The following is a 57209-nucleotide window of genomic DNA, read 5'->3' as shown; positions in this document are numbered from 1 at the left end:
TATTCTTCTGGCTACTTCTGATGGCTCATCTAATTCCAATTGCAAATCAGTTAAAGTTTGTTGGCGATGCAATTCTAATTCTTGTGCGGGAAAGGTACTATTTTTAACAACGTCTGCCAATATCTCCAGAATTACTGGCAAATCCCCCGCTAAACTATCACCCTCGATATGTACTCCTTCACGATGTACTTCAAAGTTTAGACTCGCGCCTCGTTCTGCCAATATTTTGGCAATAGTTAAGACATTTTTACTCTTAGTACCATTTAGCAAGTTATCTGCTACAAAAGCAGCCAATCCTGCTCGTTCTTCTGGATCAAATTCTGTCCCAGCTTGAATGTAGCCGCTTAGAGTCAGGGTGGGAGTACTACGATCGGGTAACAGTAATATCCGCAGTCCATTGTTAAGTTTATATTCTTGTGGTAGTACTTGAGCAATTGCATCTGTAGCCAAATCCACAGGCGGTAAGTATTTCGCCACCTCAGAAGGAAGCACAGGCACGCCAGGAGAGAAATTTTCGGTAGTTTGGGCTGAGTCTGGTTTATCACTAACCCCTGTTATCTGCTTTTGAGTTGGTTCAAAAAAGCCTACTATCCGGGATTCTTTTGTAAGGTATTTGTTAATGACAGCTACAATATCCGTCGGCTTCACCAGACTAACAGCAGCCAAATAACGTTCTGTGTAGCGATAATCACCAACAGTTGTCTCATCATTGCCCAATCGCATTGCTTGAGAGGTGATATCACGGTTACTCAAAATCACATCTGCTGTTAATTGGATTTTGGCTCGTTCTACTTCTTCAGTTGTCACGCCTTTTTCTGCTACATTAGCGATCGCGCGACTCAACACTGAATCAATTTTTTTCAAATCTTGTTTATAACCAGCCGTTACCAAAATCTCATACCAGCCAGATTCTCGCAAACTAGTAACGGATGCTGTAACTTCACTAGCTAAACCTGATTCCACCAATGCCTGATAAAGTCTAGAATTCCGTCCCTCTGTAAAGATATAGTCCATCACATCCAGCGCCGGCACATCTGGTTGATTCGCATCTGGTAGCGGATACACAACTTGTAAAAGTCGCCCTGCTCCCGGTTCTCGCAAGACTATGGGAGTGGGGAGTGGGGAATGGGGAATCGGGAATTGGGAATTGGGAATTGGGAATTGAGTATAGCTATTCTCCTTGTCCCCTTGTCCCCTTGTCCCCCTTGTCCCCCTGCCCCCTGCCCCCTGCCTCCTTGCTAGTTTGCCAAATACTTCTTTAATTGTTTCGAGAGTATTTGCAGTTTGAAAATCTCCAACAACCACTAAGACGGCATTATCAGGACTGTAAAAATTGCGGTAATATTTCTCTACTTGTGCAACCTCAAATTTCTCGACATCTGCTTTAGTTCCACCTACGGGCAACCCATAAGCATGATTAGGAAACACCGCCTGCATGACGGCGCGGTTGAGGCGATATTCTGGACTATTTTCGTAACCTTGCAATTCAGAAATTACTACTCGCTTTTCACTCGCCAGTTGTTCTGGTTCAATCTGGGAATTTTGCATTCTATCTGCTTCCAGCACTAAAAGCGCTTTTAGCTTGTTACGTTCCACAGTACCGTAATATGCAGTTTGGTCATAACTAGTGAAAGCATTGGAATCACTACCTAAAGCACTAAACAAACGGCCAAATTGAATCGGACGATTTTTCGTGCCTTTAAACATGAGGTGTTCCAACTGATGGGCAATGCCATTCACGCCTGGTTCTTCGTTGCGTGAGCCAACCTTATACCACACCTGCACCGTCACCACTGGCGCAGTATGCACTTCCTTTGTTAGGACAGTTAAACCATTTTCCAGCACTGTCTTACGGACATTTTCTGTCAGTGTTGAGGGCATTATTGTTTTTATTAGCAAAGTTGATTGGTATTTTTTTTATTTAGATATAACAGGATGTTGGCTATAAGCAGTTTGATCGCTCAATAAAATAACCGTTACTAGCCATAAGCTTAAAATTAATAATGGCAAGGAATATTTATAAAATCTAGACAAACCATACATTTACTTAGCAGATATATCTGTAAATTAAGTTACATACTTATTTTTTTGAGTGACAGAGTTAAATCAGGTAAAAAAATCTGTTATCTCGGCAACAATACAGAAAAATAATATATTAGCAATAAAGGTAATAAAAAAGCTAACTTATGGCAATTTTGCTAAAACCCGAATGAATTCCAGAGGTAAGCCATCGGTATCGGCGATGAAAGCGACTTCGTAAATGCGATCGCCTATTTGCTGTTGTGTCGGCTCTAAAAGTACCTTCAACGGTTGTAATTCTTCGCTTTGACTCTCAGCAGCCAGGAATACACGTTCTTGCAAATTTGTCAACCAGCTAGGTAAATCTGGTGTAATTTCAGTTAAATCGAACGAAAGATGATAGTAGCCCACATAATGCTCGTCAGCAAATGCATCTGCGGCTGGCTTTGGTTCAGGAATTTGGATCAGTTCGATTCTGCCGCCCAATCCTTCCATCCAGCAAGCTAATGTGTAGCCCGTAGTAAAGCGTTCCGAAATTGTAAACCCTAAATGTTCGTAGAAAGCGATCGCTCGATGAATATTCGCAGTCCGAATAGAAGCGTGATGCATAATTTGTCCTTTGTCCTTTGTCAGTTGTCCTCTTTTAATAAAGTTATGATCCGAGAAAACCCCCGATCATAACTATGTCCTTTGTTATTCACTAATGACAAATGACCAATGACAAATGACCAATGACTATTATTCAAATAACCTGAAATAAGGGTAGCGTACAGGGACACCAGGCTCTTTTTCCAAGTCAAAATTGATCACTTCCCAGCAGGGATCTTCTGAGGTATCGGGGCTAAACTCAACGGGTAAGCCATATAAACGAGCAGATGTAGCTTCCGGTTGTCCAGAACGCCAAGGTGTACTGCGTTCTAAATAGCCACTCATCAATTCCTGATAGCGTTGAGCAATAATCACTTTTGTGGCTCGATAACCTTGGGTATAGAGCTTATCTAATGCTTCGTGAATTTCAAACCGAATACCATCGGGATGAGTATGCTGCCTATACCATTCATTATTCCACCTCCGCCAATGACGACCCGATTGCAAATGGATTAACTCTCCATTTTCAGGATTAGCTTCAAAAGCGCCATGACGCGAACACAAATAGGTATCTGTTAATGTCAGCGCCGGAATAGTCTGGCGACAATGGGGACACTGTATTTCCGGCCCAAACATCGGGTACTGAAAGCCTGGATTCATCATGAAGTGCATACAAACATAATTTTGTCTTCACCAGCACTAGTGCATTGGATTATACACTTCGGCTCCACCACTTTGGGTTACTTGCTCACTGCTGCATATACACGAAGTTGCGGCAAGAACATTGCTTACTAGTGTTTTCCTCAGCGTAGAGACTTGACTGTGTGATATTCTGGTTGTGCAACCAGCCTCAAAGGTTGGAGTTTCTCCAGTGTTCCTGTGTACCATATTCATATTCTATCGTGTCTACCGCTTCTTTCTGGACATCTCCTGATTTTTCTCAAGCTGCCTTTATTGCAGCCAATGCTGTTGTTATGGGTTCGGTAAATATAGCAGCAGGGGTAAGCATTTGGTATGGAGCAGTAGTTAGGGCAGATGTAGAACGGATTGAAATTGGCGAATGCACAAACATTCAAGATGGTGCAATTCTACATGGCGATCCTGGTTTTCCGACAATTTTAGAAGATCATGTTACCGTAGGGCATCGCGCTGTGGTACATTCGGCTTACATTGAGCGTGGAAGTTTGATTGGCATTGGCGCGGTTATTTTAGACGGGGTACGAGTGGGTGCTGGTAGTATTATCGGTGCTGGCGCAGTCGTAACTAAAAATATACCGCCTTTGTCACTAGTTGTAGGTATTCCAGGCAAAGTGTTACGACAATTAACAGAGGCTGAAGCCGCAGAATTGATTGAACACGCTAAACGTTACCAAAAGTTAGCTTTAGTTCATGCTGGTAAAGGTACTGATATTGGTTTTAGCAAGTCTTAGGGACTGGGGACTGGGGACTGGGGATTAGGCAATATTCTTCCCAATGCCCAATGCCCAATCCCCCATAGTTTAAACATTCTTTACATATATATTGGGAAAAGTTACCCACTTCAGCTAAAAATAAAAATGATAGCAGTTGACAAAACTTTAATTTCTACTTAAAAGAGGGGTTCTAGATATGGATATCGATTACCGTATAGCGATCGTTTTAGCACCAGTTGCCATTGCCGCTAGCTGGGCAGTGTTTAATATTGGCGCTGCGGCTTTAAGACAAATTCAAGGCTTTTTGGATCGGGAAGCCTAAATTCATTAATCGGGCATGGGGCATGGGGTATGGGGCATTGGGTATTCCCGATCTCCCTCATCTCCCTCATCCTCACTCCCTCATCCCCACTCTCCACTCCCCACTCCCTTCCTTGGATATTGATTCTGTAATACAACCTCTTCAACGCTTTGGTGTCCATCTGGGACTCGATCGCATTGTCAACTTGTTGGCAAATCTCGGCAATCCCCATCACCAAGTCCCGATAATTCATGTTGCTGGCACTAATGGTAAAGGTTCTGTCTGTGCCTATCTTTCCTCCGTACTCACTGAGGCTGGTTATCGTACAGGACGCTATACTTCACCGCATTTAGTCGATTGGACAGAACGTATTTGTCTGAATGAACAACCGATTTCTTCTGAGGAATTGAGCCAATTATTAGAAAAAGTCCAAGGGTTGATTCGCGCTGAAGACGAGGAGATCCCCCCAACCCCCCTTGAGAAGGGGGGCTATGTTTCTCGTTTAAAAAAGGAGGATAGGGGAAATAAAGCCTTTTCACAGAAGTATGGAAACCCAACTCAGTTTGAAGTAATTACGGCGGCCGCTTGGTTATACTTTGCCCAGCAGCAAGTTGATGTAGCTGTGATAGAAGTTGGACTAGGAGGGCGCTTAGATGCGACAAATGTCTGCTTGGAACCCTTGGTTACTATTATCACTTCCATTAGCCGAGAACATTGGCAACAACTTGGCCCCACCATCGCGGACATTGCTAGAGAAAAAGCAGGGATTCTCAAACCTGGATGTCCTGTTGTAGTTGGGCAATTGCCACCAGATGCAGAAGAAGTTGTGCGATCGCGTGCTTTAGAATTAGAATGCCCGATTTTTACGCCTCAACCCGCCCATCAAATCGCTACAGGATGGGCAAAATATGAAAGAATTCAAAATTCTCAATTAATTAAATATCCTTTGCCATTAGCGGGACAAATTCAATTAGCAAATTCAGCTTTGGCTTTAACTGCTTTAGAAATTCTCCAACAACAAGGTTGGCAGATTTCTGAAAAAGCCATAATTAACGGCATGGCAAAAACTCAATGGCCAGGGCGGATGCAATGGGTTACCTGGAAGAACCATAAAATATTACTTGATGGCGCTCATAATACAGCTGCTGCCCAAGTTCTTCGCCACTATGTTGATAGCTTAGATGCAGCTAACTCCAAGCCCCTCACTTGGGTTATGGGAATGTTTGCTGATAAGGATCATGCTGATATTTTTTCCGCCCTGTTGCGCCCAGGCGATCGCCTTTTTTTAGTACCAATACCAGTAGAATCTTGGCCAGGTAGAACTTGTGCCGATCTAGACTACTTAACAAGCCTAGCTTATAGCCTCTGTCCCCAATTAAGCGATCGCCAAATCCATCCAGATTTATCCACAGCACTACAAGCCGCAACCTCAAACACCACCACAAACGATTTAATAGTTTTATGTGGTTCCCTTTATCTAGTAGGTGATTTTTTACAAATGGGGAATAAGTAGTGAGGGAGATGAGGGAGAAGAAAAACTTTTGATTATTACCTCATTCCCAATGCCCAATGCCGAATGCCCAATGCCGAATGCCCAAACTTATCTCTGATTCCACTCCTGTGCCGCATCTTCTACAGCTTTATCTACAGTCTTTTGATCTAACATTGCTGCTTGCAAATTCTCGTAAATTGCTTTTTGCAGTTTGTTGAAATCCTTCAAATTAGGAGTTAATATTTCTGCCTGTTTTAGTTCTTTAGCACTCATAACTCGCGCTTTTTCTATTGTTGAAGCATTAGCTGGAACATTTGTAAAGTAACTATCAGACAATGCCTTGACTGTAGAAGGTAAGACATTTGCAGCTTTGGCAAAAGCTAACTGATTTTCGTCATTGGTGAGAAATAACGCAAACTTCACAGAGGCATCTGGTTGTTTGGTGTCACGGGGAATAACTATATTCATCACCGCAACATTTTTCTTGCCTGTGTCACCTGTGAGTTGAGGCGCTATTGCTGAAGCTTGGGCGATTTTTGGAGCATTATTAGCGATCGTTTTCAGAAACTCTGGCCCCGAAGCTAGAAACGCAGTCTCTCCAGATTGGTATAAATCGATCGCGTGGCGATGTCCTTGCGTCAAAGCTTCTTTAGGAAGCAATCCTTTTTTATACAAGTCTACCCAATACTTAAACGCTGCCTTCCCTGGTGCTGAATTAAACGCCGCTTTACCATCAGTGTCTATTAGGGTAACTCCCATTTGCACGAAAGATTCCAGCACTTCACCGGAATCTTGCGGTACAAACGTCACGAAAAAAGCATATTTCCCTGTCTTATCTTTAATTTGTTGCGCTACTTGTGCTAATTCTGCGTAGGTTGCAGGGACTTTATTGATACCTGCCTGTTTTAATAAATCAGTGTTATAAATGGTTAACCTTGTGGTGAGATACCAGGGAATCCCAAAACTCTTGCCATTAAGCGTAGAAGATTCCCAAATATTCGGGAGATAGGAGGAACGTACATCTTTTGAGACTTTTGCATCTAAATCTAACCAGGCATTTCGCCCCGCAAGTTGGGAAGCAAAACCCGGATTAAGGTTAACTACATCAGGTGGCGTTTTTGCTGAGACGGCTGTTAAAATTTTGTTCTCCATAGCCGCCCAAGGTACATCGATCCAGTTAATCTTTATACCTGTATTTTGCGATTCAAAATTCGCAATTAGGTTTTTGAAGTAGTCAGTAAATTGAGGCTGTAGTTGCATTGTCCAAAACTCAATAGCTGCTACTCCTGAATTAGCTTGTTTTGTATTTGTACTAACATTAGCTGTGCTGCAACTTACAATCCAACTGGTTAATAAGCCAAGCAGTCCTAAAGCAACAAGTTGTTTAAATTTTCGCAATTGAATCATTTTCCCAGTAATTTTACGCTTGTTCAGTGTGAAAAGCTTAGACAGAATTGTCGAGATTATAGGCTAAATAAATTATGCGTAGCGACGTAATATATTACGTTTCTACCCACAACAAATTTAAATTTTCAATTTAGCAGTCCATCGGACACAACTGTGGTACAAAAATTCACTCGTCTGTTTAGCAAATCGAATAAAGGGGTTGGCATTGAACTTGCTCCTGAACGGGTAAATGTAGTTCAGCTACGCAAACAGCGTCAAGGCTTGAAACTAGAAACCTTTACATCGGTAGCAGTTCCAGAAGGCGTAGTTACCGATGGTCAAATCACTGACCCCGCAGCAATGGCGCAATTAATCCAACAGGCGCTAGCTGAAAGCAAAATCAAAACTTCTCGTGTTGCTACTGGTGTACCAGGACGAGATTCCATCGTTCGGATCATACCAGTACCAGCAGAGTTAGATGACAAAGAACTGCGAGAAATGGTGCTAAACCATGAAGCAGGTTTATATTTACCCTATCCTCGTGAAGAGGCTGATGTAGATTATCAGAAACTTGGGTATTTTGTAGATGAAGATGGCATTGAAAAAGTCCATGTACTCCTAGTTGCCACCCGCAAGGAGATCACGGATACCTATATCAGTACATTCGAGCAGGCAGGATTACAAATTGATGTTTTAGAAATTAACAGTTTTGCTCTACTTCGGACTATCCGTGAGCAACTGCGACAATTTGGGCCACAAGAAGCAGCAGTACTAGTCGATATCGAGTTCGACAGTACAGAAATTGCCATCATCGTTAACGGAGTGCCGCAATTTTCGCGCACAGTCCCAATCGGGACTTATCAAATGCAAACTGCCTTAGCAAGGGCAATGAGTTTACCCACATCACGAGATATGGAACTGTTATACGCAATGATGATTCCCCCAACTTCTATAGACGGCGGAAAAACCGGCGTTACCGAACTCGATCCTGGTATGGCAGCTATCTTGAGAGTATTGGGAGAACTAACAGATGAACTGCGCCGTTCCATCGATTTTTATCTCAATCAAAGTGAAAATTTGGAGGTAGCGCAGATTATATTAGCTGGCCCAGGAGGTGGACTCCAACAACTAGATGAATTCTTTACCCAACGATTAAGCTTGCCAACTACCCAAATAGATCCAATCGGATCTTTATCCTTAGAAGTTGACACTGATAAATATCCACAGGTGCAACGTTCTGGGTTGGCGATCGTACTTGGTCTAGGAATGCGGGAGGTGTAACAAAATGTATAGCCTAGATGTTAACTTTCTTAAAGACCGCCCAGCATATCAGAAAAAACCTGAGAAAAAAGCAGGAATATCCCTAAGCCTGCCTACAGGGAATTTAACACCAGTGTATGTAGGAGTTGCACTAGGTGTAGGTCTTCCAGTTTTATTGGGAGTTGCTTGGTGGTTGTTGCAAGGGAAGATTATTGAATTAGATGGTCAGATAGCACAACTAGACCAAGAAAGTAAGAGGTTAGATACAGAGATAGGAAATCTGAACAAAATCAAAGCGGAGACTAGTGCAGTTAAAGGAGAAACTCAAGCTTTAGTCACTGTATTTGACCAGATTCGACCTTGGTCAGCAATGTTACAAGACTTGCGCGATCGCATCCCCGCAGCAGTACAAATCGAGACTATCAAGCAAATCCCACCCATTGCGGCAGTGGCAGGGCAGCCCCCAAACAATCCCGCCGGAGGATTAGAAATTACCGGATTGGCTCGTTCTTTTAACGATGTCAATGATTTTTTATTGAGTTTACAACAGTCTCAATTTTTGAAGTCCACAGAAAGCAGAATTATCACGGCAGGATTAGTAGATGCCCCCTTACCACCAGGTACAGGTCAACCTACTAATGGTGTAACAATTAAGCCGCCCCAAGTAGTTAAATACACTATTCAATCGAGCATGAACGATGTTCCAGCTTCCGAATTAATCCGGGAGTTAGAAAAAAAAGGCACAGTGGGGTTAGTGACTCGAATTCGTAGTATCCAACAAACAGGAGTCATTTCAAAATGACGCTGAGTGATGATTTAAATTTTGCCGAACATGGTGGAGAATTCGATTCGGAAACGCCAGCCCACCCTGTAGTTTTTGGTATTGCCCTTACCCCAAAAATCATTGGAATCTTGGTAGGGGTAATTGGTTTAGCGGGAGCAGGTTATATTTTGTTAAACCTGCTGATGCCAGCTTGGGAAAGCTATCAGCAGCAGCAAGCAAAAAGTTCGGAACTACAAGGGCAAATTGAACAAAAAAAAGCCAATATCAAACAGATTGATAAACTTAAAGACGAACTAGCGCAGGCAAAGCAGCAAAAAGTTCAGGTTTTAGGTTTATTTGCTAACGAAAAAAGCTTAGATACATTGTTGTTGGATTTGAACCGCTTAATTGAGTCCGGCAATACTCCAACTTCTATTAGTACGGTGAGAGCCAAACTGGATAAATTTATGCCAGTTTCCCAAAAACCAGAACCGATTACTGATGGAAGTCTAGGACTACAGGTTGACGGAAAGCTAAAACGCAGCATTATCAATGCCCAAATTACAGGAACTTATGAACAAACACAATCGATAATTCGTAACATTGAGCGGTTACAGCCATTGTTAATAGTTAAAGATTATCAATCAAGTTTGGCTCCAGCCGAAGCAATATCTCCATTAGATAAAACATCGGTACAAGTTGGGCCAGCAGCGATTAATACATTATTCCAGTTACAGGTATTGATGCCACTTAGTGCAGAAGAAATAGCCGCCGCCGCAGCTAAAGCTACCCCGAAAAAGTAGTTAGGAATGAGAAGTTAGGAGTAGAGACGCGATTAATCGCGTCTCTACAGGAGTTAGGAGTTGTGAATTGTGAGTTAGGAAGTCTTATTCCTAATCATTCACTCATAATTTTTTACTTTTGGCTCACTACTCAAAATTCTTTGTAAACAAGGTTTTATAAGGTGAGGAATGAACTGTGAAACAGCTTCACGGTAATAGTTTTATATTGGGTACTGCCGCTTTTGTATTTTTAGCAGCTCAACCAGTGTGGGCACAAATTAGTCAAGTTACTAATGTACAGCTAAATCCGGTTAATGGTGGAATTAGCGTTGCTCTGAAAACTTCTTCAGGGTCGCGCCCGCAAGTTTTCACTACAAAAAGAGGCAAGACTTTAGTCGCAGATATTATCAATACTCAATTACGATTACCACAAGGTAATAGCTTTCGTCAAGATACTCCAGCACCAGGAATTGCATCTGTCGAGGTTAATCAGCTGGATGCTAATAGTATTCGGGTGACGGTAACGGGCAGCAACAATACACCTGAGAGTCAACCAGTGGTGCGATCGCAAAATGGCATTACACTCAGTTTTAGCCCATCTACAGGCACTACAGCATCAGCACCAACACCAACAGCCACATCCCCAGTTGCTTCTACTCCAGCCCAACCTAGTCAAAAGCCAGATGTTCTCGTTCCTAACCCAGAAGTGACTATTGACGGAAAACCAGCACAAGCTGCTGGGCCGGGTCAACCTCTGAGTCAGGCTCCACCTTTCTTACCCAGAGCCGTTGCCCCACCAGTGGGAGATATTGCTATTTCTGCTACTGATGCCTCTCCTAGTACTATTGACTTAGGAACTCAGGAACGTGTACCGCGCTTAGTACTGCGAGATGCTCCAGTCCGTGAGGTTTTATCATTACTTGCCCGTGCTGCTAATTTGAACCTGGCTTATATCGGAGGTGAGCAAGGTGGCGGAGGTCAACCAGGTGCTGCTCCTGCACAACCAAGTTCTCAAACCATATCTTTAGATATAGAAAACGAGCCAGTACAAGATGTGTTTAACTACGTCTTGCGTTTGAGTGGTTTAGAAGCTAACCGCAGTAATCGTACAGTTTTCGTTGGGCCGAAACTACCTAATAGTACCCGTGACATGGTTATGCGTAGCCTGCGGCTCAATCAGGTGACAGTGGGAGTCGCCCTGAACTTTTTGGTCGGCTTGGGCGCAGAAAGTGCCGTCAGCCGCGAACGACAAGTTACTATTGTTGATGCTGTACCCGTGGGTACTGGAGTTGCTCCCATCACCCAAACTCAGACGACGACGGAAAGCAAAGTTGAACCTCTACGTGTTGATTACAAAGACTCTACCCCATTACTTAGAGGTTTACAGGCATTAGGAGATGAGCGCACCAACTCCCTTACCTTAATTGGCCCTCCTAGACTCATTGAAATTGCAATGGCTCAACTAACTCAGCTTGATATTCGTCGTCGTCAAGTCGCAGTTAACGTCAAGATTATTGATGTTAACCTTAATAAAACCGATGACTTTAATACCAGCTTTTCCTTTGGTGTTGACAACACCTATTTTTCCAATAGTAACGGTTCTGCAAGTTTAAACTTTAATAATGTAAGCTCTTTCCCCAGAAAATTTCTTGCTAATTTGACAGCTCAGGTGCAAAATCGCAATGCCAAGATTTTGACTGACCCAACCTTAATTGTCCAAGAAGGTCAAACAGCTAATGTCAAGCTGACCCAAGAGGTAATAGGAAACGTTAAGAATGAAGTAACTCGTGGTGCTGATACTTCTACACAAACAATAACTACCGAGAAAGCGGAGGTGGGATTAACTTTGGGTGTCAAAATTGACCGGATTGATGATAATGGTTTTGTTTCTCTGTCTGTAGCTCCAGTTGTCAAAGCACCGCAGTCTTCACAACAGATTACTGTAGGAGCCGGCAGCCAAACAATATTTCTAGTATCTGAACGCTCTCTAAATTCTGGTTTGGTTCGCCTGCGAGATGGGCAAACACTTATTCTTAGCGGCATCATTCAAGATGAAGACCGAACAACTGTTACCAAGATACCTATTTTGGGTGATATTCCACTAATTGGAGCATTGTTTAGAAGAACAAATAAAGATAATCTGCGCAAAGAAGTGATTGTGTTGCTTACACCTCAAATTATAGATGACACAGAGAACTCCTCTTACGGCTATAACTACGCCCCCAGCCCAGAAGTGCGGCAAATTCTTGAGCGTCGAGGCTTAAAAATTCCTACTGGGCAATAATGATAGTCACATTCTGTCCCCATAGTTTAGTCAAATAAAAAGACCTCTCCTTGGTTTGATTACCTAAAACCTGTCCCTCTCGGATTCAGCTACGGTGTACACCCAAGTCTGTGGTGAGGCGATTTGCGGTTAGGGACTTCCAACAAATAAATTACCCAATTTTGTGGGGTGGGCAACATGAGCGCCCATCCCACAACAAGTAGTTGAGTATTTTTTTATTTGGAAGTCCCTTAAGTCTTATAGCCCCTAAGAAACCTCACCCTAGTTTTACTACGTAAAACCTGTCCCTCTCCTTACTAAGGCTACGGTGTTTACACAAGTCTTCTAGAGTTGCTCCAGAGCCTTTTGATCCCCCCTAAAAAAGGGGGGCAAAAGTCTCTTAAAGTCCCCCTTTTTAAGGGGGATTTAGGGGGATCTCCAACGATTTTGGGTGTTTGTTGCCCAGAGATGTGTGTACACCGTAGCCTTACTAAGGAGAGGGATGTCCTTTCTTGACAGGGTGAGGTTTTTCTTTTGTTTTGGGTATGAACCTTAATAACTCTTTAACATCGATAATTAATCCCAACATACTAACTATGTCCCACTTCCCCAATGCCCTGTTATCTTCGCTATTGTGGTTTCCACTAAGTATTTCTTCCTGCTTTTGGGGTGGTTTTTAGTGGAACAAGTACCCTAAAATGACAAAAAATTCTGAAATCTATATAAATTAATGGTTTCATCTATCCACATCAGGCTACAACGCCTTAGAATGATTCATTGAAAAGTCGAGCCGATGGGATGTACAGCCGTTTTGAGTAAAGATACTCCCAAAGGATGATTTTTGTATCCACGCGAACAAAGATTTGAGTACAGATGCACCAGGGTGCATCCGAAAAGAATCTCAAGTAAACCTTCAGGAGTTTGACATGAACAAAGGTGAATTAGTTGATGCCGTAGCTGAAAAGGCTGGTGTTACCAAGAAACAAGCGGATCAAGTCTTAACTGCCGCTTTGGAAACGATTATTGAAGCGGTTTCCTCTGGTGATAAGGTAACATTAGTGGGATTTGGCTCATTTGAATCACGGGAACGTAAAGCCCGCGAAGGTCGCAACCCGAAAACAAATGAAAAAATGGAAATTCCAGCGACGCGGGTTCCTGCCTTCTCCGCAGGAAAACTGTTTAGAGAAAAGGTAGCACCCCCAAAAGTATAGATTCTGTCTTTGGGAAATTTTTTTTAATGCGGCAACCTGCACATGGGGGAAATTTAGCCTGGGCAGCAGCACTGGCTGGCTGTCCCCCTGATGCTATTCTGGATTTTTCTGCTAGCATCAGCCCGTTGGGGCCTCCAAACAGCGCGATCGCTGCTATACTGTCCCAACTTGGTAATCTTAAGCACTATCCAGACCCAAACTATAGTGAACTGAGACTAGCTCTCAGTCACTTCCATCAACTGCCGCCTGAGTGGATTCTGCCGGGTAACGGCTCCGCAGAATTACTCACTTTAGTAGGTAGGGAATTAGCTCAATTAGCCGCGACAATTTTAATCACTCCAGCCTTTGGTGACTACTACCGAACCTTGGCAGCCTATAACGCTAATGTGCTGGAGTGTCCTTTGTCATTTGTCACTGGTCATTGGTCATTGACCAAGGACAAAGGACAAAGGACAAAGGACAAAGGGCTATTGTTGAATAATCCCCACAACCCAACCGGAAAGATATTTTCACGGGACTCTATTTTGCCCTACCTGGAGCAATATGCTTTGGTTGTGGTGGATGAAGCATTTATGGATTTTGTGCCGCCTAATGAGGAACAAAGCCTGATTCCGGTGGTGCAGGAATATGCGAATTTAGTAATATTGCGATCGCTGACCAAATTTTACAGTCTTCCAGGATTGCGATTAGGATATGCGATCGCCCACCCCGACTGCCTAGCTAAATGGCAGCTATGGCGTGACCCCTGGCCCGTAAACACCCTAGCGGCGGCGGCGGCAATTGCCGCCCTCCAAGATACGGAGTTTCAGCAGCGAACCTGGGCATGGCTACCACCTGCACGAAACCAACTCTTTCAGGGTTTGGCTGAAATACCAGGATTGCAACCCCAAGCAAGTGCTGCTAACTTTTTATTAGTTGAGTCCCAAGAGTCAATTTTGCAGTTACAGCAAAAATTACTCAAGAAGCACCAAATTTTAATCCGCGATTGCCTTAGCTTTAAAGAACTAGGCGATCGCTTTTTCCGGGTTGCTGTACGTCAAGAGTCTGATAACCAACGCTTACTAACAGCCCTGACTGGGCATGGGGCATAGGGCATGGGGAATTGGGAATTGGGAATGGGGAATGGAGAATTGGTTATTCACAAATGACCAATGACCAATGACAAATGACAAATGACTAATGACAATTGACTACGATGTTGTAATTATTGGCGGCAGTCTTGCCGGATACTATGCTGCCCTTGCTGCAACCAAACTGCGTGCTACAGTTGCTCTGGTGGAATCTAAAGTAGACTACGGGTTTACTGCTCACCATGTTCTTACCGAAATTGGGAAACTGGCACAGAAGTTGAATGATGCTGCTAGTTTTGGTATTCATGCCACATCCACTGATACCTCAAAAGAATGCCACATATCTATGGCATGGCAAGAAGCGATGCTATATGCTCAATGCGTCGCCTCAAATCTCAAAGAACAGCATTCTCCCGCCATCCTAGCGGCGCTGGGGGTAGATATCATCGTTGGCAGTGGTCAGTTTCAATCTTCACCCCAATTAGCTTTTGCCGTTAACAATCGCCTACTACGCGCCCGTACCTATTTGCTGGCCAGTGGTTCGCGTCCACAAATTCCAGAGATTGAAGGATTGGAAACCACTGGCTATCTAACCCTATCTAATATTTGGCAATCTTTACAAGGAGCGACATTACCCAAAAATTGGGTAATTATCGGCGGAATTCCCCAAAGCATTGAAATCGCCCAAACTTTAGCGCGGTTTGGTTGCAGTGTGACACTGATAGTCAAACATCCATATCTTCTACCCAGTATTGACTTTGAGATAGCTATATTGCTTCAGGCACAGTTAGAAGTCGAAGGTGTGCGCGTTCTTACTAATACACCAGTGACTCAAGTGAGGCTAATTGAGGGTAAAAAGTGGATTCAAGCGGGCGATAAAGCCATTGAAACTGATGAAATTTTAGTTGCTACTGGACAACAACCAAATTTTGAATCCCTAAATTTGGCAACAGTAGGTGTGAAATGGCATCGCCGTAGCTTGGTAGTGAATGATAAGCTGCAAACTACTAACCACCGGATTTACGCCTGTGGTGATGTAATTGGTGGTTACGACTTTCCCAATATTGCTAATTATGAAGTAAAAATTGCCCTGAACAATGCACTTTTTTTCCCCAGGTTACAAGTAAATTATCGCTCCATTCCTTGGGCAATGTTTTCTGTGCCGATGGTGGCACAAGTGGGTTTGACAGAGAATCAGGCAAAACGCCTATTTAGTCGAGATGAAGTTTTAGTTTTTCGTCAATATTTTAAAACAGTGGCAGCAGCCCAAATTCGGGACGAAACCACTGGTATATGTAAATTAATTGTGCTACGCAACGGCGAAATTTTGGGGGCTGCGATATTAGGCACAGAAGCTGGAGAGTTAATTAATTTGATTGCCTTAGCAATATCCCAAAAAATTAAAGTCAAAGATTTAGCAAATCTATTTCCTGTATATCCCAGTTTCTCAGAAATTCTGGAGCAAACTGCAAGAGAGTGGAGTAAGCAGAGTTTAAATAGCAATATTGCTTTGCAAGAGTTTTTAGAAGGCTTCTTCCATTTCCGGCGCAATTGGAATTTGTGAATTGGACTAAATTTTTAGTTATCGAAGCAGAATTCAGGACTGGAGTTTAGACTAAATGGTCGAATTTCAAGAAAAAAATAGGAGGTCTGATTGAATACAGACCCCCTTTTAGCAGAAGCTGAGAAAAGTACCACCTAATCTCATCTGCCAATATGAAATTTGACAAACTTCAAGAATTTCGTCTGATAGTTGAGCGATAGAACTGAAAAATATTAGCATCAGATATAGGACTTTCTTGCTCATCTTCACAATCTTTATCTTCTGAGACAATACTTATAGGAATTTTCCTATTGGCAGCTTTAGGTATAGTATTATAACCGCTATACTGATACTTTCTAATTAATTCATAGTTAAAAATTTTAACAACGATATCAGAGAAGAAATCTTCTACTTGGGGAATCAAAAAAATACCTACTGGCTGATGAGAATCTAAACACGCTTGAAATCGTTCATATTCTTGCTCTGAGCCAAAATGAAACAAGTAGTAGAAAAAATCATGTTTGACTGAAATTGCCTCCTGTAGTTTGACTGAAATTGATTCAGATTCAGCTACTTTATTGATTGGTTCTACACCTTTAATAGAAATAGCAATTTTTGCATCTAACGGAATATACAAATCCAAGCACGGATTTGCACAAAGTCCCAATTCATCAAGAGCAGTATTAAAATTACCTATGAATGATTGACTTCTACGCTGGTAGCCAAACTGTTCTATGATAGTTTTGACCCATAGGCTTTTTTGAGTTTTATCAGTTCTCTAGAGTTCACTTTTAATCGAACGTAAGTAGGCTGTATATGACATTTTCTGTCCTTTTGCTTAAATCGGGTTAATTAGCATCCTCAAAGAAGCTAAATATATAGTTCACTAAATTACATAAGCAGCTAATTCATACAACCGATATCTCGTAAATCGCCGTTTTGCGTCTACGCTTTCCAAAAATAGAAACTTATTTAAGAGGATGTCTGAGAAGTATCAAATATTTATTAATCCCCCCTAACCCCCCTTAAAAAAGGGGGAATAAGAGTGTCAAAGTCCCCCTTTTTAAGGGGAGCCACTGCTCCACTTGGGGTCTCCCCAAGTGGAGCATGTGGCGTGGATTTAGGGGGATCTCTAAGCATTCGGTGTATACAAAAAACTTTTCAGACATGCTCTAATAAGCTTAAATATTTTTTTACACGAGTACGATAAATAATCATGTACTACCCATCACTACAGCCGGGTTAGTGCAGGATTAAACGGAGGTTCAGTAATGTTTGAAATCAACAGGGGGCGGAATAACCCTAAGTGGAATATCACAGAAAACTTGGCTGGGTATATGTTCATGATGCCCACCATTCTAGTTTTAGGGACTTTCGTAGTTTTACCCATTCTCTACGCCGTTTTTCTTTCCTTGCAAAAAGTCCAACTTCTCGGCGCTATTGAGTACGAGTTCATCGGTTTTCGGAACTTCACGCGATTAGCTAAAGATGAACGAGTTTGGATTGCTTTGAGAAATACAGCACAATATGTAGCGATCGTTGTGCCAACTCAAACAGTTTTAGCTTTAATTCTGGCGGTAACTCTGAATTCTGGGATTCGTGGTAAAAACTGGTGGCGTATCCTCTACTTTTTACCCACAGTCACCTCTTCAGCAGTGCTGACGCTCATCTTTATGTGGATTTATAACACCGATGGGCTACTAAACGATTTTCTTGCTTTTGTGGGGCTACCTACTTATAACTGGTTGGGCGATCCAGCCGTTGCGCTCAAAGGCATTATGATCATGAACATTTGGTCAACTGCGCCGTTTTTCATGGTGATTTATCTGGCGGCCTTGCAAGATATACCCCAAACACTTTATGAAGCGGCGGAACTTGATGGCGCAGATGGGTGGCGACAATTTATCCACATTACCCTTCCCTTGCTTAAGCCTGTAACCTTCTTTGTGGTATCGGTGGGGGTGATTGGGACTTTTCAACTTTTTGACCAGTCTTACATCTTTTCTGGCGGTACTGGCGGGCCAAACAACGCTACCTTAACAGTGGTGCTGCTAATTTACCAAGCTGTGTTTCGGAATTTACAAATGGGATATGCAGCTGCGATCGCATTTTTATTAGCAGCAGTGATCATTGCCATCACTTTGATTCAAGGGCGACTTTTCGGAGGCGAACGGATTTGACTAAAATCTCTGGCTTCAAAGTTTTGTTATACCTTTTGCTGACACTCTATGCGATCGTTACCCTAATTCCCTTTCTCTGGGCGCTTTCAGCATCATTTAAGCCGCTAACAGAGATTATCGGTGGTGAACCCAACTTTCTCCCCAAGAATTTTACTCTTGATAACTACAGGCAAATCTTTCTCCAAGAACCGCTATTTTGGCGCTGGTTGTTCAACAGTGTAGCGATCGCCCTCAGCGTCACCCTTTTAAACTTATTGTTAAATTCAATGGCTGGTTATACCTTGGCAAGACTGAGTTTTGTAGGTAAGCGCTTTTGGTTCTTCCTAATCTTGGCAGTACTAGCAGTACCAACGCAAATCACCCTAATTCCCACATTTTTGATTTTGAAAGCGATGTCTACGACGGGCTACGCTTACGGCTGGCTGAATTCTTACCAAGGCATGATTGTTCCTAGCATGGTTAATGCCACTTTCATCTTCATGATGCGGCAATTTTTTGTTAATTTTCCTAAAGAACTAGAAGAAGCCGCTCAACTCGATGGCTTAAATACCTTCGGAATTTTCCGATATATTGTCTTACCTCTAGCAAAACCAGCACTAGCAGCACAGGCGGTTTTTGTATTCATGGGGAGTTGGAATAATTTTTTACTGCCTATAGTTATCCTATTTGACCCAGAAATGTTTACCCTTCCTTTAGGGCTGAATACCTTCAAAGGTCAATACATCAGCTATTGGAACTACATCATGGCAGCCTCTATGGTCTTTACCCTACCAGCATTAGGTATTTACGCCTTTTTTAATCGTTACTTCATTCAAAGTGTCACCTTCACCGGGGGAAAAGGTTAATAGCCATGCCCCATGCCCAATGCCCCATTCCCCAAACAGTATTTTTGACAACAAATTGCACTCCTAACGTGATATTGGTATTACAGAGACTCAATCTCTATTTATCAGTTAACAAGCATTATGGGTTTTGCAGACCTATCGATCGCAGAGATAGCAGCCGACTACAGCATTCCTGTAGAAAAAGTGTTTTCTTTGTGCAACCAACTGGGAATCGCCTATAAACACCAAAAGACCCGTTTGGCGTTAGAAGATGCAAAGGCAATCATTTCCCAAATATCGTTTGAAACACACCCAAAAGGTACTAAAAACTTAGTGGGTGATAACGAGGTCATCTGAAGGGTGATCTTGGGCTTTAGCTAATCATTGATAGCTAATGACAAAAAACAATCAGTCATTAGCAATTAGCAGCTTGGAGATTGAGAATCGCTTTCTTAGCTGTGTTGAGCGTCAAAATTTTTAAGGGGAAACATGTTTAGAAGACTAATTGGCGTTGTTGTGGCCACTGTTTTACTCTCGTTTCAGTTGCTTGTCGGTAGCGCGACAGCAGTGGAACTAGACAAAGCTACCCGATCAGTGCCATTAAATACTCAAGGTGAAACCACTGTACTTAGCCTTAAACAAGTCAAAGAAGGCAAACGCTTATTTAATTACGCTTGCGCCCAATGTCATGCTGGGGGAGTTACCAAGACAAACCAGAACGTGGGACTTACTCCAGACGATCTGGCACTGGCAACACCCAACCGTAACAACGTTGAAGGCTTGGTGGATTACCTGAAAAATCCCACTACTTACGACGGAGAAGAAGAGATTTCCGAAATCCACCCCAGTATCAAGAGTGCAGATATTTTCACAGCAATGCGAAATCTGACAGATGAGGACTTGGAAGCGATCGCCGGTCATATTCTCATCCAACCCAAAATCGTTGGCACTAAGTGGGGAGGCGGAAAAATCTATTACTAAATCCTGGAACTAAGTCACTGGGAATAGGGAATAGGGCATTGGGCATTGGGCATTGGGCATTGGGCATTAGCAAAGAATCCATTCCCCATTCCCCATTCCCCATTCCCCATTCCCCATTCCCCACTCCCCACTGATTAGCTTTTTGGAATAAATTGCTCCCTATTTATTAAAAAAAAATTGTATCTATGACAGATTGTCATATTTGGTGTTGATTTTATTTAAAATGAGAAAGGAAAAAAAATTGTTTGTTAGGGAAGATCCATGAAATTGATTTCGGCAAGCTTGCGACGCTTTAGTTTAGCTGTGTTGACAATCCTTTTAGTTGTTAGCAGCTTTGCGGTTTTTACTCCCAGCGCTTCTGCTGAAACCTACCAGGTGAAATTGGGTAGCGATAAAGGACTGCTAGCATTTGAACCGAAAAAGTTGACAATTAAACCAGGTGACACAATTGAATGGGTAAACAATAAAGTTCCTCCCCACAACGTTGTGTTTGATGCTGCCAAAAACCCCGATAAGGATGCCGCTTTAGCAAAATCTCTGTCCCATAAGCAGTTGCTGATGAGTGCTGGTAAAAAGGAAACAACCACTTTCCCCGCAGACGCACCTGCTGGTGACTACACTTTCTACTGCGAACCTCACCGTGGTGCTGGTATGGTTGGTACAATAACTGTCCAGGGCTAGAAACGTCCTTTTGGACACAAGCTGATTTCTCTGTGAAATTACCTCATAGCAACACGCCACCCTCCTAGAGTGACGCACACAATGGATAAATGGCGGTAACGAGTACTATCCTGCCTTAAAACGCTAAAAAATCTGTAGCGATTGAGGGATAACTCGTTACCGCCAATTTTGATCAAATTTGACTTAATCAGTGATTAATCGCGTTTATACTCTTGCTGGGGGCTTGTTGCGAGGAAATTCTCTTGAGAATACTTTTATTAATTTTAATGTTAGCGATCGCTCTATTCAAATTGACATTCATTAGTCCAGCACTAGCTGCCGAAACATCCAACTGGGCTAAAATTTTTGAGGCTAACTGCGCTTCTTGCCATATAGGTGGCGGCAATATCCTGATTAGCCAGAAAACTTTAAAAAAGGAAGCACTGTCAAAGTACCTAGAAAATTATAATAGCGACTCAATTGAGGCGATTATCCACCAAGTGCAAAATGGCAAAAATGCCATGCCTGCCTTTAAAGCTAAGTTAACTGCTGAAGAGATTCTGGAGGTAGCCGCTTACGTTTTTCAGAATGCAGAAGAAGGCTGGTAAAGTAGCATCGAATATACACCACTCTTAGAGGATGTTTGAAAAGTAATTTGTTGTGATTTTGGACACTTGTTGATCCCCCCTAACCCCCCTTAAAAAGGGGGGAACTGGAATCAAAGTCCCCCTTAAAAAGGGGGATTTAGGGGGATCTAGAACGTTTTGATACTCACAAGAGGACTTTTCAAACATCCTCTAAGAGGATGTTTGAAAGCTCCTAGACAAATTTTCCTTAGTCCGTGGAGGCAGACTAAGGAAAGTTTGAAACCCACGGAGGTGAGTTTTATTTGTACAAACGTGGTTTCTAACCGCCCTTTTAGCTGGTTTTAATCCAAAATCACCACCGAGTAATTATTTTTCTGGATTAGACTTTTTTCTATTTTCCTTCACTTCGCGTAACCGTTCTACTAATTTTTGATCCGATTCAGTAGAGGGTGTAGCCTGGATTTGATTGACTATCGGTAGCACTAAAGGTTCCGAAGTATTAGCTGCTGATGAAGGCGCAGGCTGATTATTTATGACTCGCAATTCAGATAACGGTTTAGGAGTAGCTATCGGTGACAACTCAGATTGATTGCCATTGACTCCGGGTGTAGCTAATGGTTTAAGAATACCTGTCGATGAAGGCGTAGACTTGTTATTTCTGATTCGCAGTTCAGGAAATGGTTTAGAAGTAGCTGCTGGTGAAGGGGTAAGCTGATTGTTATTGATTATCGGTGTAGATAATTGAGTCGCCCCAGTGGTGCTGCTAGTGCTGTTTTGGAAAAGCAGGTTAAATGGATAGGAACTAATCTGTTTACTTCCCTTAGGGGATTGCTTATTGAAGTATTCCCTTGCTTTTGATCGCAATTCCGGGGAAACTAGCTTGTCTTGAAACTTGATATCTAAGACCTTACCATCCGGATCTACCACCAACATACCTAAAACAGCGCCTTCAAGATTCGGTTTATTCGTGGGTAATGTTTGGCGAATGACTGGTTTTTGTTCAGCGTTGGGGTATTCTTGCTGAACTTCTTTTCTCAGGTTTGCGTAGGAATCTAGCTGTGCAATTGCCAACTCAGTTCCTTTTCGAGATAAATTGGGTGCTTGTGACGTGGTTCCTCTAATTAAGGTTAAGCTATCCCCAACCCTGGGAGCTTGTTTTAAAGAAGTTATGAGCTGGTTTCGAGTCATGTTTGACGCATTATTAGTCGGTTGCGTCATTTGTGGAGTGGTATTTATCTGTGCTGGTGTAATAGGGTTAGTGTTAGAGAATTTCTGAGATTGGGCATTTTGCAGAAGATCACTAGGTATTTGCTGCGACTGCAATATTGGCAATCTATTCACATTTAACGGCTTAGATGCCTCGTATTTGGTGGTATCAATGACATTTACACGAGGAACTGATTGAGAGAATTTGGGGCTGCTATTGAATTTAGAATTATCAAATTTAGAGGCATCAAATCCCAAGTTATTACTAGGAATCATCCGCAAAGACTGTCTTGTAGGCAATGAGGAGACTCGATAGTTATTCGAGGATGGGGGTAGCGGAGGCAATACTATCTGACTGCCGGATGGCGGTGCTGCCAATGGAGGCAATCCAGCTTGGGCGCTAAAATTAGGGGTAGAAAGTGGCGCTATTGGAGGAAGTTGTTGTAAACCAATTTGGGGAGTACTTTGTGGCAAACGGCTTTGATCGGCTTGGCTCAATTCCAAAAGCCCGACGCTTTTTGATGATGCTGTATCTTTGGGTTTGCTAGAATCCATAGGCATCAATGGCACAATCATCGCGATCGCACCGTGGATGCCAAGAGAAGCTATAGCCGCTATCCCAATTGGCTGGCTTAAGAGGTCTGGTATATTTTTAAACAGGGAGACGTAAGACATAGTTTTTATCGTTCACTCGGCTCAGTTGCAGTTGACTAGCGATTTTCTCTTTTCGACTATATTGCAAAATATCGCAATATATGCGTCCCTCTAAGGAAATAATAATTTCCTCTCATGGCAATGAAAAGGCATAAATTGCCATTTTTTCAGGTTTGTAATTGTTTAATGATGCTGGTTCATATCTTCAAATTTGAGCTTACTAAAGAGATTTTTGAAAAATTACTACTTTTGATTTCTTATTCTTATGACGCACACAATTAAAATTAATATCTGGGATATTTATTAAAGTTTAAATGAAGGTACAAGGCTGAGTACATCTAAACATCTGCTGAAATTGCCTTTTTTTTTCTACTTTTTTCCAGTCAACTAAGCTTCTGTAACAGATGGCACGCAAGCTTTGTCTAAGAGTAGTCCCTATGTGAAAATACTACCACATCAGCAGCCCCGAAAACTGTTGCAAATTGTACAATTTTATTGACATTTTCTTTCTCAACCCCACCAAAGCTATTTCGATTTTTCTAAAAGTAATAAAAGAGCGCTATAGGGTAAAGGCTTCAAAATTAAGTGGAATGCTCACCCCATGCGAGTCAACTTTGACATTCACAAAGTGGCAGGGTTTGTCGCCGCAGTGTTTCTGGTCTTCACGTTTTTCACAGGTTTCTGCTGGAATCTTGGCGAGTTCACGTATCCGCTCATCTATGCTGCGACGTTTAGCCAAGATCAGGCGGCTGATCCCGTTTCTAAACCGATTTCCGGTTTGGCTCCGTTAAAACTGGTAGAGCAAATGAAAACGGCTCAGGCAATGTTACCCGAAGCATCTCTCCAAAGCATCGATTTCCCAGCAAAGCCGGAAAATGCCTTGAGGTTTCGCTTTAAACTACCCCAGGAAAAGTTTGAGTCCGGCAATAGCAACGTGTATCTTGACCAATACAGTGGTCAGGTTTTGCGGGTTAATAATGCGCTAAAGTCCTCCTTGGGCGATCGCATTCTCAATTCCTTCACTCCCCTGCACTACGGTACATTTGGTGGTTTATCCACCCGTATTCTCTACGTGTTTGTTGGCTTTTCACCCTTGATTTTATTTATCACTGGCTTTGTCATGTATCGACATCGCTACCAGGAAAAACTCTCCGCCACAATTAGGTAATAGAGCTATCAAAGAACCGTCAAACTTAATTGACTGGAAAAAGCACTACTTCCCAGGCTTCAGGCTGGGAAGTAGGCGACACAAGACTTTAGGCTGATCCTAGTGCTATTCATATCCGATTTAAAAACTTTATTTTTAATTTAAAAATTGCAACATTTATTAATATTTCTTAGCTAAAATTGTAATAAGAATAAATATTTACTTAAGAACAGGAGGGGTGAGCTATGCAAAGCACCCAGTTCGATAGGATTGCGCGACGAATTTCAACGATATTATCAGTCGTGATTTTGACTTTGTGCTTGATTTATTTTTCTACAGGAGTTTTGCTTGCTTTTTACTATGAGCCGACAGCAGGCGGTGCTTATAACTCCTTAAAAATGATTAATACACAAGTGCCTTATGGCTGGTTGTTTTGGAGAGCGCATAATATTGCTGGTAACGGCGTAATTGCGATCGCTCTGATGCAAATTGTGGTGATGTTTTTGGGCCGCCAATTCCGCAATAGTTGGCTGACTGCTTGGGTTAGCGGGATTTTGTTGACCTTAAGTGCGATCGGGCTGGATTGGACAGCGATGATCTTAGATTGGACTCAAGTAGGATACTGGCGTTTTAACATTGAATTAGGAACAATCGAAGCCATTCCTTTTATAGGTGGACAGCTGCGCGAAATCCTAACTGGGGGTGGAGCGATTAACACAGTCACTGTCGAACACCTTTACACAATACATAGTTATCTGATTGCGGTGGCGACGCTAATTCTGGCCATCGTGCATTTATCTGCTTTACTGTGGCAGGAATGGGAAATGTATCAAGAAGGGCCAAAACCAGAAGTTGATAATTTGCCACAACTATCAGAAGCTAAATTTATTCCTTCCCAAAGCTAATCAAAGAGTGTTGAGTTAGGAGTTACAGCGTATTGCAGGTAAATGAAGTACACGGGTAGGGGCACAACATGTTGTGTCCCGACGATGATCTGTACCTCACGCCTGTTGCAATCTGCTGTATATTCTTCCTCATGCCCCTCATCCCCCAGGAACTTCGCTAGCGGAAAGTTGAGATAATTGCGCTAGGGATAGGTCTTCAACCTCTGGTAACTTTTCTAGAGACAGGGGAGTGGATTGGGTAACACCAGATAAACGTTTTGAAAGGCTAGGTCTGGGGTCATGCAATAGGTAAATAATGCGATCGCCAATTTCCCAATCTTGGTTAACTGGTATTACCTGTAAGCGTTCTTCTCGTTCTACCAATAGCGGTATCAATACCCCAGTCCGAATCTTTTCTTGGATGCGATCGCACTGAGTCGAAAATTCCAACTCATTGAGCGTCGTTGTCCCTAGCTTGACACGCCCATCATTTAAATATTCATTCCAAGTTTTAATCGCTAAGTCTGGGATAAAAGCTTGATTAACTTTATTACTAACCGAAATACTTGCTTGTGGGTCGCGGGGGAAAACAGCTAAAACACGCGGTGGCTTAAACTCCTCGGCTGCTCGTTGAGCCAAAACAAAATTCACCTCACCATTACTTGTCATCGCCAAAAAAGTCCCCATTGAGGCAAGTCCTGCCTCTTCCAAAACAGCAGCATCCAGCCCACTGCTAGCAATCACTCGCAGATTTTGCGCCTCAGCTTGCACAAGACATTCGGGGTCAGTATCAATCATCACCACATTTTCTCCCCGTTCTTGAAAGAACCGGGCAATCAAAAGACTCAATGGATTACAACCCACAATCACTACCCCAGTTACATCCTTAGAAGTGATTTGCAGCCATTTAGCAACCCAGCCAGCTGTTAGCCCTTGGCAGACAACAGTCATAATAATTGTCAGGAAGACTAAAGCTTTAATGGAATCACCGCCGTTAATGCCACGCTGGGTAAGGGAAATTGCAAAAAATGAAGCTACAGAGGCAGCAACAATTCCTCTCGGAGCAACCCAGCTTAAAAATAGCTTCTGTCGCCAATTTAGATCGCTGTTCCAGGTACACAACAGGATATTAATCGGGCGAACGACAAACATTAATACCAAAACAGTGAATAAACCACCCCAACCCAAAGCAAACACACTGGCAATGGATAAATCGGCAGCTAATAAGATAAATAGCACCGAGACGCTGAGAATCGTCAGTTGACCCTTAAAACTCCTTAACAGCCGTTCTTCTGGGACTGAGGAGTTAGCAAAGACTGCTCCGGCAACAACTGTTGTCATGACTCCCGATTCACTGCGGATTATTTGCGATAAGGCAAACAAACCCCAAAGTATCGCCAACACCACTAAGTTTTTTAGCTCGAATGAGAGAAAACTGGCGCGTTTGAAAATCAAGCTCATCAGATAACCGCCAGCACCACCAATTGCCGCACCAACACCCAGACGCATCAGTAAACCGGCGATCGCATTAATTGGATCGGCATCGCCGTTTAAAATGGTATCGAGGACAACGAAGGCGAGGATCGCTCCTACAGGGTCAATTAAAACCCCTTCACCTTCCAAAAGTGTTGCTACTTGCCGATCTACATTGATTTGTTTCAGCAAAGGGCCAACGACGGTTGGCCCTGTCACCACAATAATGGAAGCATATAGAAAAGCTATATTCCAAGGAAATTCACCCAACCAATGGGCAGCCATACTCCCACCAAGGAGTGTGATTAGCGTTCCTTGAGTGACGAGCAATTGTAAGCTGACTGAAACTCTGCCTAACTCTCGCAGATCCAAATTCAGTCCGCCTTCAAACAAAATTATTGCCGTTGCTAGGGCGACAATAACTTCTAATCCAGTGCCTAGTACATGGGGATGCAACAGCCCTATGCCATCAGAGCCAAACAATATGCCTAACAGCAATAGCAAGACGATGCTGGGTATGCGAAAGTATGCAGCCAGCACTTGAGCGCTAATACCTGCAAAAACCGCGATCGCCATCTGTAAAGTAATTTCAAAAGATGCTTCCATGTTGGAGATTTTGAGCGATTTATTTCAAAATCTTTGCTAAAAAATCGTCGATATTAACTCTACAGGGTACAACATCATACCCTTTTGTCCCTTGCAGAATGTACCGCTTTTTCTATCTGAGATGATCTCGAAGTTCTCAGCGCTGGACGCTGATGCACCCTGTGGCTTCCCACAGGAGCTTCGACAAAATTCTTTTTGTGTCTCCATCTCTTTGTATCCATTTCAAGCTTTTGCTTCCACCCAGTTTAGCTGTCACAAACTTTTTTTCGCAAAACCTGTTGACAACAACCAGAAAATTGGTTAACTTATAAAAGGTCTGAGTCCGATGCCCCCATCGTCTAGAGGCCTAGGACACCTCCCTTTCACGGAGGTAACGGGGATTCGAATTCCCCTGGGGGTACTAAAAAAATAGAAGCGTGTCTTTCTATAAGTTCATAAAAACGCTCATCTGGGAATAATCCTGGATGAGCGTTTAGTTATACATACGATTCTTTGTTGGCTAACTCTTCTACACGTTGGTGAATAGCCACAAGATTTAACCGTAGGTCTTTACTCAGCCGATTTTCGATGATTCCCACTGGCATCGTGAGTTTGGGCCAAACTTGAATTGTGTAGCAAAGATTTGTTCCTACATACTCACCAAGGGAATAAGGCTCTAAGCACCAGCTACCAGAAAAGCCTTTGAAATCTCCCTCTACCATCCGAAAATTAATTTCTTTGGGGAAGCATTCTTCCAAATCCAGAACCACCCGCGCCGAAAAGTTGAAATTCAGTAAGCGCTGTGAGCCTACTTGCTCCAGTCTAATTCCACCATTCGGATGCTCAATTAGACGACTCTTAGCGAGGTTGGGGAGAAAATCAGGTAAGGCTTCATAATCTGTCAGAACCTTCCAAATTTGTTCCACTGGTTGGGGAATGTGGACTTTGGCGCTGATTTGTCGCTGTCGCTCTGCTATTTTCTGAATTTGAACTTCTACTTTAGCTGTCAAAGCGACTATATCAGCAGTTAAATCCTCTTCGAGGTTGGTGTCATCACTAGGAGACTGGAAATCAGGGTTCTCTATCGCGTTCTGTTCTTTAGTCACGTTCAGAATTATAGTTTGCTTTCGTCAGAAAATTGGGGCAGAGTCAGGGTAAAGCAAATTTCGCTCTGTTCAGAATCCGAGATGGGAAGACTCTCAACTGCGATCGCTCCATTCAAATGCTGCACTAAAGACTTGACTAGAGCAAGTCCCAAGCCAGTCCCTGGAGTCCAGCGCCCTTTGCCGCGACGGAACTTGTCAAAGATGTAGGTTGCTTCTTCTTCGGAGATGGCATGTCCTGTATTCGTCACCTTTATGATAGCTTGATCGATTTGTTGTTCGACTCGGTGAACGGCTTCTAAATGGACAGTGGTATCATGCTGCGAATATTTACAGGCATTAGTCAACAACTCTTGCAGGATGCGGTCAAAACTCTCCAGTTCAGTTTGCAGTTTTAGCGATTCCTCTGGTAAATCTACAGAAATTTTTAATCCCTTCTCTGCGAGTTTATTCTCAAAAGTCACTATCGTATCCTGAATTCTATTATTTAAATCTATAGATTCTAATTGTGGAGCTTCGTGAGGTGACTCTAGTTTCTGGAGTGTCAACAAGTCATTAATCAAGTTGATTTCCTTTGTGCATTCCTGCTCTAGGATATCCATGTATCTAATTTGACGCTCTGGTGTGATTCCTGGCAAACGTAAGTTCCGAATGGACAGCAGCATATTTGTCAAGGGGTAGCGCAAGCGATCGCTCATGTTGCTCAAAAATTCATCTTTAAGTTCATTGAGTTTCCGCAGCTGCTCAACATACTGCCGTGTTTTTTCTTGCATTTTTCTCTGGAGTTCCAGACTGCTCTGAAGTTTCGCCGTCCGCTCATCTACCAAAGTTTGTACTTGGCGCAATGTCTGTGACTGAATTATGGCGTTACTGACTTGAGCGCACACCATTTCTACAAGTTCTAATTCTGCTGTTTGCCAAGTGCGAGTAGTAGCTTGCTGTAGCACTAAAAATCCTAAGATTTTACCTTGACTTTCTAAAGGCACTAATAAGACCGCAGACAATTGCTCTATTGCAAATAATGGAGCAGCTGCCGAGGTATCATTTTGCTCTGTATAGTCATCGAAAATGACTGCTTTTCCAGAATTCATGAAGGGACGCTGGCATAAACTACACTCCGAAACCAAGAAAGACTGATGTTCTAAGGTATCTAGTTTAGTAGTGCGGGAAATTTGTATTGTCTTAGGCCATTCACCAACCACTCTCGCTTTCGCTTTCGGAACTTGTTTTTTACCTTGAGTCCTAAATAGTGGATCAGTATATTTTAGTAGTATAAGTAAACCTCGATCTGCCTGTAGAGATTCGGCAGTAGAGGCAATAACTAACTGGAGCATTTGATTAAGCTCCAAGTTGCTGCGATTTAGCAATGTTAATTGCTTGATCAAGCTTTGATACTGATTGCCTTTTTGGAGATACTGTTGTTGATGAGTAATTAGTTTAGCTTGTGCCACTTGAGAAAAAGCGATCGCACAAGCAGATTCCACTTCTTTGAGCAATTGTTTTTCTGATTCACTCCAATCATAAGGTTGGAATTTAATCAGACTAATCACCCCATTATTATTGCCACCCAACCTCGTGGGAATTGCCAAAACAGCTTTTATGGGTAGCGGTAAATACTGACAGCCAATTACCAGACTCTTCTGAACGATCGAAATGTCTTCAATAGTCAATGGTTCAGCAGCACATTGCAGCACTGGCGAGTGCATAAGCAATTGCTCCATCGAAAACATCTCTTCTGGATGTGGCAACCCTAGATACTCATCAGCACACCAATTAATAGTAGTTGCTTCATCGGATGTATCACCCGTGACTGAAACCAAACAGCAACAATCCACTTGAAAGGCGGCTCCTAGCAATTGGGCAATATCTTCCAACATCAATGCCGTGGCTGAAGTATTGGCGATGATTTGGTTAATCTTTTGTACCAACTGGGGGGCAGTTTCTTCCTGATGCTGCATCAGCTTGACTTGGTAAGTTTGTAGTCGATCTATGTCATCTACGTATTGTGGCGGCAACCGTAAAGGCTTTTTCATTCTTGGCACGCCCTCGGATAATAAACCCATTGTTTTTGCACCCAACCCCTTGGCATATTCTTCACCGTTAGTTGTGCTGCGACACCTTAATAATTGGCAAATCTTATATGAATACTTTCTCTCACCTGTTATAGCCCTTTTCTCTGGCAGATGGCCAAACTGCGGCTATCTAAAGCAAATTGCTACATAAGTAGTGAGATACTTAGGATATTCTAAAATGACCCAGCCTGATTATTTTTAGCTGCTTTATCTTCTTTATATTGAGATAATTAACTAACTTTGACTCAGAATATCCTGTCTGTAAGTATACATAAACCGTAATTTCTCTGGAATCTCAGGAACCCCTCCAGTTATAACCGTAAAAACACTGGATCTATTTTAAGATTCTTGTAAAATTTTGTTTTTATTTTAGTTCTTTAACTAGCTACCCTTTGCTCTGTGTTGCTTTCAATCAAATATAACTAAGCCAGAGCGTCAAACCAATTTTGGATTTGGAACTTTCCTGCGGAACGCTAGGCGAATGGCTACGTTCAGCCGAAGGATTTGGGATCGAAAGAGACTACTGTCTTAGATCGAGGCGGAGGATCAACCAAAAATCTAAAATTCGTATCTCCTTAGAATTTCCTTTTATAAGCTACAAATCTTAACAATAAGTTTTGCTCATTGGAGAAAATAAAGCTAAATTTTGAGTGCAATCCAATTATTCAGTAATAAGACTTACGTACTGAAAACCTGAGACTTCCTTTGCGTAGACGCACGCACTACCCCCTAACAAACGCCAATTGCTCCACTTGGGTATCCCTAAGTGGAGCAATTGGCTTCCCTTAAACAAGGGGTATTTGAAAAGCCCCCTTTTTGAGGGGGTTGGAGGATCTTTTGTGCGTAGTAAATAGAATAACTAGGTTGCACTGCCTGAATATTAAGACTATCCAGGCAAACTCTCGACACTCAGAGGAACCATATCGCCATTCCTCGTTAGTCCTAACAACATCGGTTCTTGGGGTTGAATTAATTGACCTGTGAGTACACAGCGTTCTTCTTGCTGGGCTGTGGCAGCTATGCTAGCTCGAATGTCTGATCGCGAAAACCGAGGCTTCCATTCACCGGATTTTTGCTGGACATAATTCCAAAGAATATCTCGAATCAGGGCTTGATATCCTTGATTCCCAGCAATTTCTTTGAGCTTATCTTTGAGTTCGCGCTCTAGACGGATGCTGGTAACTTCCATATCGGTGGTTGGGGTGCGAGCGATCGTATGCATCACTATTTCTCCTTAAAAGTATAGACAGGATAGTAATACAAGTGTAGTATGTTTAAAGGAATCTTCAATAGGTGAAATTTTCTGTGAAATCTATTTACCCCATCTCTACTTTAATTTTGTGCGCCACCAATTGCCGAGGCAGTTGGGAATCAGCTGCTATGGGAGTGGAGTATTTATTTATGGGCGATGGTAGCCAAAATTATGGGCAAATCACAGAGGGTAATTATGATTTCAGACATCTCAGCATAAGTGGGTTGATTGCAAAACCACAACTAGATGAAGAAAGCGGGGGGTACAGGCAAAGGAATACTGTACCGATATGAGACCAGAAAATTTTCCGGTCAATTCTAACCCCCGCTTCACTTAAAACTTGAAGCGGGGGTTTTTTTATAAGGAGTGAAGCTGTGACGATATCTCCAATGCGCGGCGCGAACGCAATGCAAGTGTTAGAGCAATCTGTGGTGGTGTTTTCTCAAAATTACTTGCCACTATGTCGGATTAATATCAAGCGGGCGATTGTGCTGTTAGTAACCAATAAAGCTCAACCGTTAGGTTTTACCACAGAGAGCGGATGGCGAGTTCACTCACCCAACTTGGTAATTGATGTACCAAAACATATTCGCTTAACGATCGCTTCTAATGAGCGGAGGTGGAAAGTTCCGCCAGTGAATCGGCGGGAAGTGTTGCGGCGAGATCATCACAGTTGCCAATATTGCGGTAGCGGCAAACATCTAACGCTAGATCATGTGATGCCGCGTTCTAAAGGCGGTTCTCACAGTTGGGATAACGTAGTCGCAGCTTGTGAAAGATGTAACTCCCGTAAAGGCGATCGCACCCTGTTTGAATCTGGTATGCAATTACGTACCAAACCAAAAGCGCCAATTCACCCCGCGATTTCTTTTGCCGAACAGTTTTGGATAGATATGCAAGCAAGCCTGGAATAGCAGGAGAGCATAAGGAATGCTGAAATTAACTTACACTGAAAGCAGTTTTGATTTGGAACGTGTCACTCTGTCGCTAGAAGAATGGGTAGCGCAGCGAGTGATTTTGGCCCTGCGAGTTGGGCAAAGTTTGTACATTGAACCCAGCACCGCTTCCTTTTTGCTTCCTGTTGATTTGCCAGGAGTAGAAGTGCTTAAGGCTGAGGTAAAAAGAGACGACAGAGAAATCATTGCCCTCTGTGCTTGCGATACTCAATATCTGGAAGTCACTCTACAAGGTTCTTGGCTATCAGATAGTTCTAAGGATGTTGTAGGTGTGTTTTTCACCACTATGAGCGATCGCGCTGAGTTCTTTTTGCATAAACTTTGGCAGGAAGCTCAAGCTTGTGCTTCTGTGATGAGCGAATAAACGAATTTGGATTTTGGAACAATCCAAAATCCAAAATCTAAAATTCCGTGAGGATAATTTCTCACTGCGCCATTTTGAGCAATTCGGGAATCGTCACAAATCGGTAGCCTTGCTGTTTGAGTCCACTGATAATTTGTGGCAAAGCTTCTACAGTTCTGTGGCGATCGCCACCACCGTCATGCATCAAAACAATAGAACCTGGTTTCGCGCCTTTCAAGACATTATTTACAAATGCTTGGGGTTTGGCGTGAGGATCGGTATCAGCTGAAGTTAGCGACCACATAATGACAGCATCTTTCCGGCTTTTAGCATACGCGGCTAGTCCGTTGTTTAAAAAGCCTCCAGGAGGACGAAACAGATCAGTTTTAACTCCTGTAGTTTTGTATATCAAGTCAGATGTGCGATCGATTTCACTCTTGGCTGTGGCTTCATCCATTCGCCGATACCAATGATGCCAAGTATGGTTGCCAATGGCGTGTCCCTCGGCTACCTCTTGCTTTGCTAGCTCAGGGTTGGCTTGTAAGGCTTGTCCTACCCAAAAGAATGTCACTTTAACATCATTTTGCTTGAGGATATCTAGCATTTGTAAGGTTGTCTTTGGCCAGGGGCCATCATCAATGCTCAGAGCAATAACCTTTTCGTTGCTGCTGAGTGGAACCTTATAAACTGTTTTTCCTTGAAATTTAGCTGGGACTGTAAATGTAGGGTTTTCTACTTTGACTGATGGCGCTAGTTGATCTTTTGCAGGATCTTGAACTTGTGCAGTATGGCTTTTGCTCACTGGCTGGTTCAACCCCAATTGTGGGGAAGTACCTGGAGCTATACTACAAGCTGTAATCGTAGAGGCGATCGCGACAATACTAATTATCTTTTGTCGCTTGAGGTAGTTGTCTGTCACGTCAGGCTTTTAAAAAACTCACCCAATCATAAGCTGTAGTTTGACTTTTAAGAGGTGTGAGCAAGTTCAAATCTAAGTGCAGAAGCTTTTTTAGACAATTTCAAAAAAACTTTCTCAAACCCCTTGACACCTCTTGTAGTATTTTGTAGTATATTTGTAGTGAGGCGAAAGACAAAGCTTCTCAAGGGTCAAAATAATGTTCTACATACAACTCAAACAGAGACGCTGGAATCAACCAGAGTCCCCAATCAAAAAAGCCGCTTCTACTTGTAAACCATCTGAAGTAGAGGCAATCAACCAAAAAAGTTTTAAGTTTGCAGTCAGTAAAACTACAGAATACATCCGTAATCCACAACAGGCTTGCTACCTATAATTTCGGTTGTTTTCCTAACAGTTTCTAACAGTAAAAAGTAAACTTTCTGAACCTTGAAAACTGAATAAGAAATGGGCAAGTTCACCAACAAAAACATCTGCCTAAAAACCTAAAATTTTAGGCACAGATTCCCAAAAATCGGGGTGTAGCTCAATTGGCTAGAGCGTTCCGTTGTCTGCGGAAATGTTGCGGGTTCAAGTCCCGTCACCCTGGTTGCAGTCCTGTAGGCGAATAAGTTTAAGCCGTCAGCATACGGCAGTCGCTACAACGGAGAGAACCTCCGCAACGCGCTGCCTCCTCAAGCTGAAGATTGCGAGTGCGAATCTCGTCAGGACTCCCAAATGGTCAGGTAGCCAAGTGGTTGAAGGCGTTGGTCTGCAAAACCGATTAGCGCGGGTTCAAATCCCGCCCTGACCTCTGGTGCCGCAGTGTAGCTTAATGGTAAAGCCCCAGGTTCATACCCTGGTATATGCGGGTTCAAATCCCGCCACTGCCACCAAATACAGGGATGGTGTAACGGCAACACCTCGTGACTCCAAATCCGATGTTCTAGGTTCAAATCCTAGTCCCTGTGTCAGACAATTTTGGATTTTAGATTTTAGATTAAAAAATTTAAAATTCAGCAAATTATGCCCTCGTGGACTAATGGTTAAGTCAGTGTTCTTTCAAAGCACAGATACGAGTTCAATTCTCGTCGAGGGAATGATTTATGGGTCGGTGGCCGAGTCTGGCTGAAGGCGACAGTCTGTAAAACTGTTCTTTTTTGCACGCAGGTACCCTTCGGAAAGCCGCTTCTCTACGAGACGCTTCGCGAACGCGTCTACAAATCCTGCTCGACCCACTATCTATGGAGAGGTGGCTGAGTGGCTAAAAGCGTCCTCCTGCTAAGAGGAAACGGGTAGTATAAACCCGTCGCAGGTTCAAATCCTGTCCTCTCCGTTCTGAGAGTGTGGTGTAACTGGATAACATCTCAGTCTACGAAACTGAAGAATTGAGGGTTCAAATCCCTCCACTCTCGTTACATAATCTCTTCTTTTATCCCTCGGTAGCTCAGTTGGTAGTTAGCGCCTGTTTGAAAAACAGGAGGTCGTCGGTTCGATTCCGACCTGGGGGGCTTCGTTGCCTCATAGCTCAATGGTAGAGCAAGCGGCTGTTAACCGCGCGGTTGTAGGTTCGAGTCCTACTGAGGCAGCCATTCATTGCCGGGTGGACGAATTGGTAAGTCGCATCGCTCTGAACGATGAGGTTGCAGGTTCAAACCCTGCCCTGGCAATAAAGCCCTGTGGTGTAATTGGCAACATAACGCCCTTTGAAGGCGAAGATTCCAGGTTCGACCCCTGGTGGGGCTGCCAAACTTTGCTCTTGTAGCCCAACTGGAAGAGGTTGCCGTCTCAAAAACGGTGTGGGTTCTATTCCCACCAAGAGTATCATTTTGCCCTTGTAGCCCAACGGAAGAGGCGCTTTGCTTAGAACGAAGAGGTTACTGGTTCAAATCCAGTCAGGGGTATTGGTGAATATGCGGAGATAGAGCAACGGTGGCTCGTCAGGCTCATAACCTGAATATCGGCAGGTTCGACTCCTGCCCCCGTCACCAAAATTTAGGCTGGTGTAGCTCAATTGGCAGAGCAACTGACTTGTAATCAGTAGGTTGCAGGTTCAATTCCTGTTACCAGCTTGATTGATGCGGGTGTGATGTAATCGGTAGTATCTGAGTACGCCATACTCAGTGCGTGGGTTCAAGTCCCTCCACTCGCTTGCGTAGTCCTGTAGCTCAATTGGTAGAGTAAGAAGAATGTTGCGGGTTCAATTCCTGCCAGGACTACCTCAAGCCCTCATAGTTCAGCGAATAGAGCCGCATCCTTCTAATATGAGAGTCCCAGGTTTGAATCCTGGTGAGGGCATAATTGAACTTAAATCATGATAAATTTATTCTTATGATTTAGGTTCAATTTATGATCGCTCATCATACAAAAGGAAAAGCAGACCTAGCTGTAGCGAAAACCATAGCTGATTTGACTGTTAAAGGTTATGTAATTCTTACCCCTTTGATTTGCGAACACTTGCCATTTGATTTAGTAGCATGGAAGGAAAATAACTTTCTGAAAATCCAGGTTAAATATTCTAGCATTGGGCGAATTTTCGCTAATACATCATGGAATGATAAACATGGAAATCATAAACGCCAGTATCAGAAAGATGATTTTGATTACTACGCTATTTACTTGCCAGAGAAAGATCGGGTTATTTACCCCAGTTTTGATTACCGAGGTATCATAATTAAAACCGAGCTACCCAATAGTAATTATCCTTTTTATTGGTGGGAGGACTTTCTAGAAATTAAATCAAAAGTTCTCAACAGGAATATTAAAGATTTTCAACGTCAAGCAAGCCGAGTAAAAATGAAAAGGCGTTATTCGGCAAGACCTAAGTCTAGAAAGGTTGAACGTCCATCTAAAGAAGAATTGCACGAGCTAGTATGGACTAAACCAACTGCTCACATAGCTAAAGATTTTGGTGTAAGTGATAAGGCAGTAGAAAAATGGTGTAAGGCTTATGAGATTGAGAAGCCTCCTAGAGGTTATTGGGCAAAACTTTATAGTAGCAAGTAAACTGAGTTTTTAGATTGCGATCGCGCACGCTATACCTAATAGCAGGCTACGCCAATGTGAACGCTCCAACTGTTAACTGGTAACTGATTTAATGGGTCTGTAGCTTAACTGGGAAAGCGTCTGCCTTGCAAGCAGAAAGATGTCGGTTCAAATCCGACCAGTATCCACTTTTGGTGTCTGAAGCCAAAGTGGTCGAGGCGCTGGTTTGTGGAACCAGTCATAGCGGGTTCAAGTCCCGTTAGACACCCCTCAACATAATTACTAATTCGTAATTCGTAATTCGTAATTAAAAATCGGTTGGAATTGACAATTTGTATAAATCTTTGAAAGTTAATACATAACACAATTACAAATTATGAATTGTTAATGGAAGATGCCGCTGAATGGACGGCAACTGGTCTTGAAAACCAGGGTATGGGCAACTGTAGGGGTTCGATTCCTCCATCTTCCTCTTTTCCACCTGAAGCCGAAAAGCGAGGCGCTGTGCTGATAACACAGAAATAGGAGGGGCAGTACCTCCCTGGTGGATTTATATCTAGTGGTCTGTCAAACCCATTTTGATTGACGGTTGGAGAGACGCGATAAATCGCCGTCTCTACAGAACATTTATTCGTCAATTATTTCTTGAAAGACTACTGGTGTTGGTGTTAGAAGGCTTGCGATGTAAAAAATATCCGATCGCACTGACTCATTTCTTAAATTAACTAGGGTGGTTGGCATACCGGCTGTGCAGCGAGCTTTTAACTCGCAGAAATAGGTTCGACCCCTATACCACCCACTAAGCAATTAAAAATTAAAAATTAAAAATTGAAAATTAACAAATGCAATCCTAGCCAGTCTTTTGGCAATTGCTAATGTGTAATTTGAAGGCACGTTAGCTGATTAATACGAACTAGCGATCGCCAGTCCACTATGTCGCAATAATACATCTTTATCTAAAACTTCTACGGGATATTGTGGTGTTACTGCCAGTAGTTTATCGATTCTTTCTCTGGCTGCTTCCACTACTGATTCGTCTAAACTACCCTTGCTGAGGGATTGGACGAAATCTTCAGCAATCCGATAAGTTCTTTCAAGAGATGATGAATTGATATTGCGTGAGACAATAAACAGGTCGCAACCTGCATTAAATGACCGCGCCACAGTACCAGCTTTCATAAACATATCTGAAATCGCTTTCATATCCAAGTCGTCAGATACAACTACTCCCTTAAAGCCAAGTTCCTCTCTGAGTATGGTTTTGAGGATAGCCTGGGAAAGAGTTGCTGGCACATCAGGATCTATTCTGGGAAATAAGATATGGGCAGTCATAATCAAAGGAATCTGTACTTCAATTAGGGCTTTGAAAGGTATGAGTTCTCTAAGTCGCAGGTCTTCTAAAGTTAAATTTAGTATTGGTAGCTCAATATGAGAATCTTTGCTGGTGTCTCCATGTCCGGGGAAGTGTTTGGCGCATCCCAAAATTCCTGACTCTTGAAGTCCAAAGTAGTAGTCACGGGCATATTTTGCAGCAATTTCGGGAGTGTTACCAAAAGCACGAGACCCAATAACGGGGTTGTGGGGATGGGAAAAAACATCTGCTACAGGTGCCCAAGATAAGTTGATGCCCAATGATTTTAGTTCTAATGCTGTGGCTTTTGCTACTTCGCGGGCGTGCGATCGCAACAACAATGCATGAGGAAATCGCGTAATCGGTGATGGTGTGCGAATGACACGACCTCCTTCATGATCCAGAGTTATAAACATCGAATCACGTTCAGCATATTCTCGTATGTGGCTGTTTAAATCTTTGAAGCTTTCCAACCAAACCTGATATGAAGTGCCATCCAAAAAGTTCTTAGCAAAAAATATCACCCCAATCGGCTTTAATTCACTGAGTGCGCGTTTATCGTCATCGCTTAATTTCGTGCCAGAAATCCCTAAAATCAGGTGATGTCCAAAGCGTTTTAACTCCTGCGATCCACTCATAAATTTTTACCTAACTGAGTTTTTTAATAGCAGTCTATAACCAGTACAATAGATATTTTCTCAGATCGGATACATAGATTTCCAAAGAAATCAACTACTTTTGATATTAGATATTTTAAGTCAAAGGAATTACTTTTATTTCCCTAAATTTGCTGGACGTAAATTTAGATGAAATATTCGCCAAAACCTATTACCAATACCATTATTGGTAATTTTGTTAGGCAGGTGTATGTAGGGAAAATTCCCTTGGGCAAAAGTTTTTTGGGGAAGCGATCGCACAAGAACTGCCAAATGTAACGGATTGCAACGTATAATGAGAACGATAAAACCATTAAGAAATATTGAAGGGCATTAAGGTTAAATGCGAGTAGCGATCGCGGGAGCGGGACTAGCAGGACTTTCCTGCGCAAAATATCTCACGGACGCAGGTCACACACCCATTGTCTTGGAAAGCCGGGACGTACTGGGTGGTTTGGTTGCGGCGTGGAAAGACTCTGACGGCGACTGGTACGAAACCGGGTTACACGCCTTCTTTGGGGCATATCCGAATATGCTCCAATTGCTCAAGGAGTTGGGCATTGAAGACAGACTCCAGTGGAAAGATCATACGTTGATTTTCAATCAACCAGACAAGCCTGGGACACTCTCACGTTTTGATGTTCCAGATATTCCATCTCCTTTCAACGTGATTGCGTCGATTCTTCGCAACAAAGACATGTTGACTTGGGAGCAGAAGATTCGGTTTGCAGTTGGCCTCCTTCCCGCAGTGGTTCGGGGTCAAAAGTATGTTGAAGAGATGGATAAATACAGCTTCTTAGAATGGTTGAAAAGGCAAGGTGTAGACGAGCGGGTAACTAGTGACGTTTTTATCGCCGCATGTAAAGCGCTCACCTTTATCAATCCTGATGAAGTTTCGGCAACGATTCTGTTAACTGCACTGAATCGCTTTCTGCAAGAACGATATGGCTCCAAGATTGCATTTTTGGATGGTTCTCCCACAGAACGTCTATGCAGCCCAATCGTAGATTACATCACAGAACGCGGTGGAGAAGTGCGTTTGAATGCCCCCTTGAAAGAAATTTTGCTCAACGCCGATGGCACGGTAAAGGGCTACTTGATTCGAGGGTTAAATGGCGCAGAAGATGAAGTTGTTACGGCTGATGCGTATGTATCAGCCATGTCAGTTGATCCTTTGAAAGTCATGTTGCCTAAACCTTGGAAGCTGATGGAGTTTTTTCAAAAGCTAGAAGGTTTGGAAGGAGTACCAGTGATTAACCTGCATTTGTGGTTTGACCGGAAACTTACAGAAATTGATCACTTGCTTTTTTCGCGATCGCCCCTCCTAAGCGTTTATGCTGATATGAGCAATACCTGCCGTGAATACGCCAACCCCAATCGCTCAATGCTGGAATTAGTTCTAGCTCCGGCAAAAGATTGGATTGCCAAATCCGATGAGGAGATTGTGGCTGCAACGCTTGCTGAGTTGGAAAAACTTTTCCCAGACCATTTTGGGGGAGACAACCCAGCAACATTGCTAAAATCTCATGTGGTGAAAACGCCGCGTTCAGTTTACAAAGCGACCCCCGGTCGTCAACAGTACCGTCCCGCACAAGTTACGCCCATTGCCAACTTCTATCTCGCCGGAAGTTATACCATGCAACGCTACTTAGGCAGTATGGAAGGTGCCGTACTTTCTGGTAAGCTGACAGCGCAGGCAATTTCTGAGGCTCTCCCGGTAGCAAATTCCTCAAACCTGCAAACGCTCACCCGACCGCCCGCAACGAATGCTGCAACTGCCTGATTCCCCCCCGCGCATGAAAACGCTGGTCTCTGTAGACGAGTCATACAAACTTTGCCGACATCTCACAGCAAAGTATGCCAAGACTTTTTACCTGGGTACTTTGCTAATGAGTCCGGTAAAACGTCAATCTATTTGGTCAATTTACGCTTGGTGTCGCCGTACAGATGAATTGGTAGATGGGCCCGCATCTGCTATTACCACGCCAGAAACCCTAGACCTATGGGAACAGCAGCTGGAATCGATTTTTGCGGGACACCCATTAGAAAATTATGATGTCGCTTTAGCTGATACCCTCCAGCGCTTTCCGATGGACATTCAGCCCTTTCGGGATATGATTGCCGGTCAGCGCATGGATTTATATCGCAGTCGTTATGAAACCTTTGAGGACTTATACCTCTACTGTTACCGCGTTGCTGGCACTGTTGGCTTAATGTCAACAGCAGTTATGGGTGTAGATAGCACCATATACACCGCTCCGTGGCAGCAGAACAAACAACCTTATGTTCCCATAGAAGAAGCGATCGCTCTAGGAATTGCCAATCAACTCACCAACATCCTGCGGGATGTGGGAGAAGATGCCAAACGGGGGCGAATCTACATTCCCCTTGAGGACTTGGAAAAATTCAACTACACCGAGCAAGACTTCTTCAAAGGTGTGGTAGATGATCGTTGGCGGGCATTGATGGGCTTTCAAATTGAAAGGGCCCGCCAATTCTATACCATCTCAGACCAGGGAATTACTTATTTAGCCTCCGATGCCCGTTGGCCTGTGTGGGCAGCATCAATGCTGTACGGCCAGATTTTAGAGGTGATTGAACGCAACGATTATGATGTGTTCAGTAAACGAGCTTTCGTTCCCCAGTGGAAAAAGTTACGCACCTTACCCTTAGCTTGGATGCGATCGCAAGTTCTTTGAATTAGTCATTAGTCATTTGTCCTTAGTCATTAGCAAATAACTAACGACCAATGACTAATACCCGATTCCCCAAAATAACTATTGACTCTTCCCAACGAGTCTGGTAACATTGATATTCGTGAGTCAGGAGAGGTGGCTGAGTGGTCGAAAGCGGCAGATTGCTAATCTGTTGTACGGCAGGCAACTCCGTACCGAGGGTTCGAATCCCTCCCTCTCCGTTTTTCAGGCTTTGAAACACAGAATATATTCTGTGTAAAACAACATGTAATCGTAAATATTTCTACTCCCAAGGATGGATGATATGATTTATCATTTGAAGCCTAGATAAGATTCAGCTAAATTTACAAACTTAGTTTGAATCTTAATTTTAGGCTCCTAAACATTTGAGGAGTGAAAGTAATTTATGAGAAAAATTAGCACCGCCTTAACCTTTAGTATAGCTACCCTAGCAATTGGGTTCCTAGTTGGAGCTTGTGGTGATACTAATACCCCCAATGGCACAGCTACCAACGGAAGTAGTGCTACCCCAGCAGCAAACTCAACCATCACAAGCAGTGCCAAAGGACTGCAAATTGGTGTACTACTACCAACAACTGGGGATGCAGCTTCCATCGGGCAGCAAATGGTAGCTGTACCACCCTTGCTTGTAGAGAAGGTAAATGCTTGCGGTGGAGTCAATGGCGAACCAGTTAACTTGGTGCAAGTAGACGACCAAACCGATCCTAAAGCTGGTGCGGCTGGTATGACCAAACTAGCAACTTTAGATAAAGTAGCAGGTGTAGTTGGTTCCTTTGCTAGTAGCGTTTCTAGTGCAGCAATCTCCATTGCCACACCGAATAAAGTCATGCTAGTTTCTCCTGGTAGTACCAGTCCTGTATTTACTGAAAAGGCACAAAAAGGGGACTTCAAAGGCTTTTGGGCGCGTACTGCTCCCCCTGATACCTATCAAGCACTAGCATTAGCACAACTTGCCAGAAAAAAAGGTTTCAAGCGAGTTTCCACAGTCGTGATTAATAACGACTATGGCGTTGGCTTTGAAAAAGCATTTGTGCAAACTTTTGAAAAATTGGGTGGAACCATCGTTAATAAAGATAAGCCTGTTCGCTACGACCCAAAAGCGCAGACATTTGATACAGAAGCTGCGGCTGCATTTGCTGGGAAGCCGGATGCAGTACTGGCTGTACTCTATGCTGAAACTGGCAGTCTTTTCTTAAAAGCCGCTTATCAGCAAGGTGTGACTAAGGGAGTGCAAATTCTGCTTACAGATGGAGTGAAATCACCTACTGTTCCAGAACAAGTTGGCAAAGACAGTGAGGGTAAATATATTTTAACTGGAGCGATCGGTACAGTACCCGGTTCCGATGGTAAAGCACTAGAAGCTTTCAACAAGATATGGAAGGATAAAAAGGGTGGTGAACCAGGGGAATACACTCCTCAAACGTGGGATGCTGCCGCTTTGTTAGTGTTGGCAGCACAAGCTGCTAAGGAAAATACAGGCGTTGGTATAGCCAACAAAATCCATGAAGTTGCTAGTGGGCCTGGTACAGAAGTTACCGATGTCTGCGAGGGGCTGAAGTTACTTAAAGATGGTAAGAAAATTAACTACCAAGGAGCTAGTGGTAACGTCGATCTTGATGCTAACGGCGATGTCGTTGGTGTATACGATGTTTGGACAGTAGGAGACGATGGCAAAATCAAGGTAATTGACAAAGTTACGCCCAAGTAGAAAGTTAGGAATTAGGAGTTAAAAGTTATGAATAAAATATTACTAACTCTTAACTCCTAGCCCTTTCAAGGTGGATAAAATTTTTGGTCAATAAATTCCTCTTTAAGCTCTTTACTCTGTGTCACGCCAGTTGCTACAACTGGGGAATGCCCCAAGACTACACTCACTCCGCAACGCACTGGCTTCTCTGCGTCTCTGTGTGTGGTTAAAAAAATTACTTACTTTTCAACCGATCAAGATACAAAGATCGCTGAGAAAAAATAAGAGATTTTACGAATCACCTTAAAAGGGCTACTTTTAACTCCTGTACAGACGCAATTAATCGTGTCTGTACTCCTAACTTTTATAACCCCGTGAAGTTATAACCAACTCCTAACAATAAGCCGACATCAGTTTGATCGAAAAATCCTGCATTGATAGAGGCCGTTGCTGTGAATTGAGGATTTAGAGGAAAATCAATGCCAGCAGATGCCAGAAAAGCAAATTGCGAATCATCACCAGTTTTGTAAGCTGCACCCACTCCGATGTAAGGTGCGATCGCTAACGGTTCGCTAAAAGCATCTGCTGATTTGAAGGTAAAATCGTAGGTGATCGGAAGCAAAATTGTGGTGTTGTTGCCAAATACAGCAGAGGGCCGCACCGATATAGAATTTGTCAGTCGGACTTTACTAACTACCGCGAAGTTACCATCGCCCAAAGACGAGGTACCATCACCACTCAAACCAATGTTAGCAGCAATGCCAATATAGCTGCTGCCACCACGAGTAGTTCTACCCAAATCAATATCTGATTGCGCCACTTTGGTAGCAGATGCTTGAGCAGTCGTTTGAGAAGTCGGTTGTACAAACTCAGAGGTAAGCGTTGCAGATGATGTTGCCACTGTGCCTGGAACGGGTGTAGACGTTGCACTGGCATTTTCCTGTATGACGACAGGGTTTTGGAACTGCTGTACCTCAGCTAAATTTGTTGCTGTAAATGTTTCAGTTGTTTCTGTAGAGAGCTTTTGGCTTACAGTGTCTAGTTCTGTAATAAACTCATTGGGAGACGCTACGGTTTCGGAAGAGTCAGTTAATGCCTGACTGCTTACCTTGTCTACTGTCTGGGCACTTGCAGATAAGCCGCTACTCAGGACTGTAAGAGCAGCTATACTTGGCAACCAAAAAACACCTTTACTAAGAAAAATAGTATTCACGTTCACTCCTAAAACAACATTTGCCACGAAAAATAAAGGTTTTTGTTGATTTAACTCAACAAACCCGGGCAATACTCAAAATTTAACACCAAAAAATTGGATTTCACATCCTGATTTTGCTGAATTTATCTATAGTCATAACGCACCGAAAATCTAGGATAATGCGTTAACCTACGGTGTAACACACCATACAAAACAAAGTTTTTAAGACTTGTGCATACACCGTATTACAATGTAAGTGAAAGAATTGTTGATAGCGACAGACTACAAGAAAAGAACTTCCTGTGAGGTATGGGTATGGTTGGTCTATTTATGCCATGTTGCACTATAAATTATGCTTTGTAACAAAAAAGTTGATTGTGAAGTGATATTACGAAGCTTGCAAAAATATTTAGAAATTGTCTACAAAGCAAACATAGTTCTAACGTAGAACCTATATAGGAGAGACTTGAGGCAAATGTGATGAGCGGAAATAATATTCAAAAGTATCGGTTTGTCTGTACCCTGACTTTCGGTGACATCTACGGTCAAATAATTGTTTGGTTGATTACAATTACCCTAAGTTTGGCATCAGCCTTGGCGCTAATGGGTGCCAAGCGACCCGTGTACGCTTTAGCAACGGCAGGTCTGGTCGTTTTGCTATCACTACCTTTCTTGGTGTTTGCGTTTGTCACTACCTTGTTAAATCATATTGAAGTCACTCCTGTAGGGCCAGGAACCAAAATGGAACCCATGCCAGGTAATGTGTCTCAGCAACAACCTGTAGAAGCAACTAGCTAAAAAGTTAGGAGTAGAGACGCGATTGATTAATCGCGTCTACAGGAGTTAGGAGTGAAGACCTAACTTTTCATTTTTAAAATTTAACTCCTAATTTCAAAATTTGTAATAACATCCCTGTCTAGAGGCAGGGAATTTTTTTGTAGAGATGCCACGGCAACCGCAGCAACGCACTGCTTGATTAATCACCTCTCTACAATAGAACAGCAAGGGTTTGCAATTAGGGGCTAATTATGCTGGAACATGATGTGATTATTGTTGGGGGTGGATTGGCGGGATGTCGGGCGGCTGTGGAAATTGCCCGCACTGACCCTAGTTTAAATATTGCTGTAGTTGCCAAAACCCATCCAATTCGTTCCCACTCGGTAGCGGCTCAAGGTGGTATGGCTGCATCGCTGAAAAATGTTGATTCACAAGATAGTTGGGAAGCACATGCTTTTGATACTGTCAAGGGTTCTGATTATTTGGCAGACCAAGATGCTGTGGCAATTCTCACTCAAGAAGCGCCAGATGTGGTAATTGATTTGGAACATCTAGGCGTTTTGTTCTCTCGTTTACCCGATGGACGTATTGCCCAACGAGCTTTTGGCGGTCATTCTCACAATCGCACTTGCTATGCTGCCGATAAGACCGGTCACGCTATTCTGCACGAATTGGTTAACAATTTGCGGCGTTATGGGGTACAGGTTTATGAAGAATGGTATGTGATGCGGCTCATTTTGGAAGAAAATGAGGCTAAAGGTGTGGTAATGTTTCATCTTTTAGATGGACATATAGAGGTAGTCCGGGCTAAAGCGGTAATGTTTGCTACAGGTGGCTATGGTCGCGTTTATAATACCACCTCTAATGATTACGCTTCTTCGGGTGATGGTTTGGCAATGACTGCGATCGCAGGTTTACCCCTCGAAGACATGGAATTTGTCCAATTTCATCCCACTGGTTTATATCCCGTAGGGGTGCTGATTTCAGAAGCAGTCAGGGGTGAAGGGGCGTATCTAATTAATAGTGAAGGCGATCGCTTTATGGCTAACTATGCACCCAGTCGCATGGAACTAGCTCCTCGTGATATTACCTCACGAGCGATCGCTTACGAAATTCGCGCCGGTCGTGGTATTCATCTCGATGGTAGTGCTGGTGGCCCCTTCATTTACCTGGATCTCCGCCATTTGGGGAAAGAAAAAATTATGAGTCGCGTCCCCTTTTGTTGGGAAGAAGCACACCGTTTGGTAGGCGTTGACGCGGTAACTCAACCGATGCCAGTGCGTCCGACAATTCACTATTGTATGGGCGGTATCCCCGTTAATACTGATGGGCAAGTCCGTAGTAGTGGTGATGGTTTAGTTGATGCTTTCTTTGCGGCTGGCGAAACATCTTGTGTTTCCGTACATGGTGCTAATCGCCTTGGTAGTAATTCTCTACTGGAGTGTGTAGTTTATGGTAAGCGGACTGGGGCTGCGATCGCTAAATTTGTCCAAAAACGCAAGTTACCCTCTGTAGATGAGCAACGCTATGTAACCCAAGCCAAGCAAGAAATTCAATCTTTGCTAGAACAACCAGGACAGTACCGCATTAACCAAGTCCGTCAAGCCTTCCAGGATTGCATGACTGATTACTGCGGCGTTTTTCGCACTGAGGAATTAATGAGTGAAGGCTTACACAAATTAACAGAAATACAACAGCAATATCCGCAAATTTATTTAGACGATAAAGGGACTTGCTGGAATACAGAACTTGTGGAAGCCTTAGAATTGCGAAGTTTGATGATCGTGGGACAGACGATTTTAGCATCAGCCCTGAATCGTCAAGAAAGTCGTGGCGCACACTTCCGCGAAGATTATTCCGAGCGAGATGATGCTAACTTTCTGAAACACACAATGGCTTACTATTCACTAGCAGGAATTGATATTCAATATCGTCCGGTGGCGATTACTATGTTTGAGCCAAAAGAGAGGAAGTATTAACCAAAGATAAATTTATTTCCAAAATCGAGGTGACTACAAAAATTTTGTCCACCTCGATTAAGAATAAGAATATGAATATAAATGAGTTCTATGATGCAGAACCTCAACCAGATGACCAATATTGAACTAAAACGGTATATTTCAGAACATAGAAATGAAGAAGAAGCATTTCGGGTTGCATTGCAAGTTTTGATGAGTCGTTGTGACTCTGCTACACAACAACCCTATCCTTTTGATCTAGATAATCCTCAGAGCGAGGTAGAAGCTCTCCTCTTAGAGAAACTCAATCGAACTGAGTGACAAGCGATCGCCAACCATAACACCTCAAACAATCAGAGGTGGTAACTCGGTGATGTAAAATCCTGAAGATAGGAAAAGGTGATTAACAGAGTCTGAATAGAATGGTACAGGATAGGAAGTCAACGGTTATAATCACAGGTGCCTCTTCAGGGGTTGGTTTGTACGCTGCCAAGGCTCTTGCTGAAAGGGGATGGTACGTAGTGATGGCCTGTAGGGATATAGCGAAGGCTCAACTTGCAGCCCAATCTGTGGGAATCCCGCACCAGGGTAGCTACACTATCATGCATATCGATCTTGGCTCTTTAGAAAGCGTTCGGCAATTTGTGAAGAACTTCCGAGCAAGCGGAAACTCCCTAGACGCTTTGGTATGTAACGCTGCAATTTATATGCCCTTAATAAAGGAACCACTGCGAAGCCCAGAAGGATTTGAGTTAAGTGTTGCAACAAATCACCTCGGACATTTCCTTTTGTGCAACTTGATGCTAGAGGATCTGAAGAAGTCATCTTCAGAGCCAAGGCTCGTAATTTTAGGAACTGTGACCCACAATCCAGATGAACTGGGTGGTAAGATTCCACCGCGTCCAGACTTGGGCGATTTGCAAGGCTTTGCAGAAGGATTTAAAGAGCCAATCTCAATGATTGATGGCAAAAAATTTGAACCAGTCAAAGCTTACAAGGATAGCAAAGTTTGTAACGTCCTAACCATGCGAGAACTGCATCAGCGCTATCACGAATCAACCGGTATCGTCTTCAACTCTCTCTATCCGGGATGTGTTGCAGAAACGCCACTATTTAGAAACCACTATCCGCTATTTCAAAAAATCTTTCCATTATTCCAGAAATACATCACTAAGGGATATGTGTCTCAGGAGTTGGCGGGGGAAAGGGTTGCAGCAGTGATTGCCGATCCTGAGTACAATCAATCCGGTGTGTATTGGAGTTGGGGAAATCGTCAGAAGGAAGATGGTAAATCCTTTGTGCAAAAGGTTTCTCCTCAAGCCCGCGATGATGACAAAGGCGATCGGATGTGGGAACTAAGCACAAAGTTGGTTGGACTGGCGTGACTGAACAGAATTTGGCGTTACCCTTGTGCATGATTCATCAATTCATCGATCAACTTTGTTCATTTGGCATTATGTACAGGTAAGTAATGGTTGAGGTGATTATTACGTCACCTCTAACTTTATCGATAGGTTTGTTTAAGCTACGTTATACAGCCAATAGAGTTTTGAAAAAAGCTGGTATTAGTGCTAACAGTAATAAATCATAGAGAGTGTAAAGTTGGAGACAAGGAAAACAATATGGCACTTAACGATTTCATCTCAGTATTTTTTCCTTACTGCGTTGAAAAACAACCTGATGGACGATACGTAGTGCTTAATAGGGAATACAAGCCAGTTGGTTTTAAGACCACGGAACACATCGAGTATGAAAAGTATCCTATTTGCGTTGAATTCAAAGGTCTAGGTTCAGCAACAGCAGGAAAACTTTCTTGGAATGGTGATTCAAGTACAGACAAAATTTACCTGTACAACGATGGTTGTGTTCCAACAAAGAGTCCTGAACACATGAAGAATTATCTGAAACGCCTAGAGATATTCGCAAAACTTAAAGTAGTTCATTAGTTAGACAATGGCAATTAGTTTATCAGACCTCTACATGAGGTTTTTCCTTCTCAGTCTTGAAGTCAAGGGTTACGTTGTAGCTTCAGTGCGATGTTTACAAGGGGCTATGCCTACGCATTCTTCCAAACTACAATCACAGTAAAGATATGCGAAAGATGATCTAACCATTTCCTATAGAAACTGCCATGTCTTCCCTAAAGGCACATTCCCAAACCCTATATGACACGGACTACTTGCAATGGATAGAAACGACTGTAGAAAAATTGCAAAGTCAGGACTACGCAAACGTGGACTGGGAGAACCTGATCGAAGAAATTTCTGATATGGGAAGGAGTGAACGCCGGAGTCTCAAGAGTAATCTGATTGTAATTCTGGTGCATTTGCTCAAATGGCAATTTCAGCCCGAAAAAAGAAGCGGTAGTTGGGAAGGAAGCATCATTGAACATCGTAGACGTGTCAAAGAAGCTCTAGATGATTCGCCTAGTCTTAAATCCTATCTTGAGAACATTTTTGCGGAGTGTTATGCACAGGCGGTTAAGCAAGCAAAAGCTGAAACTGGTTTGTCAGTGAAATCCTTTCCTCTTATCTGCCCATACCAGCTACCAGAAGTCACAGATGATGAGTTTTTACCAGACTAGGCACTAAATCAGAATATATGTGCTAACTTAGTCTAATTTTATACATATTTACTCCCCCTTATTGATTTTTATCCAGAAAAGATGTAAGATTAAAGTCGCATTGAAGGGGAGTAGCTGCTGGCAAAGAAATAAAAGCCAGTACATCTGAATCAACATACTGGCGATGAGCCTGGTTCAGATGGCGAATAATCAATATTTGAAAGCGAGACCTTCACTAAGTTCACACCGAAAAGTGTAAACTTGGTGAGGTCTTTTGGTTCTCATCAAGCTTCACATCGGTAAACGATTTTTCAGGAGCTTGAGAGAATGTTAACAGCTTTTACCGCAGGTTTGTTATTAATTACAGTTTCAGAATTAGGCGATAAAACATTTTTTATTGCCGTGATTTTGGCAATGCACCACCCACGGCGGCTGGTATTTATTGGTGTGACAGCTGCTTTAGCGGCGATGACAATCCTTTCGGTGCTATTTGGACAAGCGGTATCTTTATTGCCAAAAGTTTATATTCATTATGCTGAAATAATTTTGTTTCTTGCCTTTGGTATTAAGCTGTTGTACGACGCTAGTAAAATGTCTGCTGCTTGTGATACAGAAGTTGTACAAGAAGCCGAAGCTGCGGTGAAAAAAGCAGATTTGGAGTTACCAAAGCAAAAGACCCCCTTAGCAATTGTCATAGAAGCCTTTATATTGACATTTATGGCCGAGTGGGGCGATCGCACCCAAATTGCCACCATTGCCCTAGCAGCCGGAAATAATCCAATTGGAGTGAGCATAGGTGCAATTTTAGGACATGCAATTTGTGCTGCGATCGCAGTTATCGGCGGCAAAATGATTGCCGGTCGCATTTCTGAGCGTCAACTCACCTTTGTTGGCGGATGCCTATTTTTAGTCTTTGGTGTCGTTGCTGCCATTGAGGGAGCGTGAGGGGAAGAGGCAGGGAGCAGGGAGTAGGGGGCAGGGAGCAGGGAGAGAAATAATAAAATAAATAACTAATTGCCAATGCCCAATGCCCAATTCCCAATTCCCTACTTCGGAATACTTTTCAAGGAAGGTGCGGGAGACGCAGCCGGATTAGGTATGGGGGAAGTTGTTGCTGCCTTTTTAATTTCGTCTTTGTACTGAGCAGGTGCTAAAGCTGCGGCAGTATCAAACAAAGATTTTGCATCTGCGTCTTTGCCTTGTTGTTTCAAGAGCATGGCTTTTGCCACAACAGGGCGAAAATCTTTAGGATCTTTCTTAATTGCCTGGTCATAAGCAGAGCTAGCTTGAGCGTAACGTTTCTGGGAAGCGTGAACAGAACCTAACAGCACCTGCACGGCTACTATATCGACACTTCCAGGCTGAATTGTATTTGCTTGGGCTGCTTTCGAGAGGCTTTCTTGCAGCAAACCAATAGCTGCTTCCGGGCGTTGCTGACTGATTAATAAAGCCACCATTCCTTGCAAAGCCTTCAAATCGCCCGGTTTTGTGGACAAAATCGAGCGATAAGCTTGAGCCGCTCCTTCGCGATCGCCTATTTGCTGTTTAGCTTGAGCCAGTAGTACTGAATATTCTGACTGTTCGGGATTCAGCTTGGCTAGCTTTTCAAGGGGTTCAATGACGACTTGGATATCAGCTGGTTTAACCTCACTTTTTTCTTTCTGACTTAGTAGTTGTAGACGCGCCTGCAATAAACCCTTAAGCGCAGTCTGATTTTCCGGTTCCCTTTGCAAAACCAGTTCATAACCCCGAACTTCATCTTCCAGTTTTGATTTTTGGTCAGCAGAGGGCAAAGTACCTCTAGTGCTAGCGGTATTCTGGTTTAAGGGTGGCGTATTATTAAATGCTCCAATTATGGGAATCACTGAAACACCCACAAAAGCAAGAACTGCCAGCGCCAATACGACTTGAACCATCCAGCGATTGCGTGTTTGAAACACAGTTTTGTCTTTCTCCTGAATTCTAATGACATTATCATTTACACAAATCGTAAAGTTAAAAATTTCCAAAACTTTGCGGAATACCGCCAATTACCTGTGAATTTTATAACAATTAACTATCTACACTGCTAAAGTAAGTGATGACTTTAGGAGGAGCCGTCAGAATTGTAGCTATGATATGCTTCCGAAACTAGTGTCAAAGCGCAAAATTACACGTTTAATGTACAAACACTAAATTTAGCGCCTTTAAGATTGTATAGAGTACCCTAGTGTGGCTTTGTGAAAAGCAAATATACTTTCATCAGTCGCACAAATGCTCTTTTCAGCTACCTTTATAAAATCCCACAATGGGATGTGTCTCCGCCGCAAGGAGTTTTTATGAATTCCGACCTGATGCCGTTGCCTGAATCTTCCAATTCTTCTGCCTCTAACAAAAGCCCAATTAAGATCGAGACAGCCACCGATGTTCACATAGCCAAGTCCTCCAAATTTGAAAATTCGCCTGTTAACCCCACTGAGACTGACTCAAATGGGAACTTAGTCAATCGACAGCAACCGATTCCGCCTCCCAGCGAACCGATGCAGTACCGAGCTATTGGATTAGTCCGGGGTCGCTATCATGCTAGCAGCGAACAATTTACTCAAGGTACGCTCCTAACTACAGATGGTGTAGAACTCAATGCCGTCCTCCTAGGCCGGATTATGAGTTTAGTCAAGAATCACCTAGACTTAGAGAAAGATCACTTGTGGGTAGTATATCCACGCACAAGACAAGAAAATGACACCTTGCACATCCAAATTGTTGGAGTTTGGGAGCCAGAAAATCTGGCTAAAAATTCAACAGATGAGGATGATTTAGATTTAGAGTTGCAAGAGTCAAAGACAGACGATGATGGCTTATCTGAAAATTCTGAATCAAGTACAATTTCCACGATTCCCTCATCAGAAGTTGCCGATGGTGGTTTTTCTGTTCGTGGTGAGGTAGTGTACCAGTCTTTTGACGCTAAGAGCTTAGTAGTCAAAATTAGGCAGGCTGCACGCAAACCAACTGACAAACCCAAGTATTTCAAGTTGAAATTGAGGGGTGTTCTGACCACCAAAGCCGTAGGAAAGTTCTGGGATTTCCAAGCCAAGCGAGAAGCTGATGTTTTAATAGTAGAAAAAGCTGAAGCGATCGCTGACTTGCCCAAAAAACGCAAACCACCATTCAGAGGTGGCCCTCGTGCTGGTGGTGGCGGTGGTGCTGGTGTTGGTGGTAGAAAACCATTCCCCCCCAGACGCAGTGGCGAAACCCCGCGTCCCATCAAGAAAACAGGCGCAGGCGGCGACACGTCTGTAGTGTCAAAACCTATACCAAAAACGCCGGCTCCTAAGCCTATTATCAAGCGACCGAAACCGACTCAAGAATAAGGGCATTGGGCATTGGGCATTGGGTAAAACTGTTTCCCATTCGCCATTCCCAATTCCCAATTCCCCAAGATTAAAAATCCGTCCGCCGATCTTGGGGCAGGAAGGATCGCTCCATCGGAATTGGAGAAACTGGTTCTGTAAGGGTAAATGTCCCTGCTTCGATCCACTTTTTCAACTCTAGGGCGACTTGCCTAGAAAAAAACAAACTCGCTAAAGGGGCAGAGCGTACCGCTTTGCCCTCAATAGTGATCCTCCCAGATTTTAGTTGCGCGTAACTTACTAAACCAAAGGTAGGACGAACGCGCCGGGGAATAGAAAAATCCACTATTGGGGCTACTAAGTCTTGATCTTGGACGGCACAGTGTTCAACTACTTGTTCATTTAATACAGGGAGTGGGACACCAACCCCTAACATCAATGAGGGGCCATAACTTTTGAAGTAACAACCCCGCACCCAATGAGCATCCATTTGCTTGGCATCACCAATTAAAGCTAAGGTGGCAGAAGGCCCAATTGGTGTACGATTAGCTAAACGTTTTTGTAAAGGGAAGTGCTGAGTGCCTTCCCAAGCGACATAGCCAATACCACCGCCTAAAAAAATTCGAGTCCCGATACCAACGAGTTGCAAATCGGGATCGTTGAGTAAGGGAGAAATAGCACCGGGATTAGAATAAACGGCATTCCCCAGACGCGGTTGTAAAGGGCCTAGATAGGTGAAGAGGGGGCGATCGCCACCATTTACACCTACAATAAAGTTTTGATAAAGATTGCGCGGATTGAATAAATAAAACTGATTAATCGTTTCACTGGTAACTGTAGTTTCAAAACTTGCTCTGGGATAACAATCAGTTACTTGTCCTTGGGCTTTTACGTGTATAGCTTTGCCAGCGATTAAATCTTCGATTACATGACCCCCACCACGTTCTCGCACTTCTTCCCCGTCCGTCGTCTCTACAGCACAACTTGCACCTAAATATAAATCTACTGCTCCAAAACCAGAATATGCTGGCACACCATCTAACCAGCAACGACGAATTTTTATCGGGGGATCAGTGTGTCCGAGATTAATAATTGCACCGCTTGATTCCATCGGCTCAAATGTGCCAGTGGTAATTACATCAACTTCTTTAGCAGCTTTAGTAACACCGATTTCTACAACTCGTGCTTTTAACTCTTCAGTTGTCAACACTACCGCACGTTGGCGGATAATTTTATCGTTAATTTCTGCAATTGTTCGCATCTTATCAGTGCTAGCGCTTCCTGCTGTCTTTCCTCTTTGAAGGATATCTTGTTAAAGAAGAATTCAGCTATTCTGAATTCAGAATACAGGAGCGGAGTCGGAGACGTTGCGCCATCACCCAGTCGTACAGAATTCACAATTGAGAATGAATTCTGTTTTGATAAATCGCAGACTCTTGCATAATTTCCTATGAAAATAGTTGTCTGTCAGTCTCTACGCAACAGCTTGACACCCCGGATAGGGTTAAAATTTCCCAAAAAACCAATTGAACTATTGCAAAGTCCAAATCATATATATTTTGGGGTAAGCAAGCTACTTGCGTCAGAAATATTTTATCCGTTTACGTAAAATTACTAACAATGAAAGCTTGCATTATCAATCAAATGTATGTATGGTTATGATTAACTAGACTTCCTGAATTTAAGTTATTTTACTTAAACAGAAAGAAACATCTCTAGCTTTGGTAAAACATTCTAAGGCAACTAGTAAATCGCAAAGTGGAATCTAATATTTGAGTAGCATATTTGATAACCCCATCACTACAGTTGACAGACTACTAAGCTGAAAATATTTTAATTTGCATCTTCCAAAAAATAAATTTTTTTTGGGGTGGGCATTTTGCCCGCCCTAGCTGTGCAAATTAAACACACAACAGCTTAGAAGACTGTCGGTAACTTTTTTTGCCTAAATCTGATACTGTTGGTGAAATATTGCTTAACTAAGTTTTTGTAGATGCACTGGTAAAGATTTTCTCGCCAGATGTAGCTCAATACCCATAAATTTGGCACGATTTTTGCGACTTCTTCATAGCCTATCAACAGGGATATGAAGGCATATTGCAATTATTAAGCGATCGCCAAATTCTTTTTTTTACTATTGCAGTAGTTCTTTTTCACTTTGCCAATGCTGCTATGTTACCACTAGTACCGTGTGGCGTAAATACGCCTACCATTTTTAAAGACTGCAAATGATGATTTTTTCAAGGTTCGTAATAGTGGGTTTATTTCCTCTGACTTGTACTAGTTGGTCAAGAATTGGCACAGGGTAAAGGGACAAGTGACACAGTTTATATGTCTGCTTGCATTATTGTGGCTCACTTGGTAATGATTCCAGTTTCCAACTTGGCTGGACGTTTCGCACATACAGCCCGAAAACCCATATTCCTCCTTGGCTTTGCCGTCTTGCCCGTTCGAGGAGTGCTGTATACGCTTTCGGATAATCCCTATTTTCTGGTTTCCGTGCAAATTCTGGATGGTATTGGAGCCGGGATTTTTGGTGTGCTTTCCGTGTTAATGGTAACTGATTTGACTAAAAGCACAGGGCCCTTTAATGTTACCCAAGGGATGCTCAACACTGCCATTGGTGTTGGTACGGGTTTGAGCAATGTGTTAGCTGGGTTTGTGGTTCAAAGTGCTGGTTATAATGTTGGTTTTTTGATTTTAGCAGCGATGCCTGCGCCTGGCTATGCCTACGCAGTTGTAGCTTTGGGAGTTTTTTTGTTCTGTGTACCTGAAACAAAAACAGGAGTTAAGCATCTAGCGAAACCATGATTATTTTCAAATACATCATCATTGGGCTGACTTATATAGGTTTGGGTTTAGGATATCTACCTGGTTTGCGGATGAACCGAGCCAGTATCGCTTTAGTTGGTGCATCTTTGCTGATGGCATTAGGGGTATTAGACCTCAAAGAAGCATGGCTTGCCATAGACTATAAAACGCTGGTTTTCCTGTTTGGCATGATGGTAATCAGCACAAACTTGGCTTACGCTGGTTTTTTTCAACTAACGCTTGATACAGTTACACACTTTACCCGCAGCCCTTTAGGTTTGCTGATTGTTTTAACTTTTGGGAGTGGAATTCTCTCCGCTTTTTTTTTGAATGATACCATCGCTCTAATTCTCACTCCTTTGGTTCTTGGCTTAAGCCAAACTTTGAACCTCAATCCTATTCCTTACTTACTTGCCTTGGCGGGAGCAACTAATCTAGGCTCAGTAGCTACCTTAACTGGTAATCCGCAAAACATTCTAATTGGTTCCTTCTCTGGTATCAGCTATCTCGATTTTGCTAAAGCATTGACTCCCATAGCATTAGTAAGTTTGTTGATCCAAATTGGGTTACTGTGGTGGCTTTATCCTGATGTCCGTTCTACTAAGTCTTGTCCGAGTGTAACCCCTGTGCGTTACCGCATATTTAAACCGTTACTAACTAAAAGTCTATTGATAACCACAGGACTATTAATTGCATTCTTAATTGGGATACCCCCAGCCCAAGCAACACTAATAGCTGCTGGTTTACTATTTATTACTAGGCGAATCAAACCCCAACGAGTTTTAAATAAAATAGATTGGGACTTACTGGTGATGTTTTCTGGACTGTTTATTGTGACTGCTGGAGTGGAAAAATTGGGAATATTGAATTTATTTAGCGGTTTAGTTGATACTCCCCTGAGCATATTAGGGGTTACTGCTCTGCTTTCAAATTTAGTTTCTAATGTTCCAGCAGTATTGCTACTACAACATTTACTTCCCCATCCAGACACAAAAACCTGGTTACTATTAGCAGCAGCATCTACCTTGGCAGGTAATCTGACTTTGTTAGGTTCAGTTGCTAATTTAATAGTTGCTGAGGCTGTTGCAAAGCTTGGTTATCAGTTGTCATTCTGGGAACATTTGCGTTTTGGTCTACCGCTAACTGTCCTGACTCTCACCCTGGCTTATTATTGGATTTAAGTAGGTCGGTGCAATTACAGCACCTGCGTCTATTATGAGGTACACTAAATTAAAATACAAATACTTTTAAATGAAGTCATATTCTGTCGATCTTCGAGAAAAAATAG

At 42.9% G+C, this 57209-nt stretch carries 52 protein-coding genes and 25 tRNA genes (1 of these 77 running past the window's edge); 62 read left to right on the top strand and 15 right to left on the bottom strand.

What is annotated here, in order from left to right; genetic code table 11:
- The 3 genes from V7K38_RS17045 to V7K38_RS17035 form a co-directional block, all read right to left on the bottom strand.
- A protein-coding gene (locus V7K38_RS17045) for a M16 family metallopeptidase (RefSeq protein WP_442940779.1) crosses the window boundary here: on the bottom strand, positions 1-1881 show its 5' portion. Its footprint begins 837 nt before the window's first position; 1881 of the gene's 2718 nt are visible here — the first part of the coding sequence; it begins with the start codon at positions 1879-1881; its stop codon lies beyond the left edge, outside the window.
- A 303-nt stretch (positions 1882-2184) separates the two neighbouring features.
- Entirely contained in the window at positions 2185-2628 is a 444-nt protein-coding gene (locus V7K38_RS17040) for a VOC family protein (protein ID WP_334859491.1), read from the bottom strand.
- Positions 2629-2757: 129 nt separating this feature from the next.
- Positions 2758-3270, bottom strand: a complete 513-nt coding sequence (locus V7K38_RS17035; protein WP_334859516.1) for a TIGR02652 family protein — start codon at positions 3268-3270, stop codon at positions 2758-2760.
- 239 nt (positions 3271-3509) lie between these two features.
- On the opposite strand from V7K38_RS17035, the gene V7K38_RS17030 reads away from it, so the two are divergent.
- The 3 genes from V7K38_RS17030 to V7K38_RS17020 all read left to right on the top strand — a co-directional run bounded on the left by V7K38_RS17030 (position 3510) and on the right by V7K38_RS17020 (position 5833).
- Positions 3510-4037, top strand: coding sequence for a gamma carbonic anhydrase family protein (locus V7K38_RS17030; RefSeq protein WP_334859489.1), 528 nt, complete (start codon positions 3510-3512; stop codon positions 4035-4037).
- Between the two features lie 178 nt (positions 4038-4215).
- Positions 4216-4341 (top strand): photosystem II protein Y, encoded by a 126-nt coding sequence (locus tag V7K38_RS17025; RefSeq protein ID WP_069072075.1) that lies wholly within the window; start codon positions 4216-4218, stop codon positions 4339-4341.
- 112 nt (positions 4342-4453) lie between these two features.
- Complete coding sequence (locus V7K38_RS17020) at positions 4454-5833, top strand: bifunctional folylpolyglutamate synthase/dihydrofolate synthase (RefSeq protein WP_334859514.1); 1380 nt, start codon at positions 4454-4456, stop codon at positions 5831-5833.
- A gap of 87 nt (positions 5834-5920) precedes the next feature.
- On the opposite strand, the gene V7K38_RS17015 is transcribed toward V7K38_RS17020, so the two are convergent.
- Entirely contained in the window at positions 5921-7219 is a 1299-nt protein-coding gene (locus tag V7K38_RS17015; protein ID WP_334859487.1) for an ABC transporter substrate-binding protein, read from the bottom strand.
- A gap of 153 nt (positions 7220-7372) precedes the next feature.
- On the opposite strand from V7K38_RS17015, the gene pilM reads away from it, so the two are divergent.
- The 7 genes from pilM to V7K38_RS16980 all read left to right on the top strand — a co-directional run bounded on the left by pilM (position 7373) and on the right by V7K38_RS16980 (position 16111).
- Positions 7373-8479, top strand: coding sequence for a type IV pilus biogenesis protein PilM (gene pilM / locus V7K38_RS17010; RefSeq protein WP_334859486.1), 1107 nt, complete (start codon positions 7373-7375; stop codon positions 8477-8479).
- A gap of 4 nt (positions 8480-8483) precedes the next feature.
- Complete coding sequence (locus V7K38_RS17005) at positions 8484-9260, top strand: PilN domain-containing protein (RefSeq protein ID WP_334859485.1); 777 nt, start codon at positions 8484-8486, stop codon at positions 9258-9260.
- The gene (locus V7K38_RS17000; RefSeq protein ID WP_334859482.1) at positions 9257-10024 is read left to right on the top strand and encodes a pilus assembly protein PilO; all 768 of its coding nucleotides are present in this window, start codon (positions 9257-9259) and stop codon (positions 10022-10024) included. Before V7K38_RS17005 ends, V7K38_RS17000 begins: the two co-directional genes overlap by 4 nt.
- A gap of 175 nt (positions 10025-10199) precedes the next feature.
- A complete protein-coding gene (locus V7K38_RS16995; protein ID WP_334859481.1) occupies positions 10200-12287 on the top strand; it encodes an AMIN domain-containing protein in 2088 nt (695 codons plus the stop codon).
- Positions 12288-13192: 905 nt separating this feature from the next.
- A complete protein-coding gene (locus V7K38_RS16990; protein ID WP_334831925.1) occupies positions 13193-13477 on the top strand; it encodes an HU family DNA-binding protein in 285 nt (94 codons plus the stop codon).
- Between the two features lie 26 nt (positions 13478-13503).
- Positions 13504-14568 carry a threonine-phosphate decarboxylase CobD gene (cobD, locus tag V7K38_RS16985; protein WP_334859480.1) on the top strand — a complete coding sequence of 355 codons (1065 nt, stop codon included), beginning with the start codon at positions 13504-13506 and terminating at the stop codon, positions 14566-14568.
- 88 nt (positions 14569-14656) lie between these two features.
- Positions 14657-16111: a dihydrolipoyl dehydrogenase family protein gene (locus V7K38_RS16980; RefSeq protein WP_334859478.1), complete on the top strand. Its 1455-nt coding sequence runs from the start codon at positions 14657-14659 to the stop codon at positions 16109-16111.
- Between the two features lie 169 nt (positions 16112-16280).
- Here the strand turns inward: V7K38_RS16980 and V7K38_RS16975 are convergent, their stop codons facing one another.
- Positions 16281-16733, bottom strand: a complete 453-nt coding sequence (locus V7K38_RS16975) for a hypothetical protein (RefSeq protein WP_334859476.1) — start codon at positions 16731-16733, stop codon at positions 16281-16283.
- A 628-nt stretch (positions 16734-17361) separates the two neighbouring features.
- Between V7K38_RS16975 and V7K38_RS16970 the strand changes: the two genes are divergently transcribed.
- The 6 genes from V7K38_RS16970 (at position 17362) to petJ (ending at position 21343) form a co-directional block, all read left to right on the top strand.
- On the top strand, positions 17362-18270 hold the full coding sequence (locus V7K38_RS16970; protein ID WP_334859474.1) for a carbohydrate ABC transporter permease: 909 nt from the start codon (positions 17362-17364) through the stop codon (positions 18268-18270).
- Positions 18267-19115 (top strand): carbohydrate ABC transporter permease, encoded by an 849-nt coding sequence (locus tag V7K38_RS16965; RefSeq protein ID WP_334859472.1) that lies wholly within the window; start codon positions 18267-18269, stop codon positions 19113-19115. The genes V7K38_RS16970 and V7K38_RS16965 overlap by 4 nt, the downstream gene beginning before the upstream one ends.
- Before the next feature lie 120 nt (positions 19116-19235).
- Positions 19236-19451 carry a hypothetical protein gene (locus tag V7K38_RS16960; RefSeq protein WP_334859470.1) on the top strand — a complete coding sequence of 72 codons (216 nt, stop codon included), beginning with the start codon at positions 19236-19238 and terminating at the stop codon, positions 19449-19451.
- 132 nt (positions 19452-19583) lie between these two features.
- Positions 19584-20075 carry a photosystem II cytochrome c-550 gene (psbV, locus tag V7K38_RS16955; RefSeq protein ID WP_334859468.1) on the top strand — a complete coding sequence of 164 codons (492 nt, stop codon included), beginning with the start codon at positions 19584-19586 and terminating at the stop codon, positions 20073-20075.
- Positions 20076-20336: 261 nt separating this feature from the next.
- Positions 20337-20756, top strand: a complete 420-nt coding sequence (petE, locus tag V7K38_RS16950) for a plastocyanin (protein ID WP_334859466.1) — start codon at positions 20337-20339, stop codon at positions 20754-20756.
- Positions 20757-20998: 242 nt separating this feature from the next.
- Positions 20999-21343 carry a cytochrome c6 PetJ gene (gene petJ, locus V7K38_RS16945; protein WP_334859464.1) on the top strand — a complete coding sequence of 115 codons (345 nt, stop codon included), beginning with the start codon at positions 20999-21001 and terminating at the stop codon, positions 21341-21343.
- 345 nt (positions 21344-21688) lie between these two features.
- Here petJ and V7K38_RS16940 read toward each other — a convergent pair whose 3' ends face one another.
- Positions 21689-23203, bottom strand: coding sequence for a hypothetical protein (locus tag V7K38_RS16940; protein ID WP_334859463.1), 1515 nt, complete (start codon positions 23201-23203; stop codon positions 21689-21691).
- 559 nt (positions 23204-23762) lie between these two features.
- On the opposite strand from V7K38_RS16940, the gene V7K38_RS16935 reads away from it, so the two are divergent.
- Both V7K38_RS16935 and V7K38_RS16930 read left to right on the top strand, forming a co-directional pair.
- Entirely contained in the window at positions 23763-24350 is a 588-nt protein-coding gene (locus tag V7K38_RS16935) for a PepSY-associated TM helix domain-containing protein (RefSeq protein WP_334859513.1), read from the top strand.
- Positions 24351-24574: 224 nt separating this feature from the next.
- A complete protein-coding gene (locus V7K38_RS16930) occupies positions 24575-25234 on the top strand; it encodes a cytochrome b N-terminal domain-containing protein (RefSeq protein ID WP_334859461.1) in 660 nt (219 codons plus the stop codon).
- A 138-nt stretch (positions 25235-25372) separates the two neighbouring features.
- On the opposite strand, the gene V7K38_RS16925 is transcribed toward V7K38_RS16930, so the two are convergent.
- Positions 25373-27292: a cation:proton antiporter gene (locus V7K38_RS16925; RefSeq protein ID WP_334859459.1), complete on the bottom strand. Its 1920-nt coding sequence runs from the start codon at positions 27290-27292 to the stop codon at positions 25373-25375.
- Positions 27293-27619: 327 nt separating this feature from the next.
- Here V7K38_RS16925 and V7K38_RS16920 point away from each other — a divergent pair.
- Positions 27620-27692 (top strand) — tRNA-Glu (locus V7K38_RS16920).
- Positions 27693-27768: 76 nt separating this feature from the next.
- On the opposite strand, the gene V7K38_RS16915 is transcribed toward V7K38_RS16920, so the two are convergent.
- The 3 genes from V7K38_RS16915 to V7K38_RS16905 all read right to left on the bottom strand — a co-directional run bounded on the left by V7K38_RS16915 (position 27769) and on the right by V7K38_RS16905 (position 31668).
- The gene (locus V7K38_RS16915; RefSeq protein ID WP_334859457.1) at positions 27769-28377 is read right to left on the bottom strand and encodes an SRPBCC family protein; all 609 of its coding nucleotides are present in this window, start codon (positions 28375-28377) and stop codon (positions 27769-27771) included.
- An 8-nt stretch (positions 28378-28385) separates the two neighbouring features.
- Positions 28386-30407 (bottom strand): sensor histidine kinase, encoded by a 2022-nt coding sequence (locus tag V7K38_RS16910; protein ID WP_334859456.1) that lies wholly within the window; start codon positions 30405-30407, stop codon positions 28386-28388.
- Between the two features lie 925 nt (positions 30408-31332).
- Positions 31333-31668 carry a hypothetical protein gene (locus V7K38_RS16905; RefSeq protein WP_334859455.1) on the bottom strand — a complete coding sequence of 112 codons (336 nt, stop codon included), beginning with the start codon at positions 31666-31668 and terminating at the stop codon, positions 31333-31335.
- Between the two features lie 71 nt (positions 31669-31739).
- Between V7K38_RS16905 and V7K38_RS16900 the strand changes: the two genes are divergently transcribed.
- The 3 genes from V7K38_RS16900 (at position 31740) to V7K38_RS16890 (ending at position 33018) form a co-directional block, all read left to right on the top strand.
- Positions 31740-31991 (top strand): hypothetical protein, encoded by a 252-nt coding sequence (locus V7K38_RS16900; RefSeq protein WP_334859454.1) that lies wholly within the window; start codon positions 31740-31742, stop codon positions 31989-31991.
- Positions 31992-32105: 114 nt separating this feature from the next.
- Positions 32106-32612: an HNH endonuclease gene (locus tag V7K38_RS16895; protein ID WP_334859511.1), complete on the top strand. Its 507-nt coding sequence runs from the start codon at positions 32106-32108 to the stop codon at positions 32610-32612.
- A gap of 16 nt (positions 32613-32628) precedes the next feature.
- Entirely contained in the window at positions 32629-33018 is a 390-nt protein-coding gene (locus V7K38_RS16890) for an alr0857 family protein (RefSeq protein ID WP_334859453.1), read from the top strand.
- A 61-nt stretch (positions 33019-33079) separates the two neighbouring features.
- Here V7K38_RS16890 and V7K38_RS16885 read toward each other — a convergent pair whose 3' ends face one another.
- Entirely contained in the window at positions 33080-33916 is an 837-nt protein-coding gene (locus V7K38_RS16885) for a polysaccharide deacetylase family protein (protein ID WP_334859451.1), read from the bottom strand.
- A 196-nt stretch (positions 33917-34112) separates the two neighbouring features.
- Here V7K38_RS16885 and V7K38_RS16880 point away from each other — a divergent pair, with 196 nt between their 5' ends.
- The 25 genes from V7K38_RS16880 (at position 34113) to V7K38_RS16760 (ending at position 37676) form a co-directional block, all read left to right on the top strand.
- A complete protein-coding gene (locus V7K38_RS16880; protein WP_334859449.1) occupies positions 34113-34289 on the top strand; it encodes a hypothetical protein in 177 nt (58 codons plus the stop codon).
- Positions 34290-34428: 139 nt separating this feature from the next.
- Positions 34429-34502: transfer RNA gene (locus tag V7K38_RS16875), tRNA-Asp, on the top strand.
- A 130-nt stretch (positions 34503-34632) separates the two neighbouring features.
- Positions 34633-34706: transfer RNA gene (locus V7K38_RS16870), tRNA-Cys, on the top strand.
- Positions 34707-34713: 7 nt separating this feature from the next.
- Positions 34714-34788 (top strand) — tRNA-Ile (locus V7K38_RS16865).
- A 3-nt stretch (positions 34789-34791) separates the two neighbouring features.
- Positions 34792-34863, top strand: a tRNA-Trp gene (locus tag V7K38_RS16860).
- A 58-nt stretch (positions 34864-34921) separates the two neighbouring features.
- A tRNA-Glu gene (locus V7K38_RS16855) sits at positions 34922-34992 on the top strand.
- Between the two features lie 8 nt (positions 34993-35000).
- A tRNA-Tyr gene (locus tag V7K38_RS16850) sits at positions 35001-35130 on the top strand.
- An 8-nt stretch (positions 35131-35138) separates the two neighbouring features.
- Positions 35139-35228, top strand: a tRNA-Ser gene (locus V7K38_RS16845).
- A gap of 4 nt (positions 35229-35232) precedes the next feature.
- A tRNA-Arg gene (locus V7K38_RS16840) sits at positions 35233-35307 on the top strand.
- Positions 35308-35328: 21 nt separating this feature from the next.
- A tRNA-Phe gene (locus V7K38_RS16835) sits at positions 35329-35403 on the top strand.
- Positions 35404-35409: 6 nt separating this feature from the next.
- Positions 35410-35484, top strand: a tRNA-Asn gene (locus V7K38_RS16830).
- 5 nt (positions 35485-35489) lie between these two features.
- Positions 35490-35562 (top strand) — tRNA-Gln (locus tag V7K38_RS16825).
- Between the two features lie 3 nt (positions 35563-35565).
- Positions 35566-35641 (top strand) — tRNA-Gln (locus tag V7K38_RS16820).
- A gap of 6 nt (positions 35642-35647) precedes the next feature.
- Positions 35648-35716: transfer RNA gene (locus V7K38_RS16815), tRNA-Leu, on the top strand.
- Positions 35717-35723: 7 nt separating this feature from the next.
- Positions 35724-35796 (top strand) — tRNA-Leu (locus V7K38_RS16810).
- 11 nt (positions 35797-35807) lie between these two features.
- Positions 35808-35883, top strand: a tRNA-Met gene (locus V7K38_RS16805).
- Between the two features lie 8 nt (positions 35884-35891).
- A tRNA-Thr gene (locus tag V7K38_RS16800) sits at positions 35892-35964 on the top strand.
- An 8-nt stretch (positions 35965-35972) separates the two neighbouring features.
- Positions 35973-36044: transfer RNA gene (locus V7K38_RS16795), tRNA-Gly, on the top strand.
- Positions 36045-36049: 5 nt separating this feature from the next.
- Positions 36050-36111 (top strand) — tRNA-OTHER (locus tag V7K38_RS16790).
- Between the two features lie 6 nt (positions 36112-36117).
- Positions 36118-36190, top strand: a tRNA-Arg gene (locus V7K38_RS16785).
- Positions 36191-36241: 51 nt separating this feature from the next.
- A complete protein-coding gene (locus V7K38_RS16780; RefSeq protein WP_334859447.1) occupies positions 36242-36898 on the top strand; it encodes a group I intron-associated PD-(D/E)XK endonuclease in 657 nt (218 codons plus the stop codon).
- 93 nt (positions 36899-36991) lie between these two features.
- A tRNA-Ala gene (locus V7K38_RS16775) sits at positions 36992-37065 on the top strand.
- 6 nt (positions 37066-37071) lie between these two features.
- Positions 37072-37145 (top strand) — tRNA-His (locus tag V7K38_RS16770).
- 121 nt (positions 37146-37266) lie between these two features.
- Positions 37267-37349, top strand: a tRNA-OTHER gene (locus V7K38_RS16765).
- Between the two features lie 256 nt (positions 37350-37605).
- Positions 37606-37676 (top strand) — tRNA-Lys (locus V7K38_RS16760).
- A 104-nt stretch (positions 37677-37780) separates the two neighbouring features.
- Here the strand turns inward: V7K38_RS16760 and nagZ are convergent.
- Entirely contained in the window at positions 37781-38866 is a 1086-nt protein-coding gene (gene nagZ / locus V7K38_RS16755) for a beta-N-acetylhexosaminidase (protein ID WP_334859445.1), read from the bottom strand.
- Between the two features lie 168 nt (positions 38867-39034).
- Here nagZ and V7K38_RS16750 point away from each other — a divergent pair, with 168 nt between their 5' ends.
- The 5 genes from V7K38_RS16750 to V7K38_RS16730 all read left to right on the top strand — a co-directional run bounded on the left by V7K38_RS16750 (position 39035) and on the right by V7K38_RS16730 (position 43309).
- Positions 39035-39163: a hypothetical protein gene (locus tag V7K38_RS16750; RefSeq protein ID WP_334859443.1), complete on the top strand. Its 129-nt coding sequence runs from the start codon at positions 39035-39037 to the stop codon at positions 39161-39163.
- A 64-nt stretch (positions 39164-39227) separates the two neighbouring features.
- A complete protein-coding gene (pds, locus tag V7K38_RS16745) occupies positions 39228-40667 on the top strand; it encodes a 15-cis-phytoene desaturase (protein ID WP_334859441.1) in 1440 nt (479 codons plus the stop codon).
- On the top strand, positions 40651-41583 hold the full coding sequence (gene crtB, locus V7K38_RS16740; RefSeq protein WP_334859439.1) for a 15-cis-phytoene synthase CrtB: 933 nt from the start codon (positions 40651-40653) through the stop codon (positions 41581-41583). The genes pds and crtB overlap by 17 nt, the downstream gene beginning before the upstream one ends.
- Before the next feature lie 126 nt (positions 41584-41709).
- Positions 41710-41801 (top strand) — tRNA-Ser (locus tag V7K38_RS16735).
- A 185-nt stretch (positions 41802-41986) separates the two neighbouring features.
- Complete coding sequence (locus V7K38_RS16730; RefSeq protein WP_334859437.1) at positions 41987-43309, top strand: ABC transporter substrate-binding protein; 1323 nt, start codon at positions 41987-41989, stop codon at positions 43307-43309.
- Between the two features lie 343 nt (positions 43310-43652).
- On the opposite strand, the gene V7K38_RS16725 is transcribed toward V7K38_RS16730, so the two are convergent.
- A complete protein-coding gene (locus tag V7K38_RS16725; RefSeq protein WP_334859435.1) occupies positions 43653-44501 on the bottom strand; it encodes a hypothetical protein in 849 nt (282 codons plus the stop codon).
- 462 nt (positions 44502-44963) lie between these two features.
- Between V7K38_RS16725 and V7K38_RS16720 the strand changes: the two genes are divergently transcribed.
- The 7 genes from V7K38_RS16720 (at position 44964) to V7K38_RS16690 (ending at position 50726) form a co-directional block, all read left to right on the top strand.
- Entirely contained in the window at positions 44964-45281 is a 318-nt protein-coding gene (locus V7K38_RS16720) for a hypothetical protein (RefSeq protein WP_334859433.1), read from the top strand.
- Positions 45282-45511: 230 nt separating this feature from the next.
- Positions 45512-47239: a succinate dehydrogenase/fumarate reductase flavoprotein subunit gene (locus V7K38_RS16715; RefSeq protein ID WP_334859431.1), complete on the top strand. Its 1728-nt coding sequence runs from the start codon at positions 45512-45514 to the stop codon at positions 47237-47239.
- Between the two features lie 81 nt (positions 47240-47320).
- Positions 47321-47539 (top strand): DUF6887 family protein, encoded by a 219-nt coding sequence (locus V7K38_RS16710; protein WP_334859430.1) that lies wholly within the window; start codon positions 47321-47323, stop codon positions 47537-47539.
- Between the two features lie 101 nt (positions 47540-47640).
- Complete coding sequence (locus tag V7K38_RS16705; protein ID WP_334859429.1) at positions 47641-48603, top strand: protochlorophyllide reductase; 963 nt, start codon at positions 47641-47643, stop codon at positions 48601-48603.
- Between the two features lie 237 nt (positions 48604-48840).
- Positions 48841-49164: a hypothetical protein gene (locus V7K38_RS16700; protein ID WP_334859427.1), complete on the top strand. Its 324-nt coding sequence runs from the start codon at positions 48841-48843 to the stop codon at positions 49162-49164.
- 185 nt (positions 49165-49349) lie between these two features.
- Positions 49350-49802, top strand: a complete 453-nt coding sequence (locus V7K38_RS16695; protein WP_334859425.1) for a DUF29 domain-containing protein — start codon at positions 49350-49352, stop codon at positions 49800-49802.
- A gap of 306 nt (positions 49803-50108) precedes the next feature.
- Positions 50109-50726 carry a TMEM165/GDT1 family protein gene (locus V7K38_RS16690; RefSeq protein ID WP_334859423.1) on the top strand — a complete coding sequence of 206 codons (618 nt, stop codon included), beginning with the start codon at positions 50109-50111 and terminating at the stop codon, positions 50724-50726.
- A 101-nt stretch (positions 50727-50827) separates the two neighbouring features.
- On the opposite strand, the gene V7K38_RS16685 is transcribed toward V7K38_RS16690, so the two are convergent.
- On the bottom strand, positions 50828-51721 hold the full coding sequence (locus V7K38_RS16685) for a tetratricopeptide repeat protein (protein WP_334859421.1): 894 nt from the start codon (positions 51719-51721) through the stop codon (positions 50828-50830).
- 378 nt (positions 51722-52099) lie between these two features.
- Between V7K38_RS16685 and V7K38_RS16680 the strand changes: the two genes are divergently transcribed.
- Positions 52100-53131: a hypothetical protein gene (locus V7K38_RS16680; protein WP_334859418.1), complete on the top strand. Its 1032-nt coding sequence runs from the start codon at positions 52100-52102 to the stop codon at positions 53129-53131.
- Between the two features lie 70 nt (positions 53132-53201).
- Here V7K38_RS16680 and V7K38_RS16675 read toward each other — a convergent pair whose 3' ends face one another.
- On the bottom strand, positions 53202-54371 hold the full coding sequence (locus V7K38_RS16675) for a homocysteine biosynthesis protein (protein WP_334859416.1): 1170 nt from the start codon (positions 54369-54371) through the stop codon (positions 53202-53204).
- A gap of 1070 nt (positions 54372-55441) precedes the next feature.
- Here V7K38_RS16675 and V7K38_RS16670 point away from each other — a divergent pair.
- A complete protein-coding gene (locus V7K38_RS16670) occupies positions 55442-55921 on the top strand; it encodes an MFS transporter (RefSeq protein WP_334859414.1) in 480 nt (159 codons plus the stop codon).
- Positions 55918-57102: an anion transporter gene (locus V7K38_RS16665; protein WP_334859413.1), complete on the top strand. Its 1185-nt coding sequence runs from the start codon at positions 55918-55920 to the stop codon at positions 57100-57102. The genes V7K38_RS16670 and V7K38_RS16665 overlap by 4 nt, the downstream gene beginning before the upstream one ends.
- Positions 57103-57209 lie beyond the last annotated feature (107 nt).

Source organism: Nostoc sp., from assembly GCF_036917465.1.
Taxonomy (GTDB): Bacteria; Cyanobacteriota; Cyanobacteriia; order Cyanobacteriales; family Nostocaceae; genus Nostoc.
The sequence above is the reverse complement of the archived record's forward strand: the minus strand, read 5'-3'. Positions and strand labels throughout refer to the sequence as shown.

Coding starts and splice junctions, on each gene's coding strand:
- V7K38_RS17040 (WP_334859491.1), bottom strand. CDS start 2,628: ATGCATCACGCTTCTATTCGGACTGCGAATATTCATCGAGCGATCGCT.
- V7K38_RS17035 (WP_334859516.1), bottom strand. CDS start 3,270: ATGATGAATCCAGGCTTTCAGTACCCGATGTTTGGGCCGGAAATACAG.
- V7K38_RS17025 (WP_069072075.1), top strand. CDS start 4,216: ATGGATATCGATTACCGTATAGCGATCGTTTTAGCACCAGTTGCCATT.
- V7K38_RS17015 (WP_334859487.1), bottom strand. CDS start 7,219: ATGATTCAATTGCGAAAATTTAAACAACTTGTTGCTTTAGGACTGCTT.
- V7K38_RS17005 (WP_334859485.1), top strand. CDS start 8,484: ATGTATAGCCTAGATGTTAACTTTCTTAAAGACCGCCCAGCATATCAG.
- V7K38_RS17000 (WP_334859482.1), top strand. CDS start 9,257: ATGACGCTGAGTGATGATTTAAATTTTGCCGAACATGGTGGAGAATTC.
- V7K38_RS16990 (WP_334831925.1), top strand. CDS start 13,193: ATGAACAAAGGTGAATTAGTTGATGCCGTAGCTGAAAAGGCTGGTGTT.
- cobD (WP_334859480.1), top strand. CDS start 13,504: ATGCGGCAACCTGCACATGGGGGAAATTTAGCCTGGGCAGCAGCACTG.
- V7K38_RS16980 (WP_334859478.1), top strand. CDS start 14,657: ATGACAATTGACTACGATGTTGTAATTATTGGCGGCAGTCTTGCCGGA.
- V7K38_RS16970 (WP_334859474.1), top strand. CDS start 17,362: ATGTTTGAAATCAACAGGGGGCGGAATAACCCTAAGTGGAATATCACA.
- V7K38_RS16960 (WP_334859470.1), top strand. CDS start 19,236: ATGGGTTTTGCAGACCTATCGATCGCAGAGATAGCAGCCGACTACAGC.
- psbV (WP_334859468.1), top strand. CDS start 19,584: ATGTTTAGAAGACTAATTGGCGTTGTTGTGGCCACTGTTTTACTCTCG.
- petE (WP_334859466.1), top strand. CDS start 20,337: ATGAAATTGATTTCGGCAAGCTTGCGACGCTTTAGTTTAGCTGTGTTG.
- V7K38_RS16940 (WP_334859463.1), bottom strand. CDS start 23,203: ATGTCTTACGTCTCCCTGTTTAAAAATATACCAGACCTCTTAAGCCAG.
- V7K38_RS16930 (WP_334859461.1), top strand. CDS start 24,575: ATGCAAAGCACCCAGTTCGATAGGATTGCGCGACGAATTTCAACGATA.
- V7K38_RS16925 (WP_334859459.1), bottom strand. CDS start 27,292: ATGGAAGCATCTTTTGAAATTACTTTACAGATGGCGATCGCGGTTTTT.
- V7K38_RS16910 (WP_334859456.1), bottom strand. CDS start 30,407: ATGAAAAAGCCTTTACGGTTGCCGCCACAATACGTAGATGACATAGAT.
- V7K38_RS16905 (WP_334859455.1), bottom strand. CDS start 31,668: ATGCATACGATCGCTCGCACCCCAACCACCGATATGGAAGTTACCAGC.
- V7K38_RS16895 (WP_334859511.1), top strand. CDS start 32,106: ATGCAAGTGTTAGAGCAATCTGTGGTGGTGTTTTCTCAAAATTACTTG.
- V7K38_RS16890 (WP_334859453.1), top strand. CDS start 32,629: ATGCTGAAATTAACTTACACTGAAAGCAGTTTTGATTTGGAACGTGTC.
- V7K38_RS16880 (WP_334859449.1), top strand. CDS start 34,113: ATGTTCTACATACAACTCAAACAGAGACGCTGGAATCAACCAGAGTCC.
- V7K38_RS16780 (WP_334859447.1), top strand. CDS start 36,242: ATGATCGCTCATCATACAAAAGGAAAAGCAGACCTAGCTGTAGCGAAA.
- nagZ (WP_334859445.1), bottom strand. CDS start 38,866: ATGAGTGGATCGCAGGAGTTAAAACGCTTTGGACATCACCTGATTTTA.
- V7K38_RS16750 (WP_334859443.1), top strand. CDS start 39,035: ATGAAATATTCGCCAAAACCTATTACCAATACCATTATTGGTAATTTT.
- pds (WP_334859441.1), top strand. CDS start 39,228: ATGCGAGTAGCGATCGCGGGAGCGGGACTAGCAGGACTTTCCTGCGCA.
- crtB (WP_334859439.1), top strand. CDS start 40,651: ATGCTGCAACTGCCTGATTCCCCCCCGCGCATGAAAACGCTGGTCTCT.
- V7K38_RS16730 (WP_334859437.1), top strand. CDS start 41,987: ATGAGAAAAATTAGCACCGCCTTAACCTTTAGTATAGCTACCCTAGCA.
- V7K38_RS16720 (WP_334859433.1), top strand. CDS start 44,964: ATGAGCGGAAATAATATTCAAAAGTATCGGTTTGTCTGTACCCTGACT.
- V7K38_RS16715 (WP_334859431.1), top strand. CDS start 45,512: ATGCTGGAACATGATGTGATTATTGTTGGGGGTGGATTGGCGGGATGT.
- V7K38_RS16710 (WP_334859430.1), top strand. CDS start 47,321: ATGAGTTCTATGATGCAGAACCTCAACCAGATGACCAATATTGAACTA.
- V7K38_RS16705 (WP_334859429.1), top strand. CDS start 47,641: ATGGTACAGGATAGGAAGTCAACGGTTATAATCACAGGTGCCTCTTCA.
- V7K38_RS16700 (WP_334859427.1), top strand. CDS start 48,841: ATGGCACTTAACGATTTCATCTCAGTATTTTTTCCTTACTGCGTTGAA.
- V7K38_RS16695 (WP_334859425.1), top strand. CDS start 49,350: ATGTCTTCCCTAAAGGCACATTCCCAAACCCTATATGACACGGACTAC.
- V7K38_RS16690 (WP_334859423.1), top strand. CDS start 50,109: ATGTTAACAGCTTTTACCGCAGGTTTGTTATTAATTACAGTTTCAGAA.
- V7K38_RS16680 (WP_334859418.1), top strand. CDS start 52,100: ATGAATTCCGACCTGATGCCGTTGCCTGAATCTTCCAATTCTTCTGCC.
- V7K38_RS16675 (WP_334859416.1), bottom strand. CDS start 54,371: ATGCGAACAATTGCAGAAATTAACGATAAAATTATCCGCCAACGTGCG.
- V7K38_RS16670 (WP_334859414.1), top strand. CDS start 55,442: ATGTCTGCTTGCATTATTGTGGCTCACTTGGTAATGATTCCAGTTTCC.
- V7K38_RS16665 (WP_334859413.1), top strand. CDS start 55,918: ATGATTATTTTCAAATACATCATCATTGGGCTGACTTATATAGGTTTG.